This window comes from Faecalibacterium sp. BIOML-A1 (genome assembly GCF_009679715.1).
Taxonomy (GTDB): domain Bacteria; phylum Bacillota; class Clostridia; order Oscillospirales; family Ruminococcaceae; genus Faecalibacterium; species Faecalibacterium taiwanense.
On sequence record NZ_WKZJ01000012.1, the window covers coordinates 1 to 56,477 of the forward strand.

The 56,477-nt window shown below is 58.5% G+C and carries 51 protein-coding genes, 4 tRNA genes, 1 pseudogene and 1 riboswitch (1 of these 57 running past the window's edge); of the genes and pseudogenes, 37 read left to right on the forward strand and 19 right to left on the reverse strand.

What is annotated here, in order from left to right:
* Positions 1 to 112 precede the first annotated feature (112 nt).
* Both GKG36_RS11845 and GKG36_RS11855 read left to right on the forward strand, forming a co-directional pair.
* Positions 113 to 188: transfer RNA gene (locus tag GKG36_RS11845), tRNA-Lys, on the forward strand.
* A gap of 741 nt (positions 189 to 929) precedes the next feature.
* A tRNA-Lys gene (locus GKG36_RS11855) sits at positions 930 to 1,005 on the forward strand.
* Between the two features lie 162 nt (positions 1,006 to 1,167).
* Here the strand turns inward: GKG36_RS11855 and GKG36_RS11860 are convergent.
* From GKG36_RS11860 to GKG36_RS11870, 3 genes are all read right to left on the reverse strand, one after another.
* Positions 1,168 to 1,368, reverse strand: coding sequence for a hypothetical protein (locus GKG36_RS11860; RefSeq protein WP_154260902.1), 201 nt, complete (start codon positions 1,366 to 1,368; stop codon positions 1,168 to 1,170).
* Entirely contained in the window at positions 1,355 to 1,627 is a 273-nt protein-coding gene (locus GKG36_RS11865) for a hypothetical protein (protein WP_154260904.1), read from the reverse strand. Before GKG36_RS11865 ends, GKG36_RS11860 begins: the two co-directional genes overlap by 14 nt.
* Positions 1,628 to 1,761: 134 nt before the next feature.
* Positions 1,762 to 4,023, reverse strand: a complete 2,262-nt coding sequence (locus GKG36_RS11870; protein WP_154260906.1) for a glycogen/starch/alpha-glucan phosphorylase — start codon at positions 4,021 to 4,023, stop codon at positions 1,762 to 1,764.
* 258 nt (positions 4,024 to 4,281) lie between these two features.
* On the opposite strand from GKG36_RS11870, the gene GKG36_RS11875 reads away from it, so the two are divergent.
* Positions 4,282 to 5,139 carry an AraC family transcriptional regulator gene (locus GKG36_RS11875; RefSeq protein ID WP_154260908.1) on the forward strand — a complete coding sequence of 286 codons (858 nt, stop codon included), beginning with the start codon at positions 4,282 to 4,284 and terminating at the stop codon, positions 5,137 to 5,139.
* A 60-nt stretch (positions 5,140 to 5,199) separates the two neighbouring features.
* On the opposite strand, the gene GKG36_RS14870 is transcribed toward GKG36_RS11875, so the two are convergent.
* Entirely contained in the window at positions 5,200 to 5,346 is a 147-nt protein-coding gene (locus tag GKG36_RS14870) for a hypothetical protein (protein ID WP_243139088.1), read from the reverse strand.
* Between GKG36_RS14870 and GKG36_RS11880 the strand changes: the two genes are divergently transcribed.
* Positions 5,288 to 5,839, forward strand: a complete 552-nt coding sequence (locus tag GKG36_RS11880; protein ID WP_343252081.1) for a 4-alpha-glucanotransferase — start codon at positions 5,288 to 5,290, stop codon at positions 5,837 to 5,839. The two genes, GKG36_RS14870 and GKG36_RS11880, sit on opposite strands and share 59 nt — an antisense overlap.
* Positions 5,840 to 5,952: 113 nt before the next feature.
* Here GKG36_RS11880 and GKG36_RS11885 read toward each other — a convergent pair.
* Positions 5,953 to 6,096 (reverse strand): annotated as a pseudogene (locus tag GKG36_RS11885) (hypothetical protein); the annotation flags it as partial.
* A gap of 198 nt (positions 6,097 to 6,294) precedes the next feature.
* Between GKG36_RS11885 and GKG36_RS11890 the strand changes: the two are divergent.
* Positions 6,295 to 7,026, forward strand: a complete 732-nt coding sequence (locus GKG36_RS11890; protein ID WP_173012970.1) for a GntR family transcriptional regulator — start codon at positions 6,295 to 6,297, stop codon at positions 7,024 to 7,026.
* Between the two features lie 45 nt (positions 7,027 to 7,071).
* Here the strand turns inward: GKG36_RS11890 and GKG36_RS11895 are convergent, their stop codons facing one another.
* Complete coding sequence (locus GKG36_RS11895; RefSeq protein WP_154260914.1) at positions 7,072 to 7,635, reverse strand: GNAT family N-acetyltransferase; 564 nt, start codon at positions 7,633 to 7,635, stop codon at positions 7,072 to 7,074.
* Between the two features lie 239 nt (positions 7,636 to 7,874).
* Between GKG36_RS11895 and GKG36_RS11900 the strand changes: the two genes are divergently transcribed.
* A complete protein-coding gene (locus GKG36_RS11900) occupies positions 7,875 to 9,392 on the forward strand; it encodes a sodium/proline symporter (protein WP_154260916.1) in 1,518 nt (505 codons plus the stop codon).
* Between the two features lie 135 nt (positions 9,393 to 9,527).
* On the opposite strand, the gene GKG36_RS11905 is transcribed toward GKG36_RS11900, so the two are convergent.
* Positions 9,528 to 10,190, reverse strand: coding sequence for a helix-turn-helix transcriptional regulator (locus tag GKG36_RS11905; protein ID WP_154260918.1), 663 nt, complete (start codon positions 10,188 to 10,190; stop codon positions 9,528 to 9,530).
* Between the two features lie 150 nt (positions 10,191 to 10,340).
* Complete coding sequence (gene pckA, locus GKG36_RS11910; protein WP_097774186.1) at positions 10,341 to 11,945, reverse strand: phosphoenolpyruvate carboxykinase (ATP); 1,605 nt, start codon at positions 11,943 to 11,945, stop codon at positions 10,341 to 10,343.
* Between the two features lie 511 nt (positions 11,946 to 12,456).
* Here pckA and GKG36_RS11915 point away from each other — a divergent pair.
* The 12 genes from GKG36_RS11915 to thrS all read left to right on the forward strand — a co-directional run bounded on the left by GKG36_RS11915 (position 12,457) and on the right by thrS (position 24,206).
* The gene (locus GKG36_RS11915; RefSeq protein WP_154260920.1) at positions 12,457 to 13,089 is read left to right on the forward strand and encodes a hypothetical protein; all 633 of its coding nucleotides are present in this window, start codon (positions 12,457 to 12,459) and stop codon (positions 13,087 to 13,089) included.
* An 88-nt stretch (positions 13,090 to 13,177) separates the two neighbouring features.
* Positions 13,178 to 13,252 (forward strand) — tRNA-Glu (locus GKG36_RS11920).
* A gap of 41 nt (positions 13,253 to 13,293) precedes the next feature.
* Positions 13,294 to 13,370, forward strand: a tRNA-Asn gene (locus tag GKG36_RS11925).
* 306 nt (positions 13,371 to 13,676) lie between these two features.
* Positions 13,677 to 14,738: a tryptophan--tRNA ligase gene (gene trpS, locus GKG36_RS11930; RefSeq protein WP_097781017.1), complete on the forward strand. Its 1,062-nt coding sequence runs from the start codon at positions 13,677 to 13,679 to the stop codon at positions 14,736 to 14,738.
* Positions 14,739 to 14,894: 156 nt separating this feature from the next.
* Positions 14,895 to 15,656: an SDR family oxidoreductase gene (locus tag GKG36_RS11935; RefSeq protein ID WP_005938331.1), complete on the forward strand. Its 762-nt coding sequence runs from the start codon at positions 14,895 to 14,897 to the stop codon at positions 15,654 to 15,656.
* A gap of 317 nt (positions 15,657 to 15,973) precedes the next feature.
* Complete coding sequence (locus tag GKG36_RS11940) at positions 15,974 to 16,783, forward strand: gluconate 5-dehydrogenase (protein ID WP_097777087.1); 810 nt, start codon at positions 15,974 to 15,976, stop codon at positions 16,781 to 16,783.
* A gap of 103 nt (positions 16,784 to 16,886) precedes the next feature.
* Positions 16,887 to 17,231 carry a cupin domain-containing protein gene (locus GKG36_RS11945; RefSeq protein WP_005938337.1) on the forward strand — a complete coding sequence of 115 codons (345 nt, stop codon included), beginning with the start codon at positions 16,887 to 16,889 and terminating at the stop codon, positions 17,229 to 17,231.
* A gap of 45 nt (positions 17,232 to 17,276) precedes the next feature.
* Positions 17,277 to 17,912: an RpiB/LacA/LacB family sugar-phosphate isomerase gene (locus tag GKG36_RS11950; protein WP_097781014.1), complete on the forward strand. Its 636-nt coding sequence runs from the start codon at positions 17,277 to 17,279 to the stop codon at positions 17,910 to 17,912.
* Positions 17,913 to 17,924: 12 nt separating this feature from the next.
* Positions 17,925 to 18,332, forward strand: coding sequence for a DUF1622 domain-containing protein (locus GKG36_RS11955; RefSeq protein ID WP_097774183.1), 408 nt, complete (start codon positions 17,925 to 17,927; stop codon positions 18,330 to 18,332).
* A gap of 321 nt (positions 18,333 to 18,653) precedes the next feature.
* On the forward strand, positions 18,654 to 20,399 hold the full coding sequence (locus GKG36_RS11960; RefSeq protein WP_097781013.1) for an ammonium transporter: 1,746 nt from the start codon (positions 18,654 to 18,656) through the stop codon (positions 20,397 to 20,399).
* A gap of 388 nt (positions 20,400 to 20,787) precedes the next feature.
* Positions 20,788 to 22,056, forward strand: coding sequence for a chloride channel protein (locus tag GKG36_RS11965; RefSeq protein WP_154256462.1), 1,269 nt, complete (start codon positions 20,788 to 20,790; stop codon positions 22,054 to 22,056).
* Between the two features lie 365 nt (positions 22,057 to 22,421).
* A complete protein-coding gene (gene thrS / locus GKG36_RS11970) occupies positions 22,422 to 24,206 on the forward strand; it encodes a threonine--tRNA ligase (protein ID WP_154260922.1) in 1,785 nt (594 codons plus the stop codon).
* A 136-nt stretch (positions 24,207 to 24,342) separates the two neighbouring features.
* On the opposite strand, the gene GKG36_RS11975 is transcribed toward thrS, so the two are convergent.
* Positions 24,343 to 24,864, reverse strand: a complete 522-nt coding sequence (locus GKG36_RS11975; RefSeq protein ID WP_154260925.1) for a hypothetical protein — start codon at positions 24,862 to 24,864, stop codon at positions 24,343 to 24,345.
* Positions 24,865 to 25,161: 297 nt separating this feature from the next.
* Between GKG36_RS11975 and GKG36_RS11980 the strand changes: the two genes are divergently transcribed.
* Positions 25,162 to 26,082, forward strand: a complete 921-nt coding sequence (locus GKG36_RS11980; RefSeq protein WP_097774179.1) for a sugar phosphate nucleotidyltransferase — start codon at positions 25,162 to 25,164, stop codon at positions 26,080 to 26,082.
* Between the two features lie 319 nt (positions 26,083 to 26,401).
* Here GKG36_RS11980 and GKG36_RS11985 read toward each other — a convergent pair whose 3' ends face one another.
* The 5 genes from GKG36_RS11985 to GKG36_RS12005 form a co-directional block, all read right to left on the reverse strand.
* Positions 26,402 to 28,702, reverse strand: a complete 2,301-nt coding sequence (locus GKG36_RS11985) for a GGDEF domain-containing protein (protein ID WP_154260927.1) — start codon at positions 28,700 to 28,702, stop codon at positions 26,402 to 26,404.
* Positions 28,703 to 28,901: 199 nt separating this feature from the next.
* Positions 28,902 to 30,005, reverse strand: a complete 1,104-nt coding sequence (locus tag GKG36_RS11990) for a putative ABC transporter permease (protein ID WP_154260929.1) — start codon at positions 30,003 to 30,005, stop codon at positions 28,902 to 28,904.
* A gap of 36 nt (positions 30,006 to 30,041) precedes the next feature.
* Positions 30,042 to 30,221: a DUF6472 family protein gene (locus GKG36_RS11995; protein WP_097777082.1), complete on the reverse strand. Its 180-nt coding sequence runs from the start codon at positions 30,219 to 30,221 to the stop codon at positions 30,042 to 30,044.
* Entirely contained in the window at positions 30,214 to 30,990 is a 777-nt protein-coding gene (trmB, locus tag GKG36_RS12000) for a tRNA (guanosine(46)-N7)-methyltransferase TrmB (protein WP_154260931.1), read from the reverse strand. The genes GKG36_RS11995 and trmB overlap by 8 nt, the downstream gene beginning before the upstream one ends.
* A gap of 169 nt (positions 30,991 to 31,159) precedes the next feature.
* The gene (locus tag GKG36_RS12005) at positions 31,160 to 32,347 is read right to left on the reverse strand and encodes an alanyl-tRNA editing protein (protein WP_154260934.1); all 1,188 of its coding nucleotides are present in this window, start codon (positions 32,345 to 32,347) and stop codon (positions 31,160 to 31,162) included.
* A 23-nt stretch (positions 32,348 to 32,370) separates the two neighbouring features.
* On the opposite strand from GKG36_RS12005, the gene GKG36_RS12010 reads away from it, so the two are divergent.
* The 4 genes from GKG36_RS12010 to GKG36_RS12025 all read left to right on the forward strand — a co-directional run bounded on the left by GKG36_RS12010 (position 32,371) and on the right by GKG36_RS12025 (position 35,988).
* Entirely contained in the window at positions 32,371 to 32,691 is a 321-nt protein-coding gene (locus tag GKG36_RS12010; protein ID WP_101956509.1) for a hypothetical protein, read from the forward strand.
* Between the two features lie 187 nt (positions 32,692 to 32,878).
* Positions 32,879 to 34,420, forward strand: coding sequence for a 4-alpha-glucanotransferase (gene malQ, locus GKG36_RS12015; RefSeq protein ID WP_005938260.1), 1,542 nt, complete (start codon positions 32,879 to 32,881; stop codon positions 34,418 to 34,420).
* 279 nt (positions 34,421 to 34,699) lie between these two features.
* Complete coding sequence (locus GKG36_RS12020) at positions 34,700 to 35,488, forward strand: diguanylate cyclase (protein WP_154260936.1); 789 nt, start codon at positions 34,700 to 34,702, stop codon at positions 35,486 to 35,488.
* Positions 35,489 to 35,547: 59 nt separating this feature from the next.
* Positions 35,548 to 35,988, forward strand: a complete 441-nt coding sequence (locus GKG36_RS12025; RefSeq protein ID WP_044953312.1) for a hypothetical protein — start codon at positions 35,548 to 35,550, stop codon at positions 35,986 to 35,988.
* Between the two features lie 143 nt (positions 35,989 to 36,131).
* Here the strand turns inward: GKG36_RS12025 and GKG36_RS12030 are convergent, their stop codons facing one another.
* From GKG36_RS12030 to GKG36_RS12040, 3 genes are all read right to left on the reverse strand, one after another.
* A complete protein-coding gene (locus GKG36_RS12030) occupies positions 36,132 to 36,815 on the reverse strand; it encodes a 5'-methylthioadenosine/adenosylhomocysteine nucleosidase (RefSeq protein WP_154260938.1) in 684 nt (227 codons plus the stop codon).
* A gap of 230 nt (positions 36,816 to 37,045) precedes the next feature.
* Complete coding sequence (gene ychF / locus GKG36_RS12035) at positions 37,046 to 38,179, reverse strand: redox-regulated ATPase YchF (protein WP_097774170.1); 1,134 nt, start codon at positions 38,177 to 38,179, stop codon at positions 37,046 to 37,048.
* Between the two features lie 181 nt (positions 38,180 to 38,360).
* Positions 38,361 to 39,677, reverse strand: a complete 1,317-nt coding sequence (locus tag GKG36_RS12040) for a M18 family aminopeptidase (protein ID WP_154260940.1) — start codon at positions 39,675 to 39,677, stop codon at positions 38,361 to 38,363.
* 175 nt (positions 39,678 to 39,852) lie between these two features.
* Between GKG36_RS12040 and GKG36_RS12045 the strand changes: the two genes are divergently transcribed.
* From GKG36_RS12045 to GKG36_RS12095, 11 genes are all read left to right on the forward strand, one after another.
* Positions 39,853 to 41,133, forward strand: coding sequence for an L-serine ammonia-lyase, iron-sulfur-dependent, subunit alpha (locus GKG36_RS12045; protein ID WP_154260942.1), 1,281 nt, complete (start codon positions 39,853 to 39,855; stop codon positions 41,131 to 41,133).
* Between the two features lie 135 nt (positions 41,134 to 41,268).
* A complete protein-coding gene (locus GKG36_RS12050; RefSeq protein ID WP_005938284.1) occupies positions 41,269 to 41,967 on the forward strand; it encodes a response regulator transcription factor in 699 nt (232 codons plus the stop codon).
* Positions 41,967 to 43,487, forward strand: coding sequence for a HAMP domain-containing sensor histidine kinase (locus GKG36_RS12055; protein ID WP_120020658.1), 1,521 nt, complete (start codon positions 41,967 to 41,969; stop codon positions 43,485 to 43,487). Before GKG36_RS12050 ends, GKG36_RS12055 begins: the two co-directional genes overlap by 1 nt.
* A 428-nt stretch (positions 43,488 to 43,915) precedes the next feature.
* Entirely contained in the window at positions 43,916 to 44,566 is a 651-nt protein-coding gene (rpe, locus tag GKG36_RS12060) for a ribulose-phosphate 3-epimerase (RefSeq protein WP_154260944.1), read from the forward strand.
* 14 nt (positions 44,567 to 44,580) lie between these two features.
* Positions 44,581 to 45,600 carry an RnfABCDGE type electron transport complex subunit D gene (locus tag GKG36_RS12065; protein WP_154260946.1) on the forward strand — a complete coding sequence of 340 codons (1,020 nt, stop codon included), beginning with the start codon at positions 44,581 to 44,583 and terminating at the stop codon, positions 45,598 to 45,600.
* On the forward strand, positions 45,597 to 46,319 hold the full coding sequence (locus GKG36_RS12070; protein WP_154260948.1) for an Rnf-Nqr domain containing protein: 723 nt from the start codon (positions 45,597 to 45,599) through the stop codon (positions 46,317 to 46,319). Before GKG36_RS12065 ends, GKG36_RS12070 begins: the two co-directional genes overlap by 4 nt.
* Positions 46,316 to 46,927 (forward strand): Rnf-Nqr domain containing protein, encoded by a 612-nt coding sequence (locus GKG36_RS12075; RefSeq protein ID WP_005938298.1) that lies wholly within the window; start codon positions 46,316 to 46,318, stop codon positions 46,925 to 46,927. Before GKG36_RS12070 ends, GKG36_RS12075 begins: the two co-directional genes overlap by 4 nt.
* A 24-nt stretch (positions 46,928 to 46,951) precedes the next feature.
* On the forward strand, positions 46,952 to 48,031 hold the full coding sequence (locus GKG36_RS12080; RefSeq protein ID WP_154260950.1) for a putative glycoside hydrolase: 1,080 nt from the start codon (positions 46,952 to 46,954) through the stop codon (positions 48,029 to 48,031).
* Between the two features lie 33 nt (positions 48,032 to 48,064).
* A complete protein-coding gene (locus tag GKG36_RS12085) occupies positions 48,065 to 49,357 on the forward strand; it encodes a DUF1015 domain-containing protein (RefSeq protein ID WP_005938304.1) in 1,293 nt (430 codons plus the stop codon).
* Between the two features lie 13 nt (positions 49,358 to 49,370).
* Positions 49,371 to 51,287 (forward strand): DEAD/DEAH box helicase, encoded by a 1,917-nt coding sequence (locus GKG36_RS12090; protein ID WP_097774160.1) that lies wholly within the window; start codon positions 49,371 to 49,373, stop codon positions 51,285 to 51,287.
* The gene (locus GKG36_RS12095; protein ID WP_154260952.1) at positions 51,284 to 52,132 is read left to right on the forward strand and encodes a putative RNA methyltransferase; all 849 of its coding nucleotides are present in this window, start codon (positions 51,284 to 51,286) and stop codon (positions 52,130 to 52,132) included. Before GKG36_RS12090 ends, GKG36_RS12095 begins: the two co-directional genes overlap by 4 nt.
* Before the next feature lie 318 nt (positions 52,133 to 52,450).
* On the opposite strand, the gene GKG36_RS12100 is transcribed toward GKG36_RS12095, so the two are convergent.
* Entirely contained in the window at positions 52,451 to 53,104 is a 654-nt protein-coding gene (locus tag GKG36_RS12100) for an ECF transporter S component (protein WP_223388517.1), read from the reverse strand.
* A gap of 214 nt (positions 53,105 to 53,318) precedes the next feature.
* On the opposite strand from GKG36_RS12100, the gene GKG36_RS12105 reads away from it, so the two are divergent.
* Positions 53,319 to 54,755, forward strand: a complete 1,437-nt coding sequence (locus tag GKG36_RS12105) for a PLP-dependent aminotransferase family protein (RefSeq protein ID WP_154260954.1) — start codon at positions 53,319 to 53,321, stop codon at positions 54,753 to 54,755.
* On the opposite strand, the gene GKG36_RS12110 is transcribed toward GKG36_RS12105, so the two are convergent.
* A complete protein-coding gene (locus tag GKG36_RS12110) occupies positions 54,662 to 55,576 on the reverse strand; it encodes a hypothetical protein (RefSeq protein WP_097774157.1) in 915 nt (304 codons plus the stop codon). The two genes, GKG36_RS12105 and GKG36_RS12110, sit on opposite strands and share 94 nt — an antisense overlap.
* A gap of 76 nt (positions 55,577 to 55,652) precedes the next feature.
* Here GKG36_RS12110 and GKG36_RS12115 point away from each other — a divergent pair, with 76 nt between their 5' ends.
* Positions 55,653 to 55,835, forward strand: a complete 183-nt coding sequence (locus tag GKG36_RS12115) for a hypothetical protein (RefSeq protein ID WP_044953367.1) — start codon at positions 55,653 to 55,655, stop codon at positions 55,833 to 55,835.
* A gap of 198 nt (positions 55,836 to 56,033) precedes the next feature.
* Positions 56,034 to 56,135, forward strand: a riboswitch (glycine riboswitch).
* Between the two features lie 131 nt (positions 56,136 to 56,266).
* A protein-coding gene (locus GKG36_RS12120; protein WP_097774156.1) for a sodium:alanine symporter family protein crosses the window boundary here: on the forward strand, positions 56,267 to 56,477 show its 5' portion. The gene runs 1,307 nt beyond the window's last position; only the first 211 of its 1,518 coding nucleotides appear in the window; the start codon lies at positions 56,267 to 56,269; its stop codon lies off the right edge, out of view.

Here is a 56,477-nt window from a genome sequence, read left to right on the forward strand (position 1 = left end):
ACACAGAAGTTAAGCTCACTTGTGCCGAAGATAGTTCGCTGGAAACGGCGCGTGAAAATAGGTAGTCGCCGACTTGAGTTATCAGAATGAAGAAACCGCATTCTGATAATATGCACCTCTAGCTCAGTTGGTAGAGCAACTGACTCTTAATCAGTGGGCCCAGGGTTCGAGTCCCTGGAGGTGCACCAGATATTGAACGCCAAATCGTAAGATTTGGCGTTCTTTTTTGTTATGTAACCCCGAAAAATCGGGGCTTGCACGGTCAATGCACGGTTTTTGCACGGTTGGTGTTTTCATAGGAATCCTCTGCATGGGCTGGAATTGCTTTGAAATGCGTGGTAAATTTTGCATTAGGTCAGCAGAGCCAGACGGAGCTGCGCCTTTACTTCGGGGTCTGCATTCTTCAGCAGTTCCAGCAGAGCGGTCACAGAATCGGTCATGTAACTCAGAAGGTTCTGACCGCTCANCGTTCTTTTTTGTTATGTAACCCCGAAAATTCGGGGTCTGCACGGTCAATGCACGGTTTTTGCACGGTTGGTGTTTTCATAGGAATCCTCTGCATGGGCTGGAATTGCTTTGAAATGCGTGGTAAATTTTGCATCAGGTCAGAAGAGCCAGACGGAGCTGCGCCTTTACTTCGGGGGCTGCATTCTTCAGAAGCTCCAGCAGAGCGGTCATAGAGATGGTCGGTTCGCCTGCAGCGGGTACAGCCTGCGGGCTGGGGCTTTCGGACTTAGCATAGAAGCTTTCCTCGAACTTCCTGCCCAGCTCTACACGGGAGGATTGCTGGATATGCGCATAGGTGTTCACCAGCATATCCGCCGTAGCGTGTCCTGCGGTGCCCTGAACGGCCTTCACATCGCCGCCAGAGATCATCAGCTGATAGGTGGCACTGGAATGNGAATGAAGAAACCGCATTCTGATAATATGCACCTCTAGCTCAGTTGGTAGAGCAACTGACTCTTAATCAGTGGGCCCAGGGTTCGAGTCCCTGGAGGTGCACCAGATATTGAACGCCAAATCGTAAGATTTGGCGTTCTTTTTTGTTATGTAACCCCGAAAAATCGGGGCTTGCACGGTCAATGCACGGTTTTTGCACGGTTGGTGTTTTCATAGGAATCCTCTGCATGGGCTGGAATTGCTTTGAAATGCGTGGTAAATTTTGCATTAGGTCAGCAGAGCCAGACGGAGCTGCGCCTTTACTTCGGGGTCTGCATTCTTCAGCAGTTCCAGCAGAGCGGTCACAGAATCGGTCATGTAACTCAGAAGGTTCTGACCGCTCAGCTGCGGCAGATGGAGGAAAGCAGAATAAGTAAAAGACGGGGTGCTGTGCATTTGTGCAGCACCCCGTCTTTTATTTGTGTTCATCTGCGCCCGGCTCATAGAGCAGCTCCAAATAGGGGTGCTTCCGGATGGCGGTAACCACCTCATCCAGAAAGAGAGCGCACAGGTCGTTGATCCACGGTTTCAGGTACTTATAAAGCAAAAGATAGGCGGTACGCTCTGGCGGTGGGTCTTCCGTGATGGGACAGCAGCGTAGATTCGCATTCTGTAGCAACATCATTTCGGCGGTTTCCTGCGTGGTGATGGTCCATGTCTGCGGGTCGCGCAGAAATTCTGGCAGCATAGAGTTTGTGCCGATAGAAATTTTGCGTACAGTAGATTTTGGAAATCTTCTTTGATGCCGCAAATCGTAGGCGGTGCCCATGGTTAGATAGATCTCGTCCTGCGGCAGAAGATCAATAAAATTGCGATAATAAACTATTCGCCCAGATGCCAGATGTCGCGGTCGTACTCGGCAATGGTGCGGTCGGAGGAGAACATGCCCGCTTTGGCAATGTTCACCAGACACTTGCGCCGCCAGCCTTTCGGGTCGCAGGCGTAATCGCTGAGGGCCTGCCCCTTGCGCACAACGTAGGCGTTGAAGTCCGGCAGGGTCTGGAACCAGTCTTTATGGATCAGCTCGTTGTGCAGGCGGGTCAGGTTTTCGGCGTGACCGGCGGCCAGCATCTCCGGGCCGGTGAGGAAGTTGATGGCGCGGCGGATGTTGGCATCGCCCTCCACCCACTGGGCGGGGTCGTAGTCGCCCACGGCGTAGCGGTGGATGACCTGATCGGAGGTCTGGCCGAAGATATAGATGTTCTCCTCGCCCACCTGCTGGCTGATCTCCACATTGGCACCGTCCATGGTGCCCAGCGTCAGCGCGCCGTTCAGCATGAACTTCATGTTGCCGGTGCCGGAAGCTTCCTTGGAGGCAAGGCTGATCTGCTCGGACAGGTCGCAGGCGGGGATCAGCTTTTCGGCGGCGGTAACGTTGTAGTTCTCCACGAACACCACCTGCAGCCACTTGGACACTTCCGGGTCTGCGGCAATGACCTTGGACAGGGTCAGCAGCGCATGGATGATGTCCTTTGCAATGGTGTAGGCAGGTGCCGCCTTGGCACCGAAGATGCTCACCAGCGGAGCAGCGGGCAGGTGCCCGGCCTTGATCTCGTAGTACTGATGGATGAGGTACAGCAGGTTCAGCTGCTGGCGCTTGTACTCGTGCAGGCGCTTGGACTGGATATCGAACACAGCATCGGTGTTCACACTCACCTTCTGGGTGCGCAGCAGCCAGTCTGCCAGTGCTTCCTTGTTGGCCTTTTTCACAGCGGTCAGCTGCTCCAGTACAGCTTCGTCGTCAGCAAAAGCCAGCAGCTTTTCCAGCTCGGTGGCATCCTTACGGAAGCCGGAGCCGATGTGCTGTTCCAGTGCGGCGGTCAGGCGGGGGTCGCATTCCAGCAGCCAGCGGCGGAAGGTGATGCCGTTGGTCTTATTGTTGAACTTTTCCGGATACAGCTCGTAAAAGCCGTGCAGCTCGGATTTTTTCAAAATCTCGGTGTGCAGCGCCGCCACGCCGTTGGTGGAGTGGGTGAAGTGGATGTCCATGTGGGCCATGTGCACCCGGTCGTCCTTGTCGATGATGGCAAGGCTCTCGTCCTTGGTGCGGGTGCGGGCCAGTGCGTCCAGCTTTTCGATAATGGGCATTAGCTGGGGCACCACGGTATCCAGATAGGCGCGGGGCCACTTTTCCAGCGCTTCGGCCAGAATGGTGTGGTTGGTGTAGGCGCAGGTCTTTGTGACGATCTTTACGGCTTCCTCAAATTCGATGCCCTTTTCGCCCAGCAGCCGGATCAGCTCCGGGATGACCATGCTGGGGTGGGTGTCGTTGATCTGGATGGCGGCGTAGTCGGCCAGATCATGGTAATCGCAGCCCCGGGCGGCACACTCGGCCAGAATGAGCTGGGCACCGGCAGAGACCATCAGGTACTGCTGGTACACCCGCAGGCGGCGGCCTGCCTCATCGGAATCGTCCGGGTAGAGGAAGAGGGTCAGGTTCTTGTCGATGGCAGTTTTATCGAAGGCAATGCCGTCATGGACGATGCTCTCATCGATGGTGTCAAGGTCAAACAGGTTCAGGGTGTTGGTGCGGCCCTCGTAGCCGGTAACGGCCAGCTTGTACAGCCGGGCAGTGTATTCCTTGCCCGCCAGCTCCACCGGGTAGGTGATGTCGGTCTTTTCTGCCCAGCTGTGGGCGGTGAGCCACGGGTCAGGCTTTTCGTTCTGCACGCCGTCCTCAAAGGACTGGTGGAACAGGCCGAAGTGATACCGCAGGCCCACGCCGTCGCCGGGCAGGTTCAGCGTTGCCAGAGAGTCGAGGAAGCAGGCAGCCAGACGGCCCAGACCGCCGTTGCCCAGAGAAGGTTCCGGCTCTACCTCTTCGATATCGGAAAGGCTCTTGCCGACGGCAGCCAGTGCATCGCGGGCTTCATCGTACAGTCCCAGATTGATGAGGTTGTTGGACAGCAGCTTGCCGATGAGAAATTCGGCGCTGATATAGTACAGCTTGCGGCCGGTGACCGGCTGCACACGGTCGGCGCTCTTCTGCCGGACGAGTTCCAGCAGCGCGAGATACAGCTCCTGATTCGTGCAGTCTGCCAGCGGCGTGCCCGTGAGACCCTGTAACGTTTCGGTAAAGCTCATAAATGCATCCTCCTTTGTTAGGGTGTATCTGAAAAGTCGAAAATAGAGTCTGTTTCTACAAGCACAGCCGGATCTTGCGTGAAACAGCCTTGGATCCCACTTGTGCTTGCGAAATATTCGTCATTTTCTTTGTTTTCAAATACACCTTGCGGAAAACAGGTTTGACATCTGTACTTCCAGATATACCACATAAAACAATCAAAATCTTGCCTAAAAAGCGCAGACTGTGGTACAATCCTATCATCGGGAGGTGAAACGATGCAAAATCAGGCATCTTTGCAGGAGACCAAGCAGCATGGTGCCGTGCGGTTTCCCTTCAATCTGTATCCCTGCACCATTCCGGAGGACTTTCCGCAGGTGGCGCTCCACTGGCAGGAGAGCATGGAGCTGGTCTTTGTCAAGCGGGGCACAGGACTGGTGCAGGTGGGCGCTGAGAGCTGCCAGGCCCGCATGGGGGACATCTTTATTTTTACGCCCGGCACCCTCCATGCCCTGCGGCAGGCCGAAGGGCAGTGCATGGAATACGAAAATATCATTTTTGAGCTGGAGCTTCTGGGCGGCGCAGAGGACCTTTGTGCCGAGAAATATCTGCTTCCGCTGCAAAGCGGGCGCCTGTCGCTGCCTGCGCGGCTGACCCCGAACGATTTGTGCTATCTGCAGGCCGCCGCCTGCCTGCGGGAGGTGGAGGATGCCAACCGCGCCAAGCTCCCCGGCTACGAGCTGCAGGTCAAGGGGGCATTGCTGCGGTTTCTTGCCCTGCTCCTTGCACAGGGCCGGCAGCGGCTTGCCGCCGAGACAGCCGACACCCAGCGGCTGAAAACGCTCCTGCAATGGCTCTCGGCCCATTATACCGAGGAACTCCGGGTCTCCGATGCCGCCGGGGTCTGCTCCTTCAGTGCCAGCCACTTCATGCGGTGGTTCCGGCAGATGACCGGGCAGAGCTTTGTGGCCTTTCTGAACGAGTTCCGGCTCAACGCCGCCGCCGAAGCGCTGCAGGCCACGGATGAGACGGTTCTGACCATCGCTTCCCGGTGCGGGTTTGAGAACCTCTCCTATTTTAACCGGGCGTTCAAGGCGCACTTCGGCATGACACCCCGGGAGTACCGGAAAAAATAAGCAAAACGAGGCCGTTCTGCCTCTCTGGAAATGAGAGGAAACGGCCTCGTTTTTTGCACATCAGATCTCCGGCGGCGGGCAGCAGCTTTCCCGTACGATGAGCTGATGCGGCACGATGATCTTGGTGGCCAGCAGGTTGGGGTTCTCGATGTGGTTGATCGAGCTGTTCCGTGCCGTGGAGCAGGCATTGGGCAAGCGGGAGATCATTGCGGAGGATCTTGGTTATATGAGCGAGACGGTCCGTCAGCTGGTGCGGGACAGCGGCTTCCCCGGCATGAAGGTGCTGGAATTTGCCTTTGACTCCCGGGACACCGGCAGTGCCAGCGACTATCTGCCCCACAACTACCCGGTGAACAGCGTGGCCTATACCGGCACCCACGACAACGAGACGCTGGTATCGTGGTATCAGACTGTCACCGATGCCGAGCGCGCCATGGTGCGGGACTATCTGTACGACTACGCCACCCCGGAGGAGCAGCTCTATAAAAGCATGATTGCACTGATCCTGCGCAGCGCAGCGGCGACCTGCATCGTTCCCATGCAGGACTGGCTGGGGCTGGACAACTCTGCCCGCATCAACAAACCCTCCACCGTGGGCCAGAACTGGCGCTGGCGGCTGAAAAAGACCCAGCTGACAAAGAAGCTTCAAAAGGAGATCTGCCAGCTGACCACCCGCTACGGCCGGATGAACTGGGCGTGACAGTATAGTGTTCTGGACTTGATTTTGGAAAGTTTATTGCAGAATAATGGCAGAAGTAATACTTATTCAAAAATAAAAATGACAAAGAGCAAATAAAAAAGTACAGAATATGGATCGGCCCGGTCGAACAGCTGGTTCACATAGTCCTTCTGGGGGATGCCGATGGTCCACAGGCTGTACTTGTCATCCATGGGGATGATGCCCTTTGCCATCATGGTATTCACCACCGGGATGTGCAGCCGGTCGGTGCCCACTTGGCCGGTGATGGCCACCAGCGGCGCACCGTTCGGATAGGAGTGCGCGAGGCGCACCACAAAAAAGCACGAAGCAGCAATGCTTGGTGCTTTTTCTTTTTGACATGTGCCGCGGGATGCTTTATAATAAGAATGATTTCGGATGTCTGCGGGGCGGTGCGCCCTGCGGTAAAATTACGGCAAGCAAAAAAGGAAACCGCTATGAGAGAAGAAAAAGCCGTCAGCCTGCCGCTGCTGCTGGACCCGCGCAGGCCGGAGGAAAACAACCGCGCCTATGCGTACCGGATGCTGCGCAAGAATATCATGACATTGCAGTTGCAGCCGGGCTGTCAACTGAGCGAAGCCGACCTGTGCGAGCAGCTGACGATGAGCCGCACGCCGGTGCACGAAGCGCTGATGATGCTGAAGGGCGAATGGCTGGTGGATGTTCTGCCGCAGCGCGGCAGCATCGTGTCCAAGATCAGCATTCCGTACCTGAACGAGGGCTTTGCCATGCGCCGCATTCTGGAGCCGGCGCTGCTGCGCGGTCTGGCCGGGAAACTGACGCCGGAGCAGCTGGACGAATTCCGAGCCCTGCTGGACCGGCAGAACACCGACCTGTACCTTGATCAGGATGCGGCGGATGATTTTTTCATCTCGCTGGACAACGACTTCCACCGGCTGTTGTACCACGATTCCGGTTATGACCGTATCTGGGAAGCCATGCACAACGTCACTTCCCACATGGACCGCGTGCGCTATCTGGACTCGGCCCTTTGCCGGGGAAATATCGCTTCGGTGCAGAAAGAGCACGTGCAGATCTTTGTCTATCTGCGCGACGGCCTGCCGCCGCAGGTGGACGCGGAAGCGCTGTTTGAGCATCATCTTGGCATGTACCGCGAAAACTTTGCCCAGATCTTGGAGCGGTTCCCGGATTTCTTTTTGAAAAAGTAAAAAACACCCGCTGTCATGGCCCGGTAAGGCTGACAGCGGGTGCTTTTATTCGTAATGATAGGCCTTTACGGCGGGCTGATCGGCTTTGTGCTCCCCAATGATCTTTTCCATCCACACCATATCGTACCAGCGGCCGAACTTGTAGCCGCAGTTGCGGAAGGTGCCGCACAGCGCAAAACCGAGATGCGCGTGGAACTGGGCGCTGTTTTTGGTCAGGTATTCGTCCTCTACCTGCGGGAAGCCGATGCAGGCATACAGGTTCAGAATGCCCATATCCTTTAAACGGTCCGCCAGTGCTTCGTACAGCATCCGGCCCATGCCGCACTTCTGGGCGTTGTGGTCCAGATAGATGGTCAGCTCGCAGGCCCAGTCATAGGCGGCGCGGCCCACAAAGGCTCCGGCGTAAGCGTAGCCCTCGATGCGGCCATCCTTTTCAATGACCAGATACGGATATTTTTGCATCGTGTGCCGCATCCGGCCCTCGAACTCGGCGAGCAACGGCACGGTGTATTCAAAAGTAATGACCGTATGCTCCACATACCATGCGTAAATTTGCAGAATGCGCGGCGCATCGGCAAGTGCGGCGTTGCGGATGGTGATCTGTGCCATGATACAACTTCCTTCCCTATGGATCTGGCCCGATTATAGCACGCGGCAGAGGTGTTTTGCAATTTGCCCGGCGGGTAAGGGTGACGGATTTTAGGCCTGCTTTGCCAGATTTTCTGGTCAAAGCCGTAAAAATGGCACTTTGTGCTCCGGAATTGTGCAAAAAGCTTGCAGGAATGCTGGTTTTTGTGGTATTATTAACAATATATTCCCATTGTGGGGAAGAGAGAGGGGTAATCTGAATGATCAACATCTGCATCATCGCCACCATTGTGATCTATCTGGTGGGAATGCTGCTGGTTGGCTTTGTGTACAGCAAATCCAACGAGGACAGCAGCGATTTCTATCTCGGCGGCCGCAAGATGGGCCCGCTGGTCACGGCCATGAGCGCCGAAGCCAGCGATATGTCCAGCTGGCTGCTGATGGGTATGCCGGGTCTTGCATACCTCACCGGCATCGCATCGCCGGGCTGGACGGCCATCGGCCTTGCCGTGGGCACGTGGCTCAACTGGCTCATCGTGGCCCGCCGCCTGCGCCGCTACTCGGCCAATCTGGATGCCATCACGGTGCCGCAGTTCCTTTCCCTGCGGTTCCATGACCAGCGCAACCTGCTCAACGCGCTGGGCGCGGTCATCATCATCGTGTTCTTCATCCCGTACACCGCTTCCGGCTTTGCCGCCTGCGGCAAGCTGTTCAACAGCCTGTTTGGCGTGGATTACATGGCGGCTATGATCCTGTCCGCTGTGGTCATTGTGGGCTACACCATCATGGGCGGCTTCCGCGCTGTGTCTACCACCGACCTGATCCAGTCCGTTGTCATGAGCATGGCGCTGATCGCGGTGCTGGTGTATGGCGTCAACGTGGCAGGCGGCTGGGACGTGGTTCTGGACAACGCCCGCAGCCTGCCCGGCTACCTGACCATGGCTGCAAGCCACAATGCGGCAGACAACACCGCCACCTCCTACAGCCTGCTGGACATCGCGTCCACGCTGGCATGGGGTCTGGGCTACTTCGGCATGCCCCACATCCTGCTGCGCTTCATGGCCATTGAGGACGAAAAGAAGCTGGTGCTCAGCCGCCGCATTGCAAGCGTGTGGGTGGTCATTGCCATGACCGCTTCCATCGTCATCGGCATGGTGGGTCTGGGCATGACCAAGGCGGGCGCACTGGAGTTCCTGAGCGGTTCTTCCAGCGAGACCCTAATCGTGCGCGTGGCCAGCCTGATCGCTCAGCACGGCGTGCTGGCAGCCATTCTGGCAGGTCTGATCCTTGCCGGCATCCTTGCCGCTACCATGTCCACCGCCGACAGCCAGATGCTGGCAGCGGCCTCCAGCGTATCCCAGAACATCCTGCAGGAGTTCGGCCGCATGAAGCTGACCGAGAAGCAGAGCCTGTTCGCCGCACGCCTGACCATCATCTGCATCAGCGTGGTGGGCGTGGTGCTGGCCCGCGACCCCAACTCCAGCGTGTTCGGCATCGTCAGCTTTGCATGGGCCGGCTTTGGCGGCTCCTTTGGCGCAGTGGTGCTGTGCTCCCTGTTCTGGAAGCGCTGCAACTGGCAGGGCGCACTGGCCGGTATGCTCTCCGGCGGCCTGATGGTCTTTGTATGGAAGTACATCATCAGCCCGCTGGGCGGCGTGTTTGGCATCTACGAGCTGCTGCCTGCCTTCCTGATCTCTCTGGTGGTCTGTGTTGTGGTGAGCCTTGTCACCCCGGCACCCTCGGCAGAGATCGAGGCAGAGTTCGACGCTGCCAAGTAAAAACGATTTAAAATGCCCTCCGCTGCGCTCTGGGCATAGCAGCGGAAAAATGATTGATGCTTATGCAAAAGAGCAAAGCCGGCGGGCTTTGCTCTTTTGCTTTTTCACGGGTGGGGACGCAGAGGAAAGCGGCATTTAATTCAAAAGGATCAGCCATGCTTCGCAGCATGGAAGCAGAAATCCAAAACAGAAAAAGAACAGAAGATCCAGCACGAGCCGCATCAGACGGGTAAGCGGCGTGCCGAGAGACATGGCGTGAATGATAAAAAGATTCACCTCACCCCAGCGCCGGTAGTAACCAGTTTGCTCAAAATTGTTCCAGAGCTCAAGAGATAGAAATTCAAATCCGGCAAACAATGGAAAAATGACCAGGGAGGACATCCAGCCGTCGGCCTGAAGCGAACCATCGCTGAGAGTCCGCCAGTGCACAGCTAATCTGCCTGGACAGGCAAAAATTCCCCACAGGGCAAGTGCAATGCTTAATGCAAGAAGAGCAGTACGCACAGAACGCCAGTCTACAGTGTGCTGGCGGCGCAGCATGGTGAAAAAATCTTCCAGAGGAACGGGAGGAGTGTCATCTTTTTGACGGGAGTCATGACAGTGCATCAGGTCAGCGAGGGTCAGGCCCAGCACATCGGCCAGCGGCTCCAGCGTGTTGATGTCTGGCAGCCCGATGCCGCGTTCCCAGCGGCTGACGGCTTTATCCGTAACGTGAAGCTGCTGAGCCAGTTCGGCCTGCGTCATGTTCCGCTCCCGGCGCACTTGTGCAAGGAATGCACCAAATTCTTTTGCATCCATTCTGCTCACATCCTTTTCCACAGGATAACACAGAAATGTGGAAAACACAACCGACGGAGCGTTTACCTGCCGGTCTGCAAAACAAAAAGGACGTGCTCCCTTGCGGGAACACGTCCTTTTTTATCGCTTCAGTATCAGGCAGAGATCAGCTTACAGCTGGGGGCCGGCAGAGACTAGAGCCTTGCCGTGCTCGTTGCCCTCGTACTTCTTGAAGTTCTTGATGAAGCGGCTTGCCAGATCCTTGGCCTTCTCTTCCCACTGGGAAGCGTCAGCATAGGTGTCGCGAGGATCCAGAATGCCGGTGTCCACGCCGTTCAGCACGGTGGGAACCTCGAAGTCGAAGTAGGGGATCTTCTTGGTGGGCACATTGTTGATGTCGCCGTTCAGGATGGCGTCGATGATGCCGCGGGTATCCTTGATGGAGATGCGCTTGCCGGTGCCGTTCCAGCCGGTGTTGACCAGATAAGCCTTAGCGCCGCTCTTCTGCATCTTCTTGACCAGCTCCTCAGCATACTTGGTGGGGTGCAGCTCCAGGAAGGCCTGGCCGAAGCATGCAGAGAAGGTGGGGGTGGGCTCGGTGATGCCGCGCTCGGTGCCTGCCAGCTTTGCAGTGAAGCCGGACAGGAAGTAGTACTGGGTCTGCTCGGGGCTCAGGATGGAGACCGGGGGCAGAACGCCGAATGCGTCAGCAGACAGGAAGATGACGTTCTTTGCAGCGGGTGCAGAAGAAATGGGGCGGACGATGTTCTTGATGTGGTTGATGGGGTAGGACACACGGGTGTTCTCGGTAACGCTCTTATCGGCGAAATCGATGTGGCCCTCGGCATCCAGAGTGACGTTTTCCAGCAGAGCGTTGCGCTTGATGGCGTTGTAGATATCGGGCTCGGAGTCCTTATCCAGGTTGATGACCTTTGCGTAGCAGCCGCCCTCGAAGTTGAACACGCCGTTGTCGTCCCAGCCGTGCTCGTCATCGCCGATCAGCAGACGCTTGGGATCGGTGGACAGGGTGGTCTTGCCGGTGCCGGACAGACCGAAGAAGATGGCGGTGTTCTCGCCGTTCAGGTCGGTGTTGGCAGAGCAGTGCATGGAAGCCATGCCCTTCAGCGGCAGGAAGTAGTTCATCATGGAGAACATGCCCTTCTTCATCTCGCCGCCGTACCAGGTGTTCACGATGACCTGCTCCTTGCTGGTGATGTTGAACACAACAGCAGTCTCAGAGTTCAGGCCCAGCTCCTTGTAGTTCTCAACCTTGGCCTTGGATGCGTTGTAGACAACGAAATCGGGCTCAAAGTTCTCCAGCTCCTCAGCGGTGGGCTTGATGAACATGTTGGTGACGAAGTGTGCCTGCCATGCAACTTCCATGACAAAGCGGATGGCCATGCGGGTATCCTTGTTGGCACCGCAGAATGCATCCACCACGTACAGGCGCTTGTTGGACAGCTCCTTCTGAGCGATGGCCTTCACAGCAGCCCATGCTTCCTGAGAAGCGGGGTGGTTGTCGTTCTTGTACTCGTCGGAAGTCCACCACACGGTGTCCTTGGAGTTCTCGTCCATAACGATGAACTTGTCCTTGGGAGAACGGCCGGTGTAGATGCCGGTCATAACGTTCACAGCACCCAGCTCGCTGACCTGGCCCTTTTCGTAGCCTTCCAGACCGGGCTTGGTCTCTTCCTCGAACAGCTGCTCGTAGGAGGGGTTGTACACGATCTCAGTCGTGCCGGTAATGCCATACTTGGTAAGATCCAACTTTGCCATATTCGCTATACCTCTACTTTCGTTTGATCCATACGTCCTGTATAGGGCACAGCGTTTCCCGGCGGGCCGGGCGCTGCGCAGAAGGCTTGCAGTTTGTAAATGCAAATTCTCCTGTATACCATTATACATAAAAGTATCCCGAAATCAATAAACGAATCGTGCTATTTGCAGAAAAGAAACAAATTTCATTAAGAAATTTAACTGCCTGAAACAATTTCAGGAAACAAAAGCAGGGGACGAGACCTGAAAAAATAAGGTGGAAAGGCAGAAAAACAATTTTTTGATAAAATTTTGACGAGCTGGGATGCATGAAAAACCGAGCACAAAAACGGCCCTTCCCGCAAAACGGCGCGGCAGGGAAGAGCGGAACAGGATCCACAGCCCGATTTGTGCAAAATTTACGAGATTTTGACGATTTTTATGACAAAGAAGCTTTGCCTGTGGTATACTGTATCTGACAAAAGGACAGCCCCGCTTTTTCTGTGTGCTACATATAAAAAGGAAAAAGATCATGAAGACCATCTACATCCTGCTCACCCGGTCGGGTACCCTGCTTTCAAACCTTGTTTACGCTGTTACCGGTGCAAATTATACCCACGCTTCGCTGGCTTTTGACGAAGACCTGAGCTGCCTGTACAGCTCTACCCGCAAAAACGGCTATACCATGTTCCCGGCAGGGCCCAGCAGGGAATACCTGAACCGGGGTGTGTTCCGTCTGCGGGAGAACGTGCCCTGTGCACTGTATGCGCTGGATGTGAGCGATGAAGCCTACACCCGTGCCCGCCGCCGTGCCGAGCACATGATGGCCCACGGCAGCCTTTACCAGTTCAACGTTATCGGTCTTGCGCTCTGCGGGATGCATATCCGCTGGAAGCGCCGCCGGCACTATTTCTGCTCCCAGTTCGTCAGCGAGGTGCTGGAAAAGAGCGGTGCCATGGAGCTGCCCAAGCACAGCACCCTGATGCACCCGAACGACTACACCCGGCTGGAAGAGCTGCGGTGCGTATACAAGGGTACACTGGCCGGCCTGCCGCAGCGCCAGCAGATGGAATTTGACCAGAACGATACGGTGGTCGGCGTATATCTGGGGCTGGCGCTGGGCCTGTTCCACACCGGCGCGGCCCGAGTGCGGAAGATTTTTTGAAAAAATTGAATTTTTGTGTTGACAAAGCAGGCGTGCTATGCTAAAATAGCCAAGTCGGGAGCGAACACCCGATGCAAAATGGACGTATGGCCCGTTGGTCAAGCGGTTAAGACAGAGGCCTCTCACGCCTTTAACATCGGTTCGATTCCGGTACGGGTCACCATTTTATAGTAGTAAAACGGTCATGTGCCGTTTTATATAAATGCCTCTTTAGCTCAGTCGGTTAGAGCACCTGACTGTTAATCAGGGTGTCGCCTGTTCGAGTCAGGCAAGAGGCGCCAGCAAAGCGATGGAAGTTTTCCATCGCTTTTTTCTTTTTCTCCGGCCGCTTTTGTTGACAGAAAATGCGAGGCGGGATATACTTAAAGCGTGTTTTAGAATTGAAAATTTGTTGGTGGGCGGATGCTTTTAAGGGCAGCATCCTCGCCCTCTCAGGCGCATTCGCGCCAGCTCCCCCAAAGTGGGAGCCTTTGGCAGTCTACACGAAGTATACCGTTATGCCAAGGCCTCTCCCTTTGGGAGAGGTGGATTTGCGGAGCAAAGACGGAGAGGGCGAGCCGCCTTCCGGCAAAATAAAGGAGAACATCATGAAAAAAATCATTCTGACCGGCGACCGTCCCACCGGCCGCCTGCATGTGGGTCACTATGTCGGTTCCCTGAAGGAGCGGGTGCGCCTGCAGAACTCCGGCGAGTACGATGAGATCTACGTTATGATCGCCGATGCACAGGCCCTGACCGATAACGCCGACAACCCGGAAAAGGTGCGCCAGAACATTCTGCAGGTGGCGCTGGATTATCTGGCCTGCGGCATCGACCCCGCCAAGACCCATATTTTCATCCAGTCCATGGTGCCGGAATTGACTGAGCTGAGCTTCTACTATATGAACCTCGTCACCGTGAGCCGCCTGCAGCGCAACCCCACCGTCAAGAGCGAGATCCATATGCGCAACTTTGAGACCAGCATCCCGGTGGGCTTCTTCTGCTACCCCATCAGTCAGGCTGCGGACATCACCGCCTTCCACGCCACCACCGTGCCTGCCGGTGAGGACCAGAAGCCCATGATCGAGCAGTGCTGCGAGATCGTGCGCAAATTCAACGCTGTTTACGGCGATACCCTGACCGAGCCGGAGATCGTGCTGCCCCAGAACGCCGCCTGCCTGCGCCTGCCCGGCACCGACGGCAAGGCCAAGATGAGCAAGAGCCTTGGCAACTGCATCTACCTGTCCGAGGAACCGGAGGACATCAAAAAGAAGGTCATGTCCATGTACACCGACCCCAACCACCTGCGTGTGCAGGATCCCGGCAAGGTGGAGGGCAACCCGGTGTTCATCTATCTGGATGCCTTCTGCCGCCCGGAGCACTTTGCCGAGTTCTGGCCGGAATACCAGAACCTCGACGAGGTAAAGGCACACTACCAGCGCGGCGGTCTGGGCGACGTGAAGGTGAAAAAGTTCCTGAACAGCGTCATGCAGGCCGAGCTGGAGCCCATCCGCACCCGCCGCAAAGAGTGGGAGCAGCGCCTGCCCGAGGTGGTGGAGATCCTGAAGGAGGGCAGCGCTTATGCCGAAAAGACTGCCGCCGCCACGCTGGCCGAGGTGCGCAAGTCCATGCGGATCGATTACTTCGACAACGACAACCTGTTGAAATAAAATCTATGAGAGTGTCCGGGATGCCGCAGGTGTTCCGGACACTCTTTTTATAGTTTACGAAAATTGCATAGAAAATGCGGTCAAACTGTGTTAAAATAGGGGCAACAAGTACAGAAAGCCCCCGCTCTGGGGGCGAGAGGAAAAAGGAAAATCACCATGCAAAAGACCATCTGGATCACTGGCGCAAGCTCCGGCATCGGGCAGGAGTTTGCACGCCGCTATGCAAAGCTGGGCTGCCGGCTCATCCTGACCGCCCGCCGCACCGACCGGCTGGAAGCGCTGGCCGCAAAACTGGGCACGCCCTGCCGCATCCTGCCTGCCGATCTTGCAAAGGAAGAGGACTGCCAGCGCCTTTTCAAGGAGCTGGAGGGGGAGACCATTGATATCTTTATCAACAACGCGGGCTTTGGCGTGTGCGGCAGCTATCTGGAGACCGACGACGCCCGGGAAGAGGAAATGATCCGGGTGAATGTGGAAGCCATGGCGCGGCTGTTCCGCTTTGCGGTGCGCAGGATGCACGCGGCAGGCGGCGGCACCATCCTGAACGTGGCGTCCTCGGCGGGGCTGCTGCCCGGCGGGCCCTATATGGCGGGCTACTATGCCAGCAAGGCCTATGTGGTCAGCCTGACCCGGGGCGTTGCCCGGGAGCTGCAGGAGCTGCACAGCCCGGTCTACGTGTGTGCGCTCTGCCCGGGGCCGGTGGATACCGAGTTCAACGACCGGGCGGGGGTGGTGTTTGCCCTCAAGGGCATCACGCCGGAGTTCTGCGTACAGGAAGCCATGCACGGCATGATGCACCGCAGGATCATCATTGTGCCCTCGGCCTTTATGCGGGCATGCACCACGGCGCAGAAGCTGCTGCCTGCCTCCCTGCTGATGCCCATTGTGGCACGGCAGCAGAAAAAGAAGCTGGGATGATATTCTGGATGGCTCAATATGGCTCTTGTCAACAAGCCCAAATTTTTCCGCCGAAATTGTGCGCACCGCTAATGACTGAAACCGTGTATACAAGAAAAACCCGGGTTTTTGCAGCTTTGCACGACTTTTCACGAAAAAATTTCCCGGAAAATTAAAAATACAGCAAAAATGCAGAAGAAAATGCCTTGACAGAGCCCAAAAAGAATGTTACCCTGTATACAAGAAGGATGCTAAAACCGAGAGTTCAGCTTTGGGCATCCTGCAAGGCAAGAACGGGGCTTCCCCGCAAAGGAACAATTTGATTGGAGGACTCTATTATGGCACAGTGCACTCCCAAATCTTTTGATCTGACCGGCAAGGTCGCGCTGATCACCGGCGCATCTTATGGCATCGGCATGGCTATTGCAAAGGCAATGGCAGCCAACGGTGCAACCATCGTGTTCAACGACATCAAGCAGGAGCTGGTGGATAAGGGCATCGCTGCTTACGAAGAAGCAGGCATCAAGGCTCACGGCTATGTCTGCGACGTGACCGATGAGGATGCCGTCAACGCTATGGTGGCAAAGATCACCGAGGAAGTTGGCCACATCAACATTCTGGTCAACAACGCCGGTATCATTAAGCGCATCCCCATGACCGAGATGAGCGCTGCTCAGTTCCGTCAGGTCATCGATGTTGACCTGAACGCTCCCTTCATCGTGGCAAAGGCCATCATCCCCGACATGATCGCACAGGGCGGCGGCAAGATCATCAACATCTGCTCCATGATGAGTGAGCTGGGCCGTGAGACCGTCTCCGCCTACGCTGCAGCCAAGGGCGGCCTGAAGATGCTCACCAAGAACATCGCTTCTGAGTACGGCGCATACAACATCCAGTGCAACGGCATTGGACCCGGCTACATCGCTACCCCGCAGACCGCACCTCTGCGCGAGATCCAGCCCGACGGCAGCCGTCATCCCTTCGACCAGTTCATCGTTGCCAAGACCCCCGCAGGCCGCTGGGGCGAGGCAGAGGATCTGGGCGGACCTGCTGTCTTCCTGGCATCCGAGGCTTCTGACTTTGTCAATGGCCTGATCCTGTACGTCGATGGCGGCATTCTGGCTTACATCGGCAAGCAGCCCCAGTAATGGCTGAGGATATCCCAAAGGACTGAGCACGGCGGCAGCCGGGCAGGCTTTGCCTGCTGGCTGCCGCTTTTTGTGTTTGTATGGGAAAGGATGTTGTGTTATAATGGAAAAACAGCATAAAGACGCAGTATGGGTGCCCCATGCCGAGATCGAGCCGGAGGTGTGCGGCAAGGGCGTAAAGCGCCGCATTCTGGCCTACAGCAAGGATGCCATGTGCGTGGAAAATACCTTTGAAACCGGCGGTGTGGGTGCCATGCACTGCCACCCGCACACGCAGGTCACCTACATCGTCTCCGGCCGCTACCGCTTTACCATCGGCGACGAGACCCGCGAGGTGGGCCCCGGCGACACCCTGCTCAAGCAGGACGGCGTGATGCACGGCTGTGTGTGTCTGGAAGGCGGCGTGATGCTGGACTTCTTTACCCCCATGCGCGAGGACTTTGTATAACACCTGCACCTGCAGGAGAAGATCATAAAAGGAGAAGAAACTACTATGAAGATTGCACTCATCAACGAGAACAGTCAGGCCGCCAAGAATGGCATCATTGAAGCTGCCCTGAAAAAGGTGGTGGAGCCCATGGGCCACGAGGTGGTCAACTACGGCATGTACGCTGCCGACGATGCTGCCCAGCTGACCTATGTGCAGTGCGGCATTCTGGCTGCCATCCTGCTGAACAGCGGCGCAGCCGATTACGTCATCACCGGCTGCGGCACCGGCGAGGGTGCCATGCTGGCTCTGAACAGCTTCCCCGGCGTGATCTGCGGCCATGTGGAGGACCCTGTGGATGCCTACACCTTTGCCCACGTGAACGACGGCAACGCCGTTGCCATGCCGTTTGCCAAGGGCTTCGGCTGGGGCGGTGAGCTGAACCTTGAGTACTGCTTCGAGAAACTGTTCGGCTTCGGCCACGGTCAGGGCTACCCCAAGGAGCGCGTGGAGCCTGAGCAGCGCAACAAGAAAATTCTGGACGGCGTGCGTGCCGCTACCTTCAAGCCGCTGATCGAGTGCCTGAAGAGCATCGATCAGGACCTGCTGAAGGGCGCTGTGGCCGGTGCAAAGTTCAGCGAGCTGTTCTTCGCCTCCTGCAAGGACGAGGAGCTGGCAGCATACGTCAAGACGCTGCTGTAAGAGGATGCTGCTATGGGCTGGCTTTATCATCTGAACGCAGGCATTACCCATGGACTGGAAGGCTTTCTGGAGACCGCAGTGCCCATGATCGCGGGCCTTGCCGAAGTGATTGGTCTGTTTATCATCGTCACCAGTCTTATCAAGGCCACCTACCACTATGTGCGGGCGACCTTCTTCCATGACCACCATGATTTCCACCACGAGATGAGCAGCGGCCTGACCACGGCGCTGGAATTCCTGATGTCGGCGGAGATCGCAAAGACCTTCCTTTTGCAGAATCTGGAGTCGGTGGTGCCGTTGGCTGCCACCTTTGCACTGCGCGCCATGATGAGCTTGATGCTGCACTGGGAAATGCAGGGCGGACACCGCTCCGGCCGCAAAAAAGCGGAAAACGACACAGAAGCGGAAAAGAATGACTAGTGCGCAGCTGAAAACAGAGTTTTGCCAAACTTTTGCCGTGATAACTTTCTTTGCGTTGTGAAAAACGTAAAACCTTGACATGAGCCCTTGACACTTTTGCACAAAGGGACTATACTCTTGCCATCGAAAGCAAAGGCGCTGACGGAAGAGATTCCGCCAGCGCCTTTTGTGTTTTCGGGGATATTGCCGCTCGGGGGAGGATAGAGGGTCTCCTGAGTGCAAATGAAGCGTTCCTGCGTGCGATCGGCACGGGGAACACCGCACACGCCAAAAGGTTCTGGTGGCCTTGCGGCATCACATTCGTGGGAGGTATGAAAAGTTATGTTCAGCTCCATCAACACCTGTTGGACGCTCGTGGGAGCGTTCCTTGTCTACTTCATGCAGGCGGGCTTCGCCTTGTGCGAAGCCGGTTTCACCCGTGCCAAGAACACCGGTAATATTCTGATGAAGAATATGATGGACTTCTGCATCGGCACCCCGTGCTACTGGATCATCGGCTTTGGCCTGATGTTCGGCGGCACCGGCGCACTGATCGGCGGCTTCGACCCGTTCATTCAGGGCGATTACAGCCATCTGGGTCTGGATATCCCGCTGTGGGTCTACATCGTGTTCCAGACCGTGTTCTGCGCAACGGCTGCCACCATCGTTTCCGGCTCCATGGCCGAGCGCACCAACTTCAAGGCTTACTGCGTTTATTCCGCTGCGATCTCGCTGGTGGTCTACCCCATCTGCGGCCACTGGATGTGGGGCGGCGGCTGGCTGCAGAGCATGGGCTTCCATGATTTTGCAGGCTCTGCAGCAGTCCACAATGTGGGCGGTGTCATCGCTCTGCTGGGCGCATGGATGCTGGGTCCCCGCATCGGCAAGTACGACAAGAACGGCAAGCCTCATGCCATTCCCGGCCACAACCTGACCGCCGGTGCTCTGGGCGTGTTCATCCTGTGGTTCTGCTGGTTCGGCTTTAACGGCGGTTCTTCTCTGAGCCTTGCCACCGACGAGGCCATGACCATGACCGGTCTGGTCTGTTTCAATACCAACCTTGCTGCAGCCGTTGCCACCTGTGTGACCATGATCTTCACCTGGCTGCGCTACGGCAAGCCCGATGTTTCCATGACCCTGAACGGTTCTCTGGCCGGTCTGGTGGCGATCACTGCAGGCTGCGATACCGTTTCTCCCTTCGGCGCATTCTTCATCGGCTTTGTGGCCGGCTTGCTCGTTGTTCTGAGCGTTGAGTTTTTCGATAACATCGCCAAGGTGGATGACCCTGTTGGTGCAGTTTCCGTCCACTTTGCAAACGGCGTGTGGGGCACCATTGCGGTGGGCCTGTTCTCCACCGGTGCCAACACTGAGCACGCAGGTCTCTTCTACGGCGGCGGTCTGGCACAGCTGGGCACCCAGTTGCTGGGCCTCGTTACCGTTGACATCTACGTTGTCGTTGTGATGTTCATTATCTTCAAGCTCATCGATAAGTTCATCGGCCTGCGCGTTCCCGCAGAGGTGGAGATCGACGGTCTGGATATCCACGAGCATGGTCTGGCATCCGCTTACGCTGGTTTCTCCATCTCCGATGCAAACTCTGCTGCCATGGTGCCCAACGAGAACACCGACCTCGGCGAGGACGATGTGACCAAGGCCACCGACAAGCAGATCAGTGCTGCCGTTCCTGTGGTGCGCGAGCCTTCGCCCGTGATCCACGATGGCGTGTACGACACCGGTATGCACAAGGTGTCCATCATTGCAAAGCTTTCCAAGTTCGATCAGCTCAAGACTGCCCTCAACGATCTGGGCGTTACCGGCATGACCGTCACGCAGGTGATGGGCTGCGGCATCCAGAAGGGCACTTCCGAGAAGTACCGCGGCGTGCCTGTGGATACCACCCTGCTGCCCAAGATCAAGGTGGAGGTGATCGTCTCCAAGATCAGCGTGGACGCTGTGGTGGAGGCCGCCAAGAAGGCACTGTACACCGGCCATATCGGCGACGGCAAGATCTTTGTGTACAACGTGACCCGCGTGGTCAAGATCCGCACCGGCGAAGAGGACTTTGCCGCCCTGCAGGATGTGGAGTAAAGCTCCAAAATTCTAACAGCTGTCCCGCTGCGGTGCAGGTGCACCGGCACGACACCGGCCTCTGTACAGCGGCGTGATATACGCGTTTGCGTCAGCAACGAAAGCTCCAGTGGAGCTTTCGAGCGGCCAAACGGTCTGCGAAAGCAGATGGAGGGGCCTCGCCCCGACAAACTCCCTTTGTTCTCCTTTTTCCTTTTTTCTGATCCGACTCAAAAGCCCCGCTTCTGCGCACAAAGAAGCGGGGCTTTTGGCATTTGTTTTACCGGGCATGTAAAAGTTGTATAATATCCTTTGCCATTCTTTGGTTGACATTGATAGAAAAACATGTTATGTTTTGGCGCATATAGACAAAATCAGATCGAAAATAAGAGAGGTGCGGGGAAGAAACATGTGGAAAATAAAGGAATGGTTCCTGCATTATAAGGAAGCGATCCGGGTCTCGCTTCTGGCGCTGTTCCGGTGGACGCTTCTGGCTGTGTGCACCGGCGTGCTGTGCGGCGGCATCGGAACGCTGTTCCATCTGGCAGTGGAATGGGTGACCGAGCAGCGCGCAGAGCAGGTCTGGCTGCTATGGCTTCTGCCTGCGGCGGGCATCGCCATCACGGCTCTGTATAAGGCGACGGGCTGTGTCGGCAAGGGTACCAACGATGTGCTGCGGGCCGTGCAGGACGGCAGCTCGGTGACGCCGTGGCTGGTCCCGGCCATCTTTCTGGGCACTGTGCTCACCCATCTGTGCGGCGGCTCGGCCGGCCGCGAGGGCGCAGCGCTGCAGATGGGCGGCAGCATCGGCTGGAATATCGGCCGGGTGCTGCACTTCAACAATCATGACTGCCGCACGGCTACCGTGTGCGGCATGGCGGCATTTTTTTCGGCGCTGTTCGGTACACCGCTGACCGCGACCCTGTTTGCGATGATGGTGGTGGATGTGGGTCTGATGCTGACCGTGGCCTTCGTGCCGGGCTTTCTGGCGGCGCTCATTGCATACAGCATCTCGCTGAAGGCCGGCATTGCGCCCACACGGTTTGTGATGGAAGCGCCGCCGCTGGATGCCCGGACGGTGGTGCGCACCGCCGTGCTGGCCATGTGCTGCGCGGTGGTGGCGGTGATTTTCTGCCAGATGCTGCACTTTTTTGAGCATGAGATCCCCAAACTGCTGCCGAATCCGTGGGTGCGGGCTGCTGCAGGCGGTGCGGCTGTGGTGGCACTGTCCTACCTGATGGGGGTGGGCCGCTATAACGGTGCCGGCATGGATGTCATTATGGATGCCGTTGAGCTGGAGCAGGCTCTGCCGTGGGACTTTGTGTGCAAAATGGTGCTTACAGTGCTGACCCTGAGTGTGGGCTTCAAGGGCGGCGAAGTGGTGCCGAGTTTTTATATCGGCGCAACGTTTGGCTGCGTGGTGGGGCCGCTGCTGGGGCTCCCGGCGGGCTTTTCTGCTGCAGTGGGTCTGGTGTGCGTGTTCTGCGGGGCGACCAATACGCTGGTGGCTTCCATTGTACTGGCGGCTGAGCTGTTCAGCGGGGCCGGGTTTGAGCTGATGGCGCTGGCCTGCGGCCTGAGCTATATGTTCTCCGGCTATCACAGCCTGTATTCCAGTCAGGGATTCCGCACCAGCAAGCTTTTTTCGGAATTCCTGCAGCCGAAGGAAGAAAAATGAAGAAAAAATTTCATGGCTGCGTCTCTTGATTTTTTCGGCGGGACGTGCTACAATCAGCGTAGTTTCATCCTGTAAAAGCGATGATGCGGACAAACTGAGTTCCCGTTTCTCCATGACCCAGAGAGGGCTGCCCCGCAAGGGTGCTGCAAGCGGCCTGCCATGTGCCGGAGCTCTACCACCGCAGAGCGCAGAGGAGAACCTCTGCCGGGTGCGCCCGTTACAGCACAGCGAGTGGCACGCAGAGGCGTGCAATTCGGGTGGAACCGTGGAACGTTTCTGACTTTTTCAGGCGCTTCATCCCGTGAGTAAGTGTGCGGGATGAAGCGCTTTTTTGTTTTACTTTATCTGTCAAAGGAGCAAACATTATGAAGATCATCTATAAGGACGGTCATGTGGACGAGTGCCCGCAGGATCAGGAACTGCACGTTATCCGCCACACCGCAGCCCACATCATGGCGCAGGCCATCAAGCGCCTGTATCCGCAGGCTGATTTCGCCTTCGGCCCCGCTACCGAGAACGGCTTCTACTACGACGTCGATCTGGGCGACCAGAAGCTCAGCGACGAGGATCTGGCAAACATCGAGAAAGAGATGCGCAAGATCGTCAAGGAGAATTTGCCCATCAAGCCCTTCATCCTGCCCCGCGCCGAGGCCGTGAAGCTGATGGAAGAGCGCAAGGAGAACTACAAGATCGAGCACATGGCGGATCTGGCCGAGGAGACCGAGTTCAGCTTCTTCCAGCAGGGCGAGTACGTGGATATGTGCATCGGACCCCACCTGACCTACACCAAGGCGCTGAAGGCCTTCAAGATCACCCAGCAGTCCGGCGCATACTGGAAGAACGACAAGGAAAACAAGATGCTCACCCGCATCAATGGCGTGGCCTTCCGCAATCAGGAAGAGCTGGATGCTTGGGAGAAGGAGCAGCAGGAGGCCCGTGAGCGCGATCACCGCAAGATCGGCAAGGAAATGGGCCTGTTCATGACCGACGATCTGGTTGGCCGCGGCCTGCCCATGTTCCTGCCCGCAGGCTACACCGTCTGGCAGGAGCTGGAGAACTATATCAAGGAGAAGGAGCGTGCACGCGGCTACCTGCACGTTATGACTCCCTGCATCGGCACTGTGAACCTGTATAAGACCTCCGGTCACTGGGATCACTACCGTGAGAACATGTTCCCCGCCATGGAGATGGAGGGCGAGAGCTATGTTCTGCGCCCGATGAACTGCCCCCACCACATGATGATCTACGCAAATCGTCCCCATTCTTACCGTGACCTGCCCATGCGCATCGGTGAGATCGCCCACGATTTCCGTTACGAGTCCTCCGGCACCCTGAAGGGCATCGAGCGCGGCCGTCACTTCTGCCAGAACGATGCTCACCTGTTCTGCACCCCGGAGCAGATCAAGAGCGAGGTCGCAAACGTGTGCGACCTGATCTTTGAGGTGTACAAGGACTTCAACATTACCGATTACCGCTGCGTGCTGAGCCTGCGTGATCCTGCCGATAAGAAGAAGTACCACGACGATGATGCCATGTGGAACCATGCAGAGCAGGCCCTGCGCGAAGTGCTGACCGAGCTGGGCATCCACTTCACCGAGGAGATCGGCGAGGCTGCCTTCTACGGCCCCAAGCTGGACGTGAACGTCAAGCCCGCCGTGGGTGCCGAGTACACCCTGTCCACCTGCCAGCTGGACTTCTGCCTGCCCGCAAAGTTCCACCTGACCTACGTGGACAAGGACGGCACCGAAAAGACCCCCGTGGTGCTGCACCGCGCCATCCTGGGCTCTCTGGACCGCTTCATGGCTTACCTGATCGAAGAGACCAAGGGCAAGTTCCCCACCTGGCTGGCTCCCACGCAGGTCAAGGTGCTGCCCGTCTCCGAAAAGACGCTGGACTACGCCGAGGGCGTGACCGAAAAGCTGGTGGAAGCCGGTGTCCGTGTTGTGCTGGACGACGACAACCAGAAGATCGGCTACAAGATCCGCGAGGCACAGCAGGTGGACCGTGTGCCTTATATGCTGGTTCTGGGTGCCAAGGAAGCCGAGGCAGGCAACATCTCGGTGCGTGACCGCAAGGGCGAGACCACCACGATGGAGCTGGATGCGTTCATCGCAAAGGTGACTGCCGAGATCCGCAACCGCAGCCTGTAAGCAGACACTGCAAAACACAAAGCGCCGCTTTCCCGGCAGGGGAGAGCGGCGCTTTTTTTGCTGCAGCGAAACGCCAAAGGCCGCTGCTCAAATGGAAACAGCGGCCTTTGGCGTTGGATGCTTTACAAAAAGGAAATCAGGCATTTTCCTTCTGGACGCTCTTGACGGCCAGAGCCTTGGCGGGCTTCATCAGCAGCACACACACGCCGTTGAAGAGAACGGAACCCACGATGAAGGTGATGAAGAACTGGGGCAGGTGGGTGGCCAGAGCGGTGGTGTCGATGCAGGCCACAGTCAGGTAGGCAAAGCCCACGTTGTTCAGCACCTTGGGTGCGTAGGGGTGCAGGATGATGAGGATGAACAGCACCACGGCCAGCGGGATGAGGAAGCCGAAGAAGCCGCCCAGCACCGGGGTCAGGGCCGTGATGGAAAGCAGAGCGATCACAGTGAGGATCAGGCCCACAAGACCACCCAGCTCAACGGTGACGAAGCGATCCTTCACATCGCCTTCCAGCGTGAACATCATGATATTGCTCAGAAAGATCAGCCAGCTGTACTCCAGGCCGGTCACATGGATGATGGCATTGGCGATCAGGATCCACAACAGCAGCATCAGGCGGAAATACAGCAGAAAGCGCTTGGTAACGGCTTCGTTCATGATAAAATACCTCTTTTCTTGATCGTATTGGAAAGCTTTGCTTTCACTAAAGGACACTTTTTGACAGGTAAAACCTGCATTGATGCCGCCATTATACAATATTTACATGGCAAAAACAATACTTTTGCAAGAATAAATTGCATATTTTGGAAATTTTAACTTGCGGAACGAAGGGACGATTGAAAAATGGCAGAGCGAGGCGGAGCCATTTCAAATTGTTTTTCTGTCCAAAATGGAGTATAATGAGACAATAAATATTCTGCCGCGGCTGCGGCTCAGATACGGGAGGAACCTTATATGAACAAACCGGTACTGGTGGTCATGGCGGCTGGCATGGGCAGCCGCTACGGCGGCATGAAGCAGATCGACCCGGTGGGGCCGAACGGTCAGGTGATCGTGGATTATTCCCTTTACGATGCCCGCCGCGCAGGCTTTGAGACGGTGATCTTTGTTATCAAGCATGAGATCGAGGATGCTTTCAAGGCAGCCATCGGCGAGCGTGTATCCAAGGCCATGAACGTGAAATACGCCTTCCAGCAGCTGGATGAGCTGCCCGCAGGCTTTGCCGTGCCGGAGGGCCGTGTCAAGCCCTGGGGCACCTGCCACGCCGTTCTGGCTGCAAAGGACCTCATCGACGGCCCGTTTGCGGTCATCAATGCCGATGATTATTACGGCCCGGAGGCCTTCCGGGTGATGTATGATTACCTGTCCACCCACGAGGACGGCAGCTATTACGACTACTGCATGGTAAGCTATCTGCTCCGGAACACTGTCTCCGAGAATGGCAGCGTGGCCCGCGGCGTATGCGTGACCGAACCCGACGGCACTCTGCACAGTGTGACCGAACGCACCCGCATTGAAACGTACGAAAACGGCGTACACTTCACCGAGGACGGCGGCGCAAGCTGGACCGACCTGCCTGGCGATACCCCGGTGAGCATGAACCTGTGGGGCTTTGGCAAAAGCTTTCTGGACGAAGCCGAGCAGCGCTTTGCGGGCTGGCTGACCGAAAATCTGCCTAAAAACCCGCTCAAGTGTGAGTATTTCCTGCCGCTGGTGGTCACGGAACTGATCGAAGAGGGCAAGGCAAAAATTCAGGTGCTGCGCAGCACGGATAAATGGTACGGCGTTACCTACCGTGAGGACAAGCCGCTGGTGGTGGAAGCCATCGCCCGCAAAACGGCAGAGGGCCAGTACCCGGAAAATCTGTGGGCCTGACCATCTTGACCATTTAGAATGGCCTCCGCGTGCGCTCTGGCCATAATCAGTGGAATTATTATTTTTATTTTGAACTCCAGAAAAATCTGCGGAACGTGTCGGGGCGAGGCCCCGCCATCTTGCTAAAAGCAAGACCGTTCTGCCGCTTGAAAGCCCCACTGGGGCTTTCATTGCTGCGCAAACGCGGATTTTTCTGGAGTTCTTTTTCACGGGGAGGGGGTCGAAATTGGCAAATGCTGCTGCCCGGCACAACTTTTCTGTAAAAACAAAAATCGGAAACGACCGCAGTCGTTTCCGATTTTTTTTAACGTTTAATCACTTATTTTGTCTGGGGAGGGGTAAGGGATGCCCCTTCATCCGAGAAGATCCAGAGCGTTTCATCGATATGAGAGCCACTCCTGGAGTAGGGTGTCACCTTGACGCGGAAGGTGGTGTCGTCGGTCTTTTTATAGGTGTGCTCCACGATGTCGCCGGTCAGGACCTTGCTGCGGATATAGTTGTAGTCCAGCAGGTCCGCCAGACTCTCGCGGCAGGCGGGCTGCACCTGCGTATCACGGTACTGCTGCAGAACGGCGAGGAAAGAGCCGCCGGAGGTGTCCAGAATTTTCTGGAAATAGTCCGGGACGATCACGCCGCGCATACGGTCGGTCTTCAGATCCACAACGAACACGCTCTTGTACTTGGGGGCAAGGACCCGCAGAAAATGCTCGGCATCCCGCTTTTCGGTCAGGGTCTGCTCCAGCTTCTCGTTCAGGCCCCGCAGCTGGCGCTCCTGGCCGTTGCGGGCATAATAGGCCTGCTTGTCCTGCCGCATGGCAGCTTCGGCCTGATTCATGGCATCGTCCAGCCGGTGCAGGTCGTTGGTGCTCTGGATGCCCACCGAGATCTCATATTCCTTCTCGCGCAGGAAAGCACGCATCTTGTCCACAGCCACCCACACGCTGTAGGGCGGCTGGTTCGGGGTGAGGATCACGAATTCGTCACCGCCGATGCGGTAGATGCGGCTGGAAACAAAGAACTTGCGGGCCGCATTGGCAATGAAGCAGAGCATGGCATCGCCGCTGCGGTGGCCCAGATGGTTGTTGACCTCGTGCAGGCCCACCACATCGATGTAGGTGCACACCATGGAGTCGTATTCGCTGGACTGCAGCGTCCGCAGATCGGTCTCGAAGAGGCTGCGGTTCAGCAGGCCAGTCAGGGTGTCGTGGCTGTAGGAGAAGTCCAGCTCCTCGCTGAGATGGTCGGCCTGTGCATCCTCACGCACCACCACGGTGGCCCATGGGTTCTGGGCGCAGCAGTTGCGGCAGGGCAGAAATTCCATGGTGATCCACACGAACTGGCCGGACACGTTTTTGCGGAAGCGGTAGGCCTCCGGCTGCTGGGTGCTGAAAACAGCGGAGCGCAGGGTCTCCAGATCGGTCTGGTCGGTGAACATCTCCGCGTCGTCCGGGTGGATCACCTTGTTCGTCACCATGCGCTCACAGTAAGCGGCAAAGTCCTCCTCAGTGTCCGAACCCGCACCGGGCAGGCGCGGATCCCGCTTGATGACCCGGTATTCGCCGGTGGAAAGGTTCAGCAGAGAAAGCTCCAGCACATTGTCCGCAAAGATCTGGTAGGCCTGCAGCGCCAGTGCGGTCTGCTCGCTGTCGGAGATGGGTGCCCGGCGGTCACGGCACATCAGATCGCGGCGCATATCCCAGTAATCCTCGCTGTTGGGCTGGGCCAGCAGGGCCTCGGCATTCTCCACCGGCATGGGCTTGTAGAAATAATAGCCCTGCGTATACAGGCAGTCGGCGGCCTGCAGCATGGAGACCTGTTCCGGCGTTTCCACGCCCTCGGCGATGATGGGCAGATTCAGGCGGTGGGCCATATCCACCACCGATTCCACGATCTGCACGCCCTTGCTGCGGTTTTGCTGGTTCATGTCGATGAGCTTCATGTCCAGCTTGATGGCATCCACGTTGGTGTCCTTGAGCATATTCAGCGAAGAATAGCCGCTGCCAAAGTCGTCCATCATCACAGAGAAACCTTTGCGGTGCAGGCCCTGGATGGTGTTTTCCACCAGAGAAGCGTTTTCGGCCAGCATGGTCTCGGTGATCTCGGCCAGCAGGAGCTTGGGCTCCAGCTGATACTTTTCCACAAGGTTGGAGAAGATCTGCGGCACGTCCAGATTGACGATATCCACCACGGAAACGTTCACAGATACAGGCACAAGATTGCTGCCGCTCTCCTGCCACTTGTGCAGGGTCTTGCAGACAGACTCCCAGATATACTGATCCAGCTGGGTCACAAGGCCGGTGCTCTCCAGCAGGGGCATGAACTCAGACGGGGGCACGCAGCCGCGGGTGGGGTGGTTCCAGCGCACCAGTGCTTCCATGCCCACGATGGCGCGGGTCATGCTGTTGCACTTGGGCTGCAGAAAGAAGCAGAACTCGTGATTTTTCAGGGCGTGCTCCAGCTCGCTCAGCAGCTGACGCTGCTTCTTGAGACGGCTGAGCATGGCCGGAGTAAAGGGGTGCATACCGCCTACGGCCGGGCTGGGGTCTACCGATGCGATCTGTGCAAGTGCATCGGGTTGCGGTGCGCCGACATTTTCATTCAACTTCAGTTCTTCGGACATGATAAATCCCTCGCTGTTGGATGTTTTCGACAAAATATGGCATTTTAGAAAACAGTATAGCACGATTTTAAACCTTTGAAAATAGATATTTAAAACATTGCGACATTGCGGCAAAAAGAACGGAACGCCAGACGGGTCCGGAAGGCGGGGCATAAAAAGACCGCTGCATTCCTGTGCAGCGGTCTTTTGGGCAGCGGTCTCAGGCATCCTTGCGGGTGTCGGAGCCGTTTTTCTTCGGTTCTTCTTCGGGGCTTTCCCGGCGGGCAAGACCAAGGCGCAGGGCCTTGAGGGTGGTCTTTTTTACGCCATGCTTCAGGCCGGGGAAGGCGCGCAGCATGCGGCGCGGGCCAACGATGCGGGGGGTGCGCAGCAGCTGGGCCTGCATTTCATCGCTGCGGGCCTGCAGCTCCTCGGCCAGCTGTTCCAGACGCAGCAGCTCGGCAGCGCGCTCCATCGTGCCCTTGGCGGCCAGCTGTGCAGCCTTGGCGGCTTCGGCCGTGTTGAGCTTGGCGATCTCGGAAGCACGCTTTGCGGCCTCGCGGGCCTCTTCGGTCTTGGCACGGACGGCGGCCAGCGTTTCACGCAGGGCGTGCTTTTCCGGTGCGGCTTCGCGGGCCTCGGCGGCAGCAAGCTTGAGCTGCAGGCGCTGCTCGTCCAGCTTCTGGTCGGCGTTCAGGGTGGTGGTGCCCAGCAGCTGGGTCATGGCATCGCTGACGGCATGGATACTGTCAGCCAGCTGCTCCATGGCATCCAGCGTCTTGGCCAGACCGGAGGCGGCAAAGGCCGTAACGACTACGTCTGCCGCGTAGACTGCATAGAGCACACACATAACGACAAAGCCCACAAAGGGCGGGATCATATCCACAAGACCGGCGACGACCGGGTGGACGATGCGCATGACCACCAGCGTGCCCACGCCCCACAGCAGGCTGAATTCCAGACAGATGTAGCCGCCAATGTTGAAGGGAAAGTCGCTGTAGTCCCACCAGCGGGTGTGATAGAGCTTATACAGTGCCCAGCCGCCTACCAGTTCCAGCGCACTGGGCAGGATGACGCCGCCGATGTACAGCAGCAGGACGCTGTCCTGCAGAGGGGTCAGGGCGAACAGCACGATGATCATGCCGAAGCCGTAAATGGGGCATACCGGGCCGTTGAGAAAGCCGCGGTTCACCAGCTGACCGGTGGTGGCGGCGGCAAAGATGACCTCCAGACACCAGCCGGTGCAGGAATAAATGAGGAAGAAGGCCAGCACATGATACAGCGAAAAGCCGCATACTGTGGTGGTCGTGAGAAAGTTGAGCATAAAACACCTCCTGTGAGAATCAGGCTGCTGTGCAGGTCAGTTCTGTTTTTGTACGATCTTGTATTCATCGCCCGGCTCAAAGAACGGGCAGGCGGCCGTGCTGCGGGAAAGATAGCGGGCCATCTCGTCCTCGTCCAGACAGCCGCCCTGAGCACAGTACCAGCTGCCGTACTCGTCCTGCACATTGTTCAGGCAGATCTCGCAGGGGTCATTCATTGCCTTCGCCTTCCTGTGCGGCCTTGGCAGCAGCCTCGGCCTCGGCCGCTTCGCGGGCCTGACGCTTGAGGATCTTCGGCTCGATCCAGGTCACGCTGACGGGGTCCGGGTCCTTGCGGGCGATCAGGGCCTTGATCTTGATGCCCATTTCGGTGAACATGCCCTCGTGTTCGGTGCGGATGTTCCACTCCGGCTCGTTCTCATGGAGGTCAAAGGTCATCCACTCGATGTCGTAGCCGGAAGCGGGGAAGTATTCCAGACTGTCGCGGAACAGATCATCGTCGTCGGTCTTGAAGTAGATCTCGCCGCCGTCCTTGAGGAACTCACGGTAGTTGATGAGCTGGCGCGGGTAGGTGAGGCGGTGCTTGTGGGAAGAGCCGTTCTTGCTCCACGGATTGCAGAAGTTGATGTAGATGCGGCTGACCGTATCCTCGGCGGTAATGACCCCCTTGATGCGCTCGATGTCGGTGCTCATGATCTTCACGTTGTCGATGGGGCGGCCTGCAGCCTGATAGGCGGCTTCGATCTTGCGCTTGGCGAGGATGAGCACCTTATCGGTGATATCAATGCCCAGATAGTTGTTTTCCGGGTGGGCGCAGGCCAACTGGGAGATGAAGCCGCCCTTGCCGCAGCCCAGTTCCAGCACAAAGGGCTGCTCCGGGCGGGCGTACTGGGCGTGCCACCTGCCGCCCCAGATCAGCGGCTCGTGGACATGGAAATCGGCTGCCATCAGCTCGTCGTGGGCATAGGGTTTGAAACGCATTCTCATAGTTTGTTGTTCTCCTTAAAATTAACGTGGCTCGCCCTCTCAGGCGCTGACGCGCCAGCTCCCCCAAAGGGGGAGCCCTTGGCAAAGCCGGAAGGTTTTCCGTACTGCCAAAGCCTCTCCCTTTGGGAGAGGTGGCTTTGCGAAGCAAAGACGGAGAGGGCGAGGATGCTTACCGGTTTTGCTCCCGCAAAAATTCCTCCACCTGTTCCGGTGCAGCGGCGCAGCTGCCCTGACAGATGCCGGGCTTGCCGCCGCCGCGTCCGTTCAGGGCGGCGTTCAGGGCTTTGGTCAGGGCGCGCACATCGCCGTCTGCCTGCGCAATGCAGTAGCCGGTGCCCTTTTCGGTGGGGGTCAGGGCGGCGCAGAGACCGGTGGTGGCTTCGGTCAGGCGCACCGCCAGCCGGTGCAGGCCGTCCGGGTCAAGGCCGGGCACTGTGCGGATGGCATCCTCACCGGGGTTTGCCAGCTGGGCAAGTGCATCGAACAGCTGAGAACATACACCAAAGTGTGTAAACTTGAGCGCAGTATACTCATCGTAGACGCGATGCACCGCCACAGCGGTCTGGTCGGCCTTGGCCGAGAGCAGCGCCCCGATCTCTGCCTGCCGCTGGCGCATAGCCTGTGCAGCAAGCAATGCCCGCTGGCCGCACACCACGCTCAGCCGCACGCCGCCCTTGTAGTTCTCGCTGGCCAGAATTTTGATCTGTCCCACCTGTCCGGTGGTGCGGGTGTGAGTGCCGCAGCAGGCGCAGACATCCGCACCGGGAATGGTCACGATGCGCACCTGCCCTTCGATCTCCTTTTTGGAGCGGTAGACAAGGGCGGCAAGCTCCTCCCGGGTGGGGTAGCTGACCAGCACCGGCACATCCTGCCACACGATGCGGTTGGCGGCAAGCTCGGCTGCCTGCAGGCCCTCGGCAGAAATGGGCACGCTGGTGTCCATGCGCACAGCCTCGGAACCGATGTGGAAGCCCACGTTCTCGGCCCCGAACATCTGGTGCAGGATGCCGGAAAGGATGTGCTCACCGGTGTGCTGCTGCATTTTGTCAAAGCGCCATTCCCAGTCGATGCAGCCGGAAACGGCAGTGCCGGGAACAGCGCTTTCCGGCAGAGCATCCACGCTGTGCCAGAGGATGCCGTCATGCTCGTGCACATCGGTCACATTCAGCGTGGCACCGTCCGGCAGGGTCAGGGTGCCCCGGTCGGCAGGCTGACCGCCGCCCTCCGGGTAGAACACCGTGCCGTCCAGCGCAATGCGCCCGCCGCCGGTCTTTTCGTCCGGCTCTGCGGCAAGGATGACGCTCTTGCACTGGGTGCGGAAAGCGTCCTGTTCAAAGTATTTTTCTGTGCGCTGCATGGCGCGGGTACCTCCTGTTCAGGGTGCAGTTTGACGATTTAAAATGGCCGCCGCAGGCTCTGGCCATATTCAGCGGAAAATTTATTTTTATTTTTGCAGAATTGGAACGACTGCGGTCGTTCCAATTCTGCTTTTTCACGCAAGGGGCCGTAAAGGCCAACAACAAAAGAGATTTTACTGCATCTGCCGGTTTCGGCCCTTCTGGTGAAAATGCGTTTGGAGCGGCCCGCGTTTGCGCAGCAATGAAAGCCCCGGTGGGGCTTTTAAGCGGCGAGCGGTCTGCGTCAGCAGATGGCGGGGCCTTGCCCCGACAAGTTCCGCAGGCCGCGACAAACGCGAAATAAAAAATCTGGATTCCGCTGAACATAGCCAGAGCGAAAGCGGAGGCTATTTAAAATCGAAAAAGGGATACACACCCAGTTTAAAAATAAGTATACCACGTTTTTTGCCTGTGGAAAATAGTCTGCGGATATGTTATGATAAGAAACAACGATATTCCCATAAAATGTTAAAAATGAGGAAGGTAATAGCATGCGTGAAAGTGGAATCCTGATGCCGGTGTCCAGCCTGCCCGGCCCTTACGGTATTGGCTGCTTTGGCAAGGAAGCATTCAAGTTTGTGGATTTTCTGGCACAAGCGGGCCAGAAGATCTGGCAGATCCTGCCGCTCAGCCCCACCGGCTACGGTGACAGCCCCTATCAGAGCTGCTCGGCCTTTGCGGGCAACCCCTATTTTATCGACCTCGACGCTTTGAAGGAAGAAGGCCTGCTCACCGCCGCCCAGCTCAAGGCCGAAAAATGGGGCACAGACCCCAAAGAGGTGGACTACGGCACTTTGTATGTGAGCCGCTTTAAAGTCCTGCGCACCGCCTACGCCGCATGGCGCAAGCAGTGCGCTGGGCTGCACGGCTGCAGCTATTACTTCCCGGATGATTATTATGCCTTTACCCTCGCCAATGAGGAATGGCTGGACGACTACGCCCTGTACATGGCCCTGAAAGTGGCCAACGGCATGAAGAACTGGGTGGAGTGGGACAAGCCCTACCGCCTGCGCGACAAAAAGGCCCTTGCTGCCTTTGCCGCCGAAAACGAGGAAGAGATCGGCTTCTGGAAGTTCGTGCAGTACAAGTTTGCGGCCCAGTGGCAGGCGGTGAAGGCCTACGCCAACAAAAAGGACGTGCAGATTTTGGGCGACATCCCCATCTATGTCTCTGCCGACTCGGTGGATGCATGGGTGGGCGGCGCGCTGTTTGAGCTGGATGCCGACGGCGGCTTTGCCCGTGTGGCGGGCTGCCCGCCGGATTACTTCTCTGCCGACGGTCAGCTGTGGGGCAACCCGCTGTACAACTGGGCCTACCACAAAAAGACCGGCTACGCGTGGTGGGTGCGCCGGGTGCGCCACGCACTGGGCATCTACGACCTGCTGCGCATCGACCACTTCCGCGGCTTCGATACCTATTGGGCCATCCCGGCAGACAGCACCACTGCCCGCACCGGCAAGTGGGAGAACGGCCCTGGCATGGAGCTGTTCGATGCGCTGGAAGCTGCCCTTGGCAAGCTGCCCATCATTGCCGAGGATCTGGGTGAACTGTTCCCCAGCGTGCGAAAGCTGCTGGCCGACAGCACCTTCCCGGGCATGAAGGTGCTGCAGTTCGCCTTCAGCGGCGGGGACAGCGAGTATCTGCCCCACAACCACGTCAAGAACAGCGTAGTGTATCCCGGCACCCACGATAACACCACCCTGACCGACTGGTGGGAGAACGGCGCTTCCGAAAAGGAAAAGGCTGCCGCTGCCGCTTACCTGCACCTGACCGGCGTAAAGCCCACCGCAAAGGAGCTGGCGGCCATCCGGACCGATGATGTCCGCATCGCTCTGCTGCGCGCAGCGCTGGGGTCGGTGGCTGACCGGGCCATCATCCCCATGTACGACTGGCTGGGTCTGGGCGCGGAAGCACACCTGAATACCCCCGGCAAGCTGGGCGGAAACTGGGCATGGCGCGCCGCTGACGGCTTTGCCGCCAAGGCACTGGCCAAGACCATCCACGACGAGTGCAGTGTGTACTGCCGCGTATAAACAGAAGGCACAGAGCGGCGGGAGCTTGGCAATTTGACGAAAATGTAAAAACTCCGGCAGAAAATTGTGCGTTTTGCTGGTAAAATCGGAAGCTGAATGGTATAATGTTGCTAAAGCGGCATTATACCATTTTTCTTTGCCTGATGCGTTCCCGGCATTTCCGGAAACAGGGCGGGCGCGGGATGCATAATGCGGCAGATGGTTCCTGAACGTATGGGGAACAGGTGACTGCACGCGGGATACGGGAGCGCCGCGTGCGCAGATGATGGGGAAAATTACATGAAGAAAGAATGTACCGAGCAGGATCTACGGGAACTTGCGCGCTCAGCGCAGGCCGTATTTGAGGCAGTGACCCTGACCGAAGCACCGCTTTGTGACGGCTGGCAGGACGATGGCCTGCGGGTGGACTACGAGCTGCGCAATGGCCGTGTGGACTGTGTGCTGCACCGCAGAGTGGAAGCGGATGGCAAATGCTGGGAGCTGGAAATGTGCGCACCGCTGGCAGGCAATGTGCTGCCGGAAGAGCGCATGACGCCCCGGGAGCGGGAACTGTGCCGCGAGGATATGAGCCACGATTTCCTTACCGGCGTGTACAACCGCCGCTATCTGGAAACGGTGTTTGCCCAAAAGCTGGAACAGTGTGCAGCGCAGGGCCGCAAGGCGGCCGTGGCACTGGTGAGCATCGACAACGGCCAGAAGCTGCGGGATACCTACGGCCAGCCTGTGATGGACCAGCTGCACTGCTTTGTGGGCAACCAGTGGAAAAAGAGCTTTGATACCCCTGCGACCCGCGTGGTCTGCCGCCTGACCGGCAGCATCTTTGCGGTGGGCTGTCTGGATGCCGACGGCAAGCAGCTGGCAGAGGAAATGCAGAACCTGTATCGGCAGATGCCCCGGGAATGCATCACCACCACCGGCATGATGCGCCGGGTGCCCTTTACCCTGAGCTGCGGCGTGGCGAGCCTTGAGGATGTCCCTGCAAAGAACTGGCAGGCATTGTATGAGCTGTGCGACGCACGCCTGCGGGAGGCACAGAACGCCGGCGGCGATCAGATGCGTGCAGAATAAAACCAGCGTATAAAATCCCCCTTTTGGCGCAGACTAAGGCCAGAAGGGGGATTTTTTGTATGGAAAACCAGAAGAACGACAACCTGAACCTGCTGGAAGCCGTGGTGCAGAATACCGAGATGGGCAAGAACACCTTGGAACAGATCGTGCCGATGACCGACGATGTGCAGTTCAAGGCCGAGCTGCTGCGCCAGCGCAATGTGTACCACCAGCTCAATCAGGAAGCGCACACCGCCATCGAGGCCTGCGGCGGCACCGCGCAGGGGCAGAGCGCCATGGCAAAGCTGAACACGAAAATGGGCATCAGTATGAAGACCCTCACGGACAAGTCCACCCGCAATCTGGCCGAGATGCTCACGCAGGGCAGCGGCATGGGGGTGGTGGACTGCGTAAAGGCCCAGAAGGATTACCCCAATGCCGCGCCCGGCGCAAAGCGCCTTGCCCAAAGGCTGCAAGAGTTTCAGGAGGATAGCCGGGTAAAGCTGGAACAGTTTTTGTAAAAGAAAACCCTCTCAGGCTCACTTTGTTCGCCAGCTCTCCCGAAGGGCGAGCCATTGGCAAAACGGAAAACGTTTCCGGAATGTCAAAAGCTCCCCCTTTCGGGGGAGCTGGCAATGCGAAGCATTGACTGAGAGGGTTCTTTTTACAGTGCTTCCACCATTGCTGCCACGATCTTGGTGGCGGTGGCTACATATTCCGCAATGCTGAACTTTTTCACCACCAGCACCTCGTGGCCGTCCTCGTCAGCGTTGTCGCTCATGGCGCGCAGGATGACGCAGGGCACACCGTTCTTGGCGGCGATCTGGCTCACAGCGGCACCTTCCATCTCCACGCAGTCGGGGGCGCATTTGGCTTCAATGGCAGCCTTGGTTTCACTGTCGCCCACAAACAGGTCGCCGGTGGCGATCTTGCCCACCAGAGCCTTCACACCCGCTTCGGCGCAGGCTTTTTCGGCGGCAGCGATCAGCTCCGGGTCGCCGGTGTATTCCTTGAGGAACGGCGGGTTCTGGCAGATCATGTCCAGCTGTGCGTCGTGGTACAGCACGGTCTTGCCGATGACCACATCGCCAATGCCGATCTTCGAGGTCATATTGCCTGCGATGCCGGAAAAGATGATCTTCTCCGCGCCGAATTTTGTGATGAGCACCTGCGTGGTGGCGGCGGCATTGGCCTTGCCCATGCCGGCACAGCACACCACCACCTGTCTGTCGGCCAGCGTGCCCTTGTGGTAATCCACGCCGCCGTAGGGCTCCACGGTGACGTTTTCCAGCTTTGCACACAGCTGATCGACTTCATCGGGCATTGCGCCCATAATACCGAAAATCATAGGAAACCTCTTTTACGATTTTAAATGGCCGACGCGTGCGCTCTGGCCATATTCAGGGGAATGACTCTTTTTAATTCAGGAAGGCTGGGAACGAACCCTCTCAGTCATCGCTGCGCGATGCCAGCTCTCCCAAAGGGAGAGCTTTTATGGCTCTTCCGGTTCGCTGCAATCGAGCTCCCCCCTCGGGGGAGCTGTCAAAACCGTCGGGTTTTGACTGAGAGGGTTTCCCTTTAAACATTGAACAGGAATTCAATCACATCGCCATCGTTGACAACGTATTCCTTGCCCTCGGTGCGCTGCAGACCCTTGGCCTTGACGGCGGCGTAATCGAAGTTGTTGGCTTCCAGATCGCTGTAGCCAATGACGCTGGCACGGATGAAGCCGCGCTCGAAATCGCTGTGGATCTTGCCGGCAGCCTGTGGTGCTTTGGTGCCCTTGCGGATGGTCCATGCGCGGCACTCCTTCTTGCCGTCGGTCAGGAAGGAGATCAGGCCCAGCAGATCATAGCTGGCAGTGATGAGGTTGTCCAGACCACTGGCTTCAATGCCCATTTCAGCCAGAAAAGCCTTCTTTTCCTCGGGAGAGTAGTCGGCGATATCCTCCTCGGTCTTGGCGCAGATGGGAATGTAGCGTGCGCCCTCTTCCTTGGCGCGTGCGGCCACCAGCGGGACATACTTGTTGTTTTCGATGCCCTCCATCAGGTCGTCCTCGCCCACGTTGCAGGCGTACAGCACCGGCTTTGCGCTCAGCAGACCCATCTCGTGCAGAACAGCTTGCTGCTCGGCATCGCCCTCGTCAAAATCGAAGCTGCGGGCAGGCTTGCCGGCGCTCAGGTGGTCGGCCAGCTGCTGCAGCCATGCAGCTTCGGCGGCAGCGCCCTTGTTGTTGCCGCTCTTGGCAGCCTTTGCCATGCGGCCTGCGCGGTTCTGCACCACCTCAAGGTCGGACAGGATCAGCTCGTAGTCGATGGCATCGATGTCGGCAATGGGGTCCACGGCCTCAGCCTTGGAAACATCCTCCACCACATGGATGATGTTGTCATCGTCAAAGCAGCGCACCACATGCACAATGGCGTCGCACTCGCGGATGTGGCCCAGGAACTTGTTGCCAAGGCCCGCGCCCTGACTGGCACCCTTTACAAGGCCCGCGATATCCACGAACTCCACGATGGCAGGGGTCTTTTTATTGGTCTGCCAGATCTCGGCCAGCTTGTCCAGACGCTTGTCCGGCACGGCTACGATGCCGCTGTTCGGCTCGATGGTGCAGAAAGGATAGTTTGCGGCTTCTGCGTTCTTGGTGGAGGTGATGGCATTGAACAGAGTGGACTTGCCGACGTTCGGCAGGCCGACGATACCTAATTTCATTTTATTATACTCCTTGCGAAAAAGATTTTACGCTGCGGTAAAAAGCGATATTATAACAGGATAATTGTAGCACAATGGACGTTTTTTCTCAATACTCACTTAAGTGGAAACGAAAAGCCGCCCGTGGAAAAGCAGTGCTGCTTTTCCACGGGCAGTCCTTATGATTCAGGTTGTACGGGTCTTACTTGCAGATGGTAAGGGTGCCGGACGCGGTCTCCTCAAAATGGCTGGCGTAGAATTCCTCCATCAGCCGGATGAGAGAAACGATGTCCCGGGCACCGGCGGTCTCGTAGCAGGAGTGCATGGCCAGCTGGGGCAGGCCGATGTCCACGCAGTTCATGGATACCTGTGCCATGGCAAGGTTGCCCAGAGTGCTGCCGCCGACCTTATCGGAACGGTTGGCAAAATACTGCAGCGGGACACCGGCGCGGGCGGCAAGCTCCTTTGCCACGGCCATGCTCATGCCGTCGCTGGTATACTTCTGGCCGGCGTGGACCTTGACCACAACGCCCTCGTTCATGTAGGTGCAGTTGTTCACATCGGTATATTCCGGGTGGTTGGGGTGCACGGCGTGGGCGTTGTCGGCGCTGAACATGAAGCTGGAGGCCACCGCACGGTGGAAGTCCTCATCGCCGGGGCAGACGTTCTGCGCGATGCGGTGCAGTACGTCGTACAGGAAGGTGGAAGCCGCGCCCTGCTTGGTGCCGGAACCCACTTCTTCGTTGTCGAAAAAGGCGGCAACATTGATGGACTGGGCGCTGTGTGCGTTCAGAAAACCTTTCAGGATGCCGAACACACACTGCTGGTCATCCAGACGGCCGGAGGAGATGAACTCCTCATTGCAGCCCCAGACGGCGGCCTTTTCGCGGATGCAGAGGAACAGGTCGCTGCCAAGGATCTGGTCTTCTGCGACCTGCAGCTCAGCGGCGACCAGCTTTTTCAGCACGCCTTCCTCGGCGGCACCGCCCAGCAGGGGAAGCATATCCACCTGCTTGTTGTAGGAAGCCTTGTCGTTGACCTCGCGGTTCATATGGATGGCCACGCTGGGAATCATCAGCAGGTCGCGGTCCAGTGTGAGCAGGCGGGAGGTGATGGCATCGTTCTCCTTTATCAGCACACGGCCTGCCACCGACAGCGGCCTGTCCATCCATGTGGAGCAGATCATGCCGCCGTAGCCCTCGGTGTTCAGCTTGGTGTACTTCCGGCCCATGTGGATCTCGGCGTTTTCCTTGATGCGGAAGCAGGGGGAATCCGTGTGGGCAGCAGCCACGTTGAAGCTGTAGTTTTCCAGCTGTTCTCCCATGCGGAATGCAAGGATGCTGGAGCCGTTGCGGCAGACAAAATAGCTCCTGCCGGGTTCCAGCTGCCACCGGCGGCTCTCCAGCAGCTCGGAAAAGCCCTCCTTCAGCAGGATGTTCCGGACGGATGCAGTGGTGTGGTATGCGGTAGGATTGCCGTCAATGAAGGACAGCAGCTCCTGTACTTCTTTTTCGATCATTGGGAGTCCCTCCATGGATTTATCGGTTTGGATGCTCCTATTCTACTTCTGCGGTCTGCGCTTTGCAATAGCCGGTCCTGCGGGCGGGGAAGAATTTGTTTTACATTGCGCGGGTTCTATAGTATACTATTCCTGTTGGTAAATATCGAATCGACAGGAAAGGCAGGGAACCGTCATGGAACGCAGTGATCTGCGCTATCAGGCGTATGTAGAAATATTAAAGGAAGAACTGATCCCGGCAATGGGCTGCACAGAGCCCATTGCACTGGCTTATGCCGCGGCCCGGGCACGCGAGGTGCTGGGCGCACTGCCCGAGAGCGTGCAGCTGCAGGTGAGCGGCAGCATTATTAAGAATGTGAAGAGCGTCATCGTGCCCAACACCGGCCACCTGAAAGGCATGGAAGCCGCTGTGGCAGCGGGCATCATTGCCGGTTCGGCAGACAGAGAGCTGGAAGTCATCTCCGAGGTCAGCGAGGACAAGAAGGCTGCCATCCGGGATTACATGCAGACGGTGCCCATTTCCATCCAGCACATCGAGCAGGGGCATGTGTTCGATATCATCGTTACCGAGCGCAGCGGGGATTCCTACGCAAAGGTGCGCATTGCGGATTTTCACACCAACATCTGCCTGATCGAAAAGAATGGCCGGGTGCTCTACGAAAAGCCGCTGCTGAACGAGGAGGCCCGGCGGGACAGCCGGGCCGACCGCAGCCTGCTGAACATGAAGGACATCTGGGATTTTGCCGAGACGGCCGACCTGCAGGATGTGGCGGACCTGCTGGAACGTCAGATCCGCTACAACAACGCCATTGCAGAGGAGGGCCTTCTGGGCGACTATGGCGCGAACATCGGCCGGGTGCTGCTTTCTACCTACGGCAACGATGTGTCTATCCGGGCCAAGGCCAAGGCGGCCGCCGGTTCGGATGCCCGCATGAACGGCTGTGAGCTGCCGGTCATCATCAACTCCGGCAGCGGCAATCAGGGCATCACCTGCTCGGTGCCGCTCATTGAATATGCCAAGGAGCTGCACAGCGGCAAGGAAAAGCTTTACCGTGCCCTCATCATTTCCAATCTGGTGGCCATCCACGAAAAGACCGGCATCGGCACCCTGTCCGCCTACTGCGGCGCAGTCAGTGCTGGTGCGGGCGCTGGCGCGGGCATCGTATATCTGTGCGGCGACGGCTATCAGGCCGCCATCCACACGGTGGTCAATGCGCTGGCCATCGTGTCCGGCATCGTGTGCGACGGCGCAAAGGCCTCCTGCGCGGCAAAGATCGCATCCTCGGTGGACGCGGCCTTGCTTGGCTACAACATGTACAAGTGCCATCAGGAGTTCAAGGGCGGCGACGGCATCGTGATGAAGGACATCGAGACCACCATCAAGGGCATCGGCCGTCTGGGCAAGAACGGCATGAAGGAGACCAATGAGGAGATCATCCGGCTGATGATCGAGTAAGGCCGGGCCGGAATTGTGAAAAAATCATACAAATCCTTCTTTATTTTGTCATAACTCTTCCGTATAATAAGAAGTGGAATACTTTGCTGCTCTGCCTGCCCCGGCGGGCATCCGATAAAATGGGAGGAGATCATTATGGCCAACGAAAAGATCCTCGTTGTGGACGACGATACCAATATCTGCGAGCTGCTGCGGCTGTACCTGACCAAGGAGGGCTATCAGGTTACAGTGGCAAACGATGGCGAAGAAGGCCTGGAAAAGTTCAATCAGGTCAAGCCCGATATGGTGCTGCTGGACGTGATGATGCCCAAGATGGACGGTCTGGAAGTGTGCCGCCGCATCCGCAAGGCGGGCAACACCCCGGTGATGATGCTCACGGCCAAGGGCGAGACCTTTGATAAGGTGCTGGGCTTGGAGCTGGGTGCAGACGATTACATGGTAAAGCCCTTTGATGCCAAGGAAGTGGTGGCCCGCATCAAGGCGGTGCTGCGCCGCTGCCAGACCACCACGGCTGCTGCCGAGAGCACCGAGGGCGTGATCGAATTCGACAACCTGCGTCTGGACATGAACAGCTATGAGCTGCGGGTCAAGGGCAAGGTGGTGGAGGCTCCCCCCAAGGAGCTGGAACTGCTGAACTGTCTGGCCTCCCATCCGAACCGCGTCTACACCCGTGACCAGCTGCTGGACGAGGTGTGGGGCTTTGAGTATTACGGCGACAGCCGCACCATTGATGTGCATGTCAAGCGCCTGCGCGAGAAGCTGGCCGGTGCTTCCGACAAATGGGAGCTGAAGACCGTATGGGGCGTGGGCTATAAGTTCGAGGTGCGTCAGTAATGCGCAAAAGTATCTCGGTGGCGTTCTTCTCGCTGGTGTCCACCCTGATGGTGCTGGGCATCGTGCTGATGGGCGCTTCGGAGTGGGTGCTGTTCAAGAACTACTTCGCCAAGGACCGCTACGAAACACTGGATCAGGTGGTGGGTGTCACCCAGCGCACGGCCCAGTATCTGGTCCAGCAGGCGGAGCTGCCGGAAGGCGATGAGCTGGACGCACTGAGCACCAAGCTGGAGATCATCGGCGAGAGCGCAGAGGCCTATCTGTTCTTTACCGACAACGACGGCCGGGTGATGATCGCCTCCAGCCCGGACAAGCTGGAGAGCCTGACCGTGCCGGAAGAAATGATGGAGAAGATCGACGCTTCCGATGCGGACTACTACCATGTGTTCGGCACGCTGGGCGGCATGCTGGACGGGAAAAGCTACATCACGGTCAGCGAAATGCGCAATGAGAACGGCCAGCCCAGCGGCTACCTGTTCCTGTGCTCTTCCGGTGAGCAGCTGACCCAGTTCAAGCAGCAGTTCTGGTCCAACTTCCTGCTGTCGGCCTGTGTGATGCTGCTGTGTGCCAGCATCCTGACCAAGATCCTGATGCGCCAGCTCACCGACCCGCTGCAGAAGGTGACGGATGCCGCCCAGCGCTTTGGCGGCGGTGATCTTTCCGTCCGTGTGGAGGGAGTGGAAGGCGAAGGCGAGGCAGCCGACCTTGCCCGCACCTTCAACCGCATGGCAGACAACATCCAGATGAACGACAACTCCCGCGGTCAGTTCATGGGCAACATCGCCCACGAGCTGCGCACCCCCATGACCACCATCAAGGGCTTTGTGGACGGCATTCTGGACGGCACCATCCCGCCGGATATGCAGAACCACTACCTGCAGCTGGTCAGTGAGGAAACGGGCCGTCTGGCACGGCTCATCCAGAACATGCTGGATCTTTCCAAGCTGGAAAGCGGCGAATATCAGGTGAATGCCCGGATGTTCAACATCTGGGAGACGATCACCGGCGTGGCGCTCTCGGCAGAGCAGCGCATCAACGACGGCATGATCGACATCGACGGCCTGACCATGGACGAAAAGGTACTGGTCTACGCCGACCCCGACCTGATCCATCAGGTGGTGTATAACCTGCTGGACAACGCCATCAAGTTTACGCCTGCGGGCGGCACCATCCGCTTTGGGGTGGAAAAGCTTGGCCCGGAAGCCGAGATCTCCATCTGGAACTCCGGTCAGGGCATCAGCCCGGAAGCGCTGCCCTACGTGTTCCAGCGGTTCTACAAGGAGGACCGCTCCCGCGGCCTGCACGCCCGGGGCGCTGGCCTTGGCCTGAACATCTGCAAGGTGCTGGTGAACCTTTCCGGCGGGCAGATCCGGGTGGAGAGCCAGCAGGGCGAGTGGTGCCGGTTCGTGTTCACCCTGCCCACCGTGGCCCCGAACCCCGGCGGCATGAAGCGCCTGCCGGACGAAGCCGGCGGTGAACCCACCGTGGAAGACCCTGCAAGCATGAAGCCCGTAGAATGAACTTCCAGCCAGACTGCCCCGGACCCGGGGCGGTCTGGCTGTTTTGGCGTGGGGAAACCTTGCCGCCGATGAAACTCCCCCAGTCATCTCGCTGCGCTCAATGCCAGCCCCCTCTGGGATGGGGCCCTTGGCATGGCGGTAAAGCTTCCGGTTAAAGTGCAAATCTTCCGGGCGTGCCAGAGGCTCCCTCTCCGAGGGAGCTGGCAAAGCCGTCAGGCTTTGACTGAGGGAGTTTACTTCGCAAATGGACAGATCTTTCCAAATACGTCATTTCCGTGAAAAAGCCATTGGCGGGTTTGATTTTTTGCTCGTTTTCATGTAAACTAAAAGGTAACCATGCCCATGCTGTTTTTGCGGTTTGAAACCGCCAGCATAATGGGACAAATGGGAATAAGAAATTATAAAATAACGGAGCGTAAAGATAGAATATGGCAATCGTAAGTCCTTCGATCCTTTCCGCTGATTTTGGCAAACTGGGTGCAGACTGCCGCATGGTGCTGGATGCCGGTGCACAGATGCTGCATTACGACGTGATGGACGGCCACTTTGTGCCCAACATCAGCTTTGGCGTGCCGGTGCTCAAGAGCCTGCACAAAAATCTGCCGGATGCCTTTTATGATGTGCACCTGATGATCAGCCATCCGCTGCAGTATGCGGAAGCCTTCATCAAAGCCGGTGCCACCCTGTACAACTTCCACCTTGAGTGCGAGGACGATATCCAGGCCACCATCGATGCCGTCCGGGCGCTGGGCTGCAAGGTGGGGCTGACCATCAAGCCCGGCACCGAGCCGCAGGCGCTGGCACCGTATCTTGACCAGCTGGATCTTGTGCTGGTGATGAGCGTGGAGCCCGGCTTCGGCGGACAGAAGTTCATGCCCTCGGCGCTGGACAAGCTGCGCTGGCTCAAGGCGGAGCGCGCGGCACGCGGCGCACACTACCTGCTGGAAGTGGACGGCGGCGTGGACAATGCCACCGCGCCCCAGTGCGTGGAAGCGGGCGCTGATATTCTGGTGGCGGGCAGTGCAGTGTTCGGCGCAGCAGACCCTGCTGCAGCCGTGCAGCACCTCGCCAGCCTTTGAAAGGATAACCATTTATGGATGAATCTTTGATCCGGGAGCAGGAGGCACAGCTCCAGAAGACCGGCCGCTACTATAAGCATATCTGCTTTATGGCGGTGCCGGTGCTGTGCATGGCCTGTTTTCTGTACGGTGTGCGCCCGCTGCTGCTGTGCGGCATTGCGGTGCTTACCGGCAACCTGTGCGACCGTCTCGTTTCGCTGCTGCGCCGCCGCGTGTATCAGGGCAGTGACTTTTCCAACGAGAGCTTTGCGCTCGTCATTGCCCTGCTGATGCCGGTGACGGTGGATATCTATGTTCTGATCGCCGCAGTGCTTGCCGGTGTGCTGATCGGCAAGGAGATCTTTGGCGGCTACGGCAGCTACCCCTTCAACCCGGCTGCTGTGGGCTATGTGGTGGCGGCAGTGTCATGGCCGGAACAGGTGTTCCGCTATCCGCAGCCCTATACGAACATCCCTTTGTGGGACGCTTCCATGGTGCCGGTCTCCAGCGCCATTGAGGACACCCTGCGCAGCGGCGGCATGCTGAACATCGGCTCGCTGGCGCTGGGTCTGGGCGAATATGCTGCTCCCATGGGCACTGGCGCTGCACTGGTGATCCTTGCCTGCGGCCTGTTTTTGTGGACCCAGAAGGATGCCCACATGTCTGCATCGATCAGCTTTCTTGTGACCTGTGCGGTCATTGCGTTCTTCTTCCCGCGGCAGGCGGGCCTTGCCGACAGTGCCGTGCTGTCAAATATCCTGCCCCGCCTGCAGTGTGTGCGGGATGAGCTGCTGACTGGCGCGATCCTGTTCAGCGCGGTGTTCCTGATCAACGAGCCTTACACCTGCGTGCACCACCGCATGGGCCGTGTGCTGTACGGCGTGCTGGTGGGCGTTGTGAGCATGGGCTTCCGCTACTATGGCGTGTACGAGACCGGTGTGTGTTTTGCGCTGCTGGTGGTCAACAGTGTGTCGGCATGGATCGACCGCACCGAGGCAAAGCTGTATCACCTGACCCATCTGCAGGCAGATGCCGGAAAGGGGGCAGCACAATGAGACGCGCAACGGCTGAACTGATCGTAAAAGATCCCAACAAGTTTGCCCACCACGACCGTGTGTTCCTGAATAACCCGGTGGTCATGCAGGGCATGGGCCTTGCCCCGCTGGTGGTGCTTGCCACCAGCGGCCAGAATGCGGTGATGCTGGCGGCGGCGGTGGCGCTGCTGCTGGTGCCCTCCCGCGTGCTGGCCTGTCTGCTGAGCCGCCTTGTGCCCCTGCACGACGAGGACCCCGCCCCGGAAACGCTGCAGAAAAAGCTGCTGCCCCGTGCACTGGTGTACGGCTTCAGCACGGCGGTGGTGTATCTGGCGGTGTATCCCATCCTGAATATACTGTTCAGCACCAGCCTGCTGAGCCTTGGCATCTACCTGCCCCTGCTCACGGTGGAGCCGCTGCTGACCTACCGCTTTGGCCGCGTGCAGGAGACGGTGCGCAAGGCTGTCTCCAAGGGCCTGCGCATCACGGTGGGCTATGCTTTGCTGCTGGTGCTGCTGGGCTGCGTCCGTGAATGGCTGGCCGCAGGCACCATGTTCGGTGTGGTTGTCAGCCGCCCGGTGCTGCCCATGGCAAGCATGCCGGCAGGCGGCTTTATCGTGCTGGGTGTGCTGTGCGCCGTATGGCGTGCACTGGCCCAAAAGCGCAAGGCATATCTCACCAAAGAGGCACGCAACCTTGTGGATGTGCATTCCCAGAAGGAGGCGGACCGCGAACAATGAGAGATGTTGTAACAACAAGCGCAGTGTTCTTCAGCTATGCACTGCTGGCGGTGTTCGCGCAGAACGCCGTCTTTACCCGTGCACTGGGCGTTTCGCGTCTGGTGCAGCTGGTGGGCGATGACCGCACCAGCAGCTGGCTGTTCGGTATGCAGCTGTGCATCACGCAGGTGCTGGTAACGCCGTTTGCGTGGTATGCCGGCAGCCGGATCGCGCCGCTGGCAAACCGTGCCCAGCTGCGCCCGCTGGTGTATATTGCCAGCATTGCCGTGGTGTGCGTTCTGGAGCACGCCGTGCTGTGGCTGGCGAAGGGCCTGCCGCACCGCAGCGCATTGCTGCGCATCGTGCCGCTGGCGGGCCTGAACAGCTGTGTGCTTGGCACTGTACTGGTGGAGCGTACCCAGAGCTTTACGCTGGGGCAGAGCCTTGGCTTTGGCCTTGGCAGCGGCCTTGGCTATGTGCTGGCGGTGCTGCTGGTAACGGAAGCCCGCCACCGCCTGCGCAGCAAGGCCATCCCGGAAGCATTCCGCGGCCTGCCCATCACGCTGGTGTATATCGGCGTGCTGGCACTGGCAATCTATGGTTTCACCGGACATTCTGTGATCCTGTAACATTGGCAGGGAGGAGAATCGACAATGGCAAAGTATAAACGTCAGAAGGTCAAGCGCTACCGCCGCAGCTTCTACAGCCGCGGTACACGCATCAAAAAAGGCATCGGCATCGTGGTGCTGGTGCTGGCGGTGCTGGGCGCAGCCTGGCTGGCAGCACCCCACGTGCTGGACTGGGCTACCCACACCTGGTATACTGTGGTGAAGAACCGTGATCTGGAAGCTGAATCGGCATCCCGCGCAGCCGCCTCGTCCGAAGCAGCTGCATCCTCGGCGGTACAGGAAGCGGCTTCGTCCCAGCCGGAGCCGGAACAGCCCAAGGAGCTGGACGGCAAGGCCGTTACCGGCGGCAGCTGGGCCGCAGTGGATGTGAGCACCCTTGCCGATGATGCGGCCATCCGTGCAGCGGCGCAGCAGCTCAAGGCGCAGGGAGCGGATTACGGCCTTGTGACCCTGAAAACACCGGATGGCAGCATCTGCTACGCTTCGCAGGTGCCGGCTGCCGCCCAGAGCATTGCCGACACCACCGTGGACCCGGCCCGCATCGCGGCCATCTTCCGGGAGGAGGGCGTGATCCCTGTGGCCCAGCTTGCAGCCTTCAAGGACCCCATCTCCTCCCGCACCGACCGCAGCATGGCCATCCACTACGGCGACGGCCTGTGGCTGGACGCCCAGAAGGACGGCAATGCATGGCTGAATCCCTACTCCGCTGCGGCAGTGGAATATGTAGGCGATCTGGTAGCCGAGGTGCAGGGCATGGGCTTTGAGCAGGTAGTCCTGACCAATGTCCAGTTCCCGAAGCTCAGCCGCAAACAGGACTACGGCGAAACCAGCGGCGTTTCCCGCGCGGATCAGCTCAAGGCGGATATCGCCGCCCTGCAGAGCCGCTTTGCGGGCAGCATGACCCTGTGGTTCAGCTACACGCTGGATCAGTGCAACACCAACAGCGTGTCGCTGGATGTGCCCGCTGTGACGCTGGGCATGGACAACCTGCTGGTGACGGCAGACAAGGCGATGGACGCCGACAGCCGCACCGCACTGGAGCAGTCTGCCGCCGGACAGGGCGTGCAGCATCTGGTGCTGCACAGCGCCGACATTTTCCAGTAACGTCTCTGGTTTTATAAGAGGGAGGAATCTGCTATGAATACCAAATCCTGCTTTGCACCGGCCCACATCCTTCTGCCTTCGGAGCAGATCCCACTGGAAAAGTGGGGCTGCATTGCCTGCGATCAGTTCACCAGTGACCGGGATTACTGGCAGAAAGCCGAGGCTGCCGCGGCAGGCAGCCCAAGCACCCTGAACATGATCCTGCCGGAGGTCTATCTGGAAGACGGCGATGCCGATGCACGCATTGAGAAGATCCATGCCACCATGGATGACTATGCCCGGAACGTGCTGACCCGCGCGGTGGACGGCTTTGTTTACGTGGAACGCACCGAGCAGAGCGGCAAGGTGCGGCAGGGCCTTGTGGGCATGGTGGATCTGGAAGCCTACAGCTACCGCCGGGGCGAGAAATGCACGGTGCGCCCCAGCGAGAGCACCGTGGAAAGCCGCATCCCGCCCCGCATGAAGGTGCGCACCGGTGCCGCGCTGGAAACGCCCCACATCATGATGCTGGCGGACGACCCCGGCTGCACCCTCATCGAGCCGGTGGCGGCGCATAAAGCCGAACTGCCCAAGGTATACGAAGGCGAATTGATGCTGAACGGCGGCCACATTGCGGGCTGGGCTGTGGAAGACCCTGCCCTCATTGCGCAGATCGAAGATGCGCTGGCTGTGCTGGGCAGTCAGGAAGAATTCGACAAAAAGTATCCGGATGCCACTCGCCGCGACCCGCTGACGCTGGCCGTGGGCGACGGCAACCACTCGCTGGCCACTGCAAAGGCCTGCTGGGAGGAGCTGAAAAAGACACTCACACCGGAGCAGGCAGCAAACCATCCGGCCCGCTGGTGTCTGGCCGAGGTGTGCAATGTGCACTCGCCTGCGATCGAGATCGAGCCGATCCACCGCGTGCTGTTCAATGTGGACTGCGCAGCGGTGCTGCTGAGCCTGATCACGTGGAGCGACTCCAATATGGCCGGCTGCAGCTTTGGCGGCAGCAAGCAGCAGCCCTTCACGCTGGCCGGGCCGCACATGTCCAACGTGCTCAGCTTTGAGGACCCAACCGCACCGCTGACCGTGGGCACCATTGACGAATTTATCGAATACTATCTTGAGCACCACAAGGAAGCCCGCGTGGACTATGTGCACGACGAGCCTGCTGTGCGCGCCCTGTGCAAAAAAGGTGCTGTGGCATTCCTGATGCCGCCGTTTGCCAAGAGTGACCTGTTCAAAGGCGTTGTGATGGGCGGCGTGCTGCCGCGCAAGACCTTCAGCATGGGCCACGCAGAAGAAAAGCGGTACTATGTGGAGTGCCGGAAAATTACGGAATAATTATTGGAGAACCATGACATTTAAAGAATTGAATCTGTCCGCCCCGCTTCTGCGCGCTGTGCAGGAGGCAGGCTATGAGACCCCGTCGCCCATTCAGGCGGCGGCGATCCCGCCGGTGCTGTCCGGCCGGGATCTGATGGGCTGTGCCCAGACCGGTACCGGCAAGACGGCTGCTTTTGCGCTGCCCATGCTGGACCGGCTCACGGCCAATGCGCCCCGCAGAAAGGGTGCCATCCGCGCCCTGATCCTGACCCCTACCCGTGAGCTTGCTTTGCAGATCGGCGAAAGCTTTGATGCCTACGGCAAGTATCTCAAGCTGCGCAGCACCGTCATTTTTGGCGGCGTGGGCCAGGCACCGCAGGTGGAAGCGCTGAAAAAGGGCGTGGACATCCTGATCGCCTGCCCGGGACGGCTCAACGACCTGATCGGTCAGGGATTTATCGACCTCTCGAACCTTGAGATCTTTGTGCTGGACGAAGCCGACCGGATGCTGGATATGGGCTTTGTGCACGATGTGAAGAAGGTGATCGCAAAGCTGCCCGGGGAGCGTCAGAACCTGATGTTCAGCGCCACCATGCCCACCGAGATCGAACAGCTGGCCGCAGGCATCCTGCGCAAGCCCGCCTTCGTCAAGGTGGACCCGGTGTCCAGCACCGTGGACCGCATCCAGCAGAGCCTGTACCATGTGGAAAAGGGCAACAAGAAATTCCTGCTGCCGTGGCTCATCAAGAACCTGCAGCCCCCGGTGGTGAACGCGCTGGTGTTCAGCCGCACCAAGCACGGCGCGGATAAAATTGCAAAAGACCTCACCAAGCAGGGCATCCCGGCGGCGGCCATCCATGGCAACAAGAGCCAGACCGCCCGCGTGACCGCGCTGGAAAACTTCAAGGCCGGTAAGACCAAGGTGCTGGTAGCCACCGATATCGCCGCCCGCGGCATCGATATCAGCGAGCTGTCCCATGTGTTCAACTACGACCTGCCCGAGGTACCGGAGACGTACGTGCACCGCATCGGCCGCACGGCCCGCGCCGGTGCCGACGGTACGGCGGTCAGCTTCTGTGCACCTGAGGAGCAGGAGTATCTGGCAGGCATCGAAAAGCTGAACCGCCGTAAAATTCCCGTGGTGAGCGGCCACCCGTGGGACGGCGTGCCCGCGCCGGTGCGCCCGGAGCCGCCGGTGCGCGGCAAAAAGCCCAAGGCAGCCGCCGCTGAACCGGCAGAAAAGCCTGCCGCAAAGCAGCCGAAGCCCGCAAAGGCCGAAGCGAAAAACGCAAAACCTGAAAAAAAGGCTGCACCCGCACCCAAGGTGCAGGCAAAGCCCGCAAAAACCGAAAAAGAGGAACCACTCATGGATGATACCAAGCGTACTACCGGCGGACGCAGCAATGACCGCCGTTCCAATAATAACAGCCGCCCGCGCCGGGAGCAGAACGCTCCTGCCCGCGGCAGCAATGCGCAGCCCAAGTTTGACCCGCATTTTGTGAGTGCCCCGGAGGCCACTCCGCTGCGCCCGGCCAAAAAGACTCCGGCTGCACCCGCCGCCCCGGCCATCCGTACGGCTGCACAGCCTGCTCAGCAGAACAGCAGCATGCAAGGCCAGAAGAGCCGTCGCAATGACCGCAGCGACCGTCCGGCCCGCCAGAACAGCCAGCCTGCCGCCCAGAGCCAGAGCGCAGAGCAGGGCCGCGGTGCAAACAACGGCCAGCGCGGCCGTCAGAATGCGTCCCGCAATGCACAGCCTGCACCGGCCCGTGCCCCCAGAGCGGAGAGCAGCCGCCGCGGCCGTGCCGCTGCTGCAAGGGACGAAGACCCGGGCCTTATGCTCATCAGCCGTCGTCCGCCGCAGCAGAAGTTCACGAACTTTGAGGAGTATATGAACGCCCACGGCGGTGCAACTGCACCCATTGAGGACCACAGCGACGAAGTATGAGCAAAAATGAACCGTTTGCCCCATGGCAGTGCCCGCTGTGCGGGGAGAAACTGACCGGCGACAGCACCCTGAAATGCACAAAAGGCCACTGCTTTGACCGCGCCAAGGAGGGCTACTGGCATCTGCTGCCGGTGCAGAGCATGCGCACCAAGGCCCCCGGCGACAGCAAGGAGATGGTGGCCGCCCGCCGCGCGTTCCTGAATGCCGGATACTACGGCATCTTTGGCAAAGCGGTGGGTGAGCTGTGCGCAGAGTACGGCCAGCCTGCCAGCCCGGAGGCGGCGCTGCATCTGCTGGATGCAGGCTGCGGCGAGGGCTGGTACGACCGCTGCATCGCGCAGGCGCTTGCCGAAAAAGGCCGCCGGGTGCAGCTGGCGGGTTTTGATATCGCAAAGCCTGCGGTGCGTCTTGCGGCCAAGGCCCTGCCCACGGCACAGTATGCGGTGGCATCCAGCTTCAGCCAGCCGGTGCGCACCGGCTGGGCCGACCTGCTGCTGAACTGCTTTTCGCCCTTTGCACAGGAGGAATTCTTGCGGGTGCTGCGCCCGGGCGGACGGATGATCTATGTGGTGCCCGGTGCCGAACATCTGTACCAGATGAAGGCCGTGCTCTACGAAAAGCCCTATAAAAACCCGGTGCAGCAGATCGCCTATGACGGTTTTGCCGCCATTGGGGAACGGAAAGTGACCGGCCGCGTCATGGTGCCCCACGAACAGCTGGAAGCGCTGTTCGCCATGACACCCTATTACTGGAAAACGCCGCGCGGCGGGGCGGAGCGCCTTGCTGCGCTGTCCCAGCTGGAAACCGATATCTCGTTCCGGTTCCTTGTATTTGAAAAGCTGTAATGATAGCAGTTTGCGTTTTTAATGCACAAGCAACATCCGCAGACTGCATATCGCAAATATGCCGTTTTAATAGGCACTATTTTTGAAAATTGCGATAAAAAGCAGAAACGCTCGTCATGCAGAATTGTGTGACGAGCGCTTTTTTGCTTCAGCTTCTGTCAAAAGCCCCGTCCCCGAGGGGGCTGTCGAGCGAATGCGAGACTGGAGAAGTTCCGTGTGATAGGTCGTCCACGAAAAACACCACTGCCCCCACCGCCGGAGGATAGGAGGAGTCCGGCAGGTGAGGGCAGCAGTGCTGTATCAGGATAGAGAGATCGCTTAGTGTTTTTCGCCCTTGGGCAGCAGACCGGCACGCTCCAGGGCCGGACGCAGGGCGAGGTACAGGATGACCGCACACACGGTGGAGGCCACGCTGTTTACAAAGGTGACGCCGCCTGCAATTTTGGTCAGCGCCTGTGCCACGGTGTATTCCTGACCAAAGATGTACACATTGCGGAAGTAGCCCAGGAACGGGTCGGTCAGCACGTTCAGCAGCAGGCCGGAACCGGCAGAAACGATCACCTTGACGAGATAGCCGGAGCTGTGCTTGTCGAGGTCGCGCAGCTTGAATGCCTTGTGCGCCACGGCACCGCAGGTGATGCCGATGATGAACTTGAGCACAAAGGTGGTGACGGCGTAGCCCGGGTCACCGGCCAGAATATCGGCCAGCGCCAGACCAATGGCACCGGCCAGACCGCCGGACACACCGTCCAGCAGCAGGGCGGTCAGGGCGGTGAAGGTGTTGCCCAGATGGAACGAAGAGCCGCCGTAGAACGGCACACGGAAGAACAGATAGGCCACAAGGCTTAAAGCGGCCATGACACCGGTCATGGCCAGCTCCTTGGTGGTGAAGGTGCGCTTGTACAGCACACTTGCAAACAGAATGACGATGACAACGACTGCCAGAAGCAGCCACATTGCAGTAGTAGACATGATTTACTCTCCCTCCAAATTTCCGTTCCCGCGGCACCAAAGCCCCACTGGGGCTTTGATTGCTTCGCAACCACTTACCTACAATCCTACTTGACATTTGGGTGCCCAGCGGGTATGCTCCTATTATACGCAGAACTGACACCATGAAAATACCCAGAATAAAGTTTTTTAATGGGGTCAGTTTGATGCAATACCCAGACAGGAGGGATAATTTATGGTCCATCTGACCACGGCGCTGGATGCTTCTTCTGGCGTGCCGCTGTACGAACAGCTGTACCGCAGCCTTGCCGGAGAGATGCGAAGCGGCACCCTTGCGGCGGGCACCCGGATGCCCGGCAAGCGGCGGCTGGCGGCAGAGCTGTCCGTCTCGGTGAATACGGTGGATGCCGCCTATCAGATGCTGGCGGCGGAAGGGTATCTGGAATCGCGGGAGCGCAGCGGCTTTTATGTACAGGAATATCTGGCCCTGCCGTCCCGGCCTGCCGGCGGGCCGGAACAGCCCGCACCGCCAAAACCGGAACCGCCTGTGCTGCCGGTGCGGTACGACCTTTCCACCCGCGGGGTAGACCCGGAGCTGTTCCCGTTCCGCACATGGGCGCGGCTGCAAAAGGAGCTGCTCTATTCCTCGCCCCAGCTGCTCACCCACGGCGATGCGCAGGGCGACCCGGCCCTGCGGCAGGCGCTGGCGGAATATCTCTCTGAATACCGCGGTGTGCAGTGCGGGCCGCATCAGATCGTGGTGGGCGCGGGATTGGAATACCTGCTGGGCCTGCTGGCACCGCTGCTGCCCGGCCCTGCAGCGGTGGAAACGCCGGGCTACCCCCGTGCTTTGCAGGTGCTGCAGAACAACGGTGTGCACTGCTGCTGCCTACCGGTGGACGAGGACGGCCTTTCGGTGGAAGCACTGAACCGGTCGGATGCAGCGGTGTGCTACGTCACGCCCAGCCACCAGTTCCCCACAGGCGTCACCATGCCTGCGGGCCGCAGAGCCGAGCTTCTGCACTGGGCAGCCCGCAGGCCGGGCGGGCGGTATATTATAGAAGATGATTACGATTCGGAGTTCCGTTTTGATACCCGGCCTCTGCCCAGCCTGCAGGGCATGGCGGGTGCAGACGGCCCGGTGGTGTACCTCTCCACCTGCTCCCGCAGTCTGGCTCCCAGCATCCGTATCGCCTATATGGTGCTGCCGGAGCATCTTCTGCCTGCATGGCGGAAAAAATACCGCCTTTACTCCGGCACGGTGAGCCGGTTTGAGCAGCAGACGCTGGCCCGCTTTATCACCGAGGGCTACTTCACCCGGCATCTGGCCCGGGAGCGGGTGGCCTACAAGGCCCGGCGGGACGCGCTGGCGGCAGCATTGAACACTGCCTTTGCTCCCGGCGAGCTGACCCTTGCGGGCCTGCACACCGGACTGAACCTGCTGGCAAAGCTCAAAGACCCGCCGCCGGATGCTGCGCTGCGCTGCGCGGCGGAAGCCGAAGGCGTGCAGCTGAGCCTGCTGAGCGATTACGACCTGACCGGAGAAGCACCCTCAGCGGCGGGCACGCTGGTGCTGGGTTATGGCTCGCTGAAGGACGAGGCCTGCGCCTCGGTGGGCGAAACATTGAAAAAGGTCTGCATGGCAGCGCGGGAAGCATCCGTGACCGTGTAAGTGCCGCTGGCGGCATTCCACTGGCCGGGCAGGGCCTGCGCCGCCACAGCGGCGCTGTTGTTGGCAAGAAATTCCAGTGTGCGTTCCAAAGCGTCATAGTCCAGCGCGGTCAGGTCGGTGAGCAGGGCCGAACTGCTGGCACGCAAGGCATCCGGCAGGGTGGCGGGCAGCAGGTCCAGATCCTGCCGGAGAAAAGCATCCCACACGGCAGCGCGGGCCGCTGCGGTGCGTACTGGTGAAAAGGCTTCGTCGGCCTGCAGCTGGCACAAGAATTCGTGCGCGTCCCCGGCGGAAATGCCCTGCACGGCCCGGCTGCGGCCATAGCGGGCAAGCTCTTCCTCGGTCAGTGCGCCGGTAAAGCCTACCCGCACCGGCCCGTACCGGCTGGCAATGCGCTCCAGCACATCGGGAGAGAAGGCCAGATACCTTGTGCCCTCCGGCAGGGCCAGCACCTGTGCCAGCGCTTCGCGGCAGCGGGCCGGGCCAGCGGCGGCATAGCAGCGGGCAAGGGATGTTTCTTCTTCTGCAAAAGGCACGGTGAGCACGGCAGGCACGCTGAGCAGATGCACGCAGTTCTGGCTGGCGTTCAGGTAGGCCAGCACAAAGCCGGGCTGTTCGCCGGAGACGCACAGCAGCACAGTGAGCTGGTCGGTGGTCTTGGGCAGCTGGATGGGCACACCGCTCTCGCTGCGGGCAGCCTGCCGCAGCTGGGTGCGCAGCTGCTGACGGGACAGCAGCACCGTGCCGCCCACCAGCGGCACCAGCACCAGCAGCGAAGCAAACAGTGCTGCCCAAAAGGGCTTCCAACCTCCACTGCGCATGGGATACACCGCCTTTCCTTTGCATAAAGCTTTGGCCTGCAGGCAAGACTTTATGCAGAAAAGGAGGCGTTTGCAGATGAAAAACAAAAAAGAGACTGCACCGACCACAGAGAAAGAACGGGAGAACTTCTGGCTGGAGATCGGCCCCGCCAGCGCCTATTACGGCACAGATTCTTATGAGACCGCGAAAGAAAACGGCGATGCCAGCCCGGATGGCAAAGCCCGGGGGTTTGAAGGCGCGGAGCCGAAAGAAAAGTAAAATAAATTTATGGCAGCGCTATGATGAGGGAGGATAAAAGTAATACCAAAACAAAATTCATCTGTCGGCATAACAGATGAAAAAGCAGCGTATGATATACAAAATGTCTTGCGTACAAGGACAGAATATGGTATAGTCTTTCTATCGCGCACAACTGTGCGCCAGAAGAACTGAAAAAGACGTGCACGGCGGAGAAAGACCGTGCACTCTGGAGAAGCCCGCTTGTAAAGTGGGTGCCGAAGGTGTAAGGCCGCAGGGAAAGCGGCTGTATCTCTCAGGCAAAAGGACAGAGCCATCGTCTTTGCGCAATGGGGCGCAGCCGGGAATGCGGCGCACCCCGGCTGCGGAAAATGAGAGCGCTCCGAATTTTGCGGGCAGAGCCTTTGGTGGGTTCTGTCCGCTTTTGTTTTGTGTATAGGGGGAAAGAGAGAATGGTCGAGATGATCACGCAGGTGAACAATGCCATCAATGGCGTGGTGTGGGGGCCGTTTGGTCTGGCACTGCTGTTCTGCACCGGCTTCTGGATGAGCGCCCGCACGGGCTTTTTCCAGTTCCGCAAAATGGGCTACTGGCTCCGGCACACCATCGGCGCGATCTTCACCAACAAGGACATCACCGCGCATACCAGCAAGGAGGATATGG

Bases quoted from the DNA above. Each gene is read 5' to 3' on its own strand.
- GKG36_RS14870 (WP_243139088.1), bottom strand. From the start codon at position 5,346: ATGATCTCCCGCTTGCCCAATGCCTGCTCCACGGCACGGAACAGCTCG.
- GKG36_RS11880 (WP_343252081.1), top strand. From the start codon at position 5,288: ATGTGGTTGATCGAGCTGTTCCGTGCCGTGGAGCAGGCATTGGGCAAG.
- GKG36_RS11890 (WP_173012970.1), top strand. From the start codon at position 6,295: ATGAGAGAAGAAAAAGCCGTCAGCCTGCCGCTGCTGCTGGACCCGCGC.
- malQ (WP_005938260.1), top strand. From the start codon at position 32,879: ATGCGTGAAAGTGGAATCCTGATGCCGGTGTCCAGCCTGCCCGGCCCT.
- GKG36_RS11865 (WP_154260904.1), bottom strand. From the start codon at position 1,627: ATGCTGCCAGAATTTCTGCGCGACCCGCAGACATGGACCATCACCACG.
- pckA (WP_097774186.1), bottom strand. From the start codon at position 11,945: ATGGCAAAGTTGGATCTTACCAAGTATGGCATTACCGGCACGACTGAG.
- GKG36_RS11990 (WP_154260929.1), bottom strand. From the start codon at position 30,005: ATGCTCAACTTTCTCACGACCACCACAGTATGCGGCTTTTCGCTGTAT.
- GKG36_RS11955 (WP_097774183.1), top strand. From the start codon at position 17,925: ATGGGCTGGCTTTATCATCTGAACGCAGGCATTACCCATGGACTGGAA.
- GKG36_RS11875 (WP_154260908.1), top strand. From the start codon at position 4,282: ATGCAAAATCAGGCATCTTTGCAGGAGACCAAGCAGCATGGTGCCGTG.
- GKG36_RS12020 (WP_154260936.1), top strand. From the start codon at position 34,700: ATGAAGAAAGAATGTACCGAGCAGGATCTACGGGAACTTGCGCGCTCA.
- GKG36_RS11860 (WP_154260902.1), bottom strand. From the start codon at position 1,368: ATGAACACAAATAAAAGACGGGGTGCTGCACAAATGCACAGCACCCCG.
- GKG36_RS12040 (WP_154260940.1), bottom strand. From the start codon at position 39,677: ATGATCGAAAAAGAAGTACAGGAGCTGCTGTCCTTCATTGACGGCAAT.
- GKG36_RS12075 (WP_005938298.1), top strand. From the start codon at position 46,316: ATGAGAGATGTTGTAACAACAAGCGCAGTGTTCTTCAGCTATGCACTG.
- trpS (WP_097781017.1), top strand. From the start codon at position 13,677: ATGAAAAAAATCATTCTGACCGGCGACCGTCCCACCGGCCGCCTGCAT.
- GKG36_RS12085 (WP_005938304.1), top strand. From the start codon at position 48,065: ATGAATACCAAATCCTGCTTTGCACCGGCCCACATCCTTCTGCCTTCG.
- GKG36_RS12045 (WP_154260942.1), top strand. From the start codon at position 39,853: ATGGAACGCAGTGATCTGCGCTATCAGGCGTATGTAGAAATATTAAAG.
- GKG36_RS12065 (WP_154260946.1), top strand. From the start codon at position 44,581: ATGGATGAATCTTTGATCCGGGAGCAGGAGGCACAGCTCCAGAAGACC.
- rpe (WP_154260944.1), top strand. From the start codon at position 43,916: ATGGCAATCGTAAGTCCTTCGATCCTTTCCGCTGATTTTGGCAAACTG.
- ychF (WP_097774170.1), bottom strand. From the start codon at position 38,179: ATGAAATTAGGTATCGTCGGCCTGCCGAACGTCGGCAAGTCCACTCTG.
- GKG36_RS11945 (WP_005938337.1), top strand. From the start codon at position 16,887: ATGGAAAAACAGCATAAAGACGCAGTATGGGTGCCCCATGCCGAGATC.
- GKG36_RS11950 (WP_097781014.1), top strand. From the start codon at position 17,277: ATGAAGATTGCACTCATCAACGAGAACAGTCAGGCCGCCAAGAATGGC.
- GKG36_RS11975 (WP_154260925.1), bottom strand. From the start codon at position 24,864: ATGAACGAAGCCGTTACCAAGCGCTTTCTGCTGTATTTCCGCCTGATG.
- GKG36_RS12115 (WP_044953367.1), top strand. From the start codon at position 55,653: ATGAAAAACAAAAAAGAGACTGCACCGACCACAGAGAAAGAACGGGAG.
- GKG36_RS11870 (WP_154260906.1), bottom strand. From the start codon at position 4,023: ATGAGCTTTACCGAAACGTTACAGGGTCTCACGGGCACGCCGCTGGCA.
- GKG36_RS11905 (WP_154260918.1), bottom strand. From the start codon at position 10,190: ATGGATGCAAAAGAATTTGGTGCATTCCTTGCACAAGTGCGCCGGGAG.
- GKG36_RS11940 (WP_097777087.1), top strand. From the start codon at position 15,974: ATGGCACAGTGCACTCCCAAATCTTTTGATCTGACCGGCAAGGTCGCG.
- GKG36_RS11995 (WP_097777082.1), bottom strand. From the start codon at position 30,221: ATGAATGACCCCTGCGAGATCTGCCTGAACAATGTGCAGGACGAGTAC.
- trmB (WP_154260931.1), bottom strand. From the start codon at position 30,990: ATGAGAATGCGTTTCAAACCCTATGCCCACGACGAGCTGATGGCAGCC.
- GKG36_RS11935 (WP_005938331.1), top strand. From the start codon at position 14,895: ATGCAAAAGACCATCTGGATCACTGGCGCAAGCTCCGGCATCGGGCAG.
- GKG36_RS12080 (WP_154260950.1), top strand. From the start codon at position 46,952: ATGGCAAAGTATAAACGTCAGAAGGTCAAGCGCTACCGCCGCAGCTTC.
- GKG36_RS11980 (WP_097774179.1), top strand. From the start codon at position 25,162: ATGAACAAACCGGTACTGGTGGTCATGGCGGCTGGCATGGGCAGCCGC.
- GKG36_RS11895 (WP_154260914.1), bottom strand. From the start codon at position 7,635: ATGGCACAGATCACCATCCGCAACGCCGCACTTGCCGATGCGCCGCGC.
- GKG36_RS12050 (WP_005938284.1), top strand. From the start codon at position 41,269: ATGGCCAACGAAAAGATCCTCGTTGTGGACGACGATACCAATATCTGC.
- GKG36_RS12005 (WP_154260934.1), bottom strand. From the start codon at position 32,347: ATGCAGCGCACAGAAAAATACTTTGAACAGGACGCTTTCCGCACCCAG.
- GKG36_RS11960 (WP_097781013.1), top strand. From the start codon at position 18,654: ATGTTCAGCTCCATCAACACCTGTTGGACGCTCGTGGGAGCGTTCCTT.
- GKG36_RS12070 (WP_154260948.1), top strand. From the start codon at position 45,597: ATGAGACGCGCAACGGCTGAACTGATCGTAAAAGATCCCAACAAGTTT.
- GKG36_RS11915 (WP_154260920.1), top strand. From the start codon at position 12,457: ATGAAGACCATCTACATCCTGCTCACCCGGTCGGGTACCCTGCTTTCA.
- GKG36_RS11900 (WP_154260916.1), top strand. From the start codon at position 7,875: ATGATCAACATCTGCATCATCGCCACCATTGTGATCTATCTGGTGGGA.
- GKG36_RS12025 (WP_044953312.1), top strand. From the start codon at position 35,548: ATGGAAAACCAGAAGAACGACAACCTGAACCTGCTGGAAGCCGTGGTG.
- GKG36_RS12110 (WP_097774157.1), bottom strand. From the start codon at position 55,576: ATGCGCAGTGGAGGTTGGAAGCCCTTTTGGGCAGCACTGTTTGCTTCG.
- GKG36_RS11985 (WP_154260927.1), bottom strand. From the start codon at position 28,702: ATGTCCGAAGAACTGAAGTTGAATGAAAATGTCGGCGCACCGCAACCC.
- GKG36_RS12105 (WP_154260954.1), top strand. From the start codon at position 53,319: ATGGTCCATCTGACCACGGCGCTGGATGCTTCTTCTGGCGTGCCGCTG.
- GKG36_RS12095 (WP_154260952.1), top strand. From the start codon at position 51,284: ATGAGCAAAAATGAACCGTTTGCCCCATGGCAGTGCCCGCTGTGCGGG.
- GKG36_RS12030 (WP_154260938.1), bottom strand. From the start codon at position 36,815: ATGATTTTCGGTATTATGGGCGCAATGCCCGATGAAGTCGATCAGCTG.
- GKG36_RS11965 (WP_154256462.1), top strand. From the start codon at position 20,788: ATGTGGAAAATAAAGGAATGGTTCCTGCATTATAAGGAAGCGATCCGG.
- thrS (WP_154260922.1), top strand. From the start codon at position 22,422: ATGAAGATCATCTATAAGGACGGTCATGTGGACGAGTGCCCGCAGGAT.
- GKG36_RS12100 (WP_223388517.1), bottom strand. From the start codon at position 53,104: ATGTCTACTACTGCAATGTGGCTGCTTCTGGCAGTCGTTGTCATCGTC.
- GKG36_RS12055 (WP_120020658.1), top strand. From the start codon at position 41,967: ATGCGCAAAAGTATCTCGGTGGCGTTCTTCTCGCTGGTGTCCACCCTG.
- GKG36_RS12090 (WP_097774160.1), top strand. From the start codon at position 49,371: ATGACATTTAAAGAATTGAATCTGTCCGCCCCGCTTCTGCGCGCTGTG.